We start from the raw sequence: 47229 nt of genomic DNA, 5'->3' as shown, positions 1-47229 counted from the left end.
CAGGAGCCTGCGGTCCTCCGCGAGGTAGCCGGCCCGGTAGGCGGCGATCTTGTTGGGGCCGGGGGTGCTGTCTGGAACCCCGAGCGCGAAGCGCCCATGAGGGGAAGGCCGAGCTTCGGGGGTCAGCGGCCCTGGTTGGCCACTGCCTCGATGGCGGCCTTGGCGGCGTCCGGGTCCAGGTATTCGCCGCCCGGCCGCCGGGGCTGGAAGTTCGTGTCCAGGTCGTACAGCAGCGGAATGCCCGTCGGGATGTTGAGCCCCGCGATCTCCTCGTCGCCGATGCCGTCCAGGTGCTTGACCAGGGCCCTCAAGGAGTTGCCATGGGCCGCCACCAGGACCGTGCGGCCGGCTGCCAGGTCGGGGACGATCTCGTCGTACCAGTACGGGAGCATGCGGTCGACGACGTCCTTCAGGCACTCCGTACGGGGCATCAGCTCCGAGGGGAGCAACGCGTAGCGGGGGTCGCCGGCCTGGGAGTATTCGTCGTCGTCCGCGATCGGGGGCGGCGGCACGTCGTACGAGCGGCGCCACAGCATGAACTGCTCGTCGCCGAACTCCTCGCGCGTCTGCGCCTTGTTCTTGCCCTGGAGGGCGCCGTAGTGGCGCTCGTTGAGGCGCCAGCTGCGCTTGACCGGCAGCCAGGCCAGGTCGGCCTCTCCCAGCGCCAGCTGGGCCGTCTGGATGGCCCTGGTGAGGAGGCTGGTGTGGACGACGTCCGGGCGCAGCCCGCTGTCCTGGAGGAGCTTGCCGCCGCGGCGGGCCTCGTCCTCGCCCTTGGCCGAGAGGGTCACGTCCACCCAGCCGGTGAACAGGCCCTTCGCGTTCCAGTCACTCTCGCCGTGCCTAAGCAGCACCAAAGTCGCCATGTCGCCAATCCTATGGTTACCGGAGTCGGGGGCGGTTCTGTGGATCAATCGTCAACGCTGGGGGTCGGCGAAGCGGGCGAACGCCTGCAGGTTGGCGAGCGACTCCCCGCGCTTGGCCCGCCACTCCCACTCCCGCCGGATCGACGACGCGAAGCCGAGCTCCAGCGCCCGGTCGAACCAGTCGTCCGAGTACGTCAGCACGCACCCCAGCAGCCGGTCCACCTCGTCCTGCGTGATGGCGGCCAGCGGCACCCGTCCCACCAGATAGACGTCCCCGACGGGGTCGAGCGAGAAGTGCACCCCGTACATCGAGCCGTTCTTGCCGAGCAGCCAGCGGTAGAACTCGGTGTGGTTCTCGTCGGGCTGGCGGCAGAAGAACGCCTCGACGTGCAGCGCCTGCTCCCCCACGATCAACCAGGTCATGGTGGCGAGCTTGTGTTGACCGGGCAGTTTGACCAGGAACGCCCCCGGCCGCGGCTCGTCGTAGGAGACGTCCGCGGCCTTGAGCGCGGCTTCGACGACATCGCGCATGCCGACCAGGATAGAGGCCGCCAGAACAAAAGTACGGAGCTAGAAGTTCAGGGCGACGGGCTTCTTGTGCATATGCGCGGCGGCGGCCGCGTACACCTCCGTCAACCGGGCCGCGGTCGCCTGCCAGCCGAACGCGGCCGCATGCGACCGGGCGCCCTGCGCCAGCGAGTCGCGCCAGCGCGGCGAGGTGACGAAGCGGCGCAGCGCCTGCGCCCACTGTGCCGGGTCGTGGCCGTCCACGAGCAGCCCGGACACACCGTCCCGTACGGCGGTGCGCAGCCCACCCACGGCGGCGGCCACGACGGGCGTGCCGCACGCCTGCGACTCCAGCGCGACGAGGCCGAACGACTCGCTGTACGAGGGCACGACCGTCACCGAGGCCGCCCGGTACCAGTCGGCCAGCTCCTCCTGCGGGGCCGGGGGCACGAGGCGGACGACGTCCGAGATGCCGAGTTCGGTGGCCATCTCGGCGAGGAGAGACGGTCTGGCCAGGCCGTTGCCCGACGGGCCGCCGACGCAGGCCACGACCAGGCGGTCACGGAGCGACGGGTCGTCGATGAGCATCCTGGAGGCGGCGCGGAGCAGGACGTCCGGGGCCTTGAGCGGCTGGATGCGGCCGACGAAGAGGAGCACGTGCGCGTCCTGAGGCAGGCCGAGCCGGCGGCGGGCGGCGCCCTGCGAGGCGGGCTGGAAGACGGTGAGGTTGACGCCCGGGTTCACGACGGCGACACGCTGCTCGTCGGCGCGGTACAGCTCGATGAGCTCGCGCGCCTCGTCGACGGTGTTGGCCACGAGGCGGTCGGCGATGTCCACGACCTGCTGCTCGCCGACCACGCGGGCCTGCGGCTCCGGCTTGTCGTCCTGGGCGAGGAGGAGGTTCTTGACCTTGGCCATGGTGTGCATGGTGTGCACGAGCGGCACGCCCCAGCGCTCTTTGGCCAGCCAGCCGACCTGGCCGGACAGCCAGTAGTGGGAGTGGATGACGTCGTAGCGGCCCGGGTCGTACATGGCCTCGGTGCGCAGCACCTCGGACAGGAACGCGCAGAGCTGGCCCGGGAGCTCGCTCCTGTCCATCTCCTCGTACGGGCCCGCGGTGAGGTGCCGTACGAGGACGCCCGGGGCGAGTTCGGCCACGGGTGGGAGATCGCGGGCGGTGGCCCGGGTGAAGATCTCCACCTCCACGCCGAGCTGAGCGAGGCGTTTGGCGGACTCGACGATGTACACGTTCATGCCCCCGGCGTCGCCCGTTCCGGGCTGGTCCAGGGGTGACGTGTGCATGCTGATGGTCGCGACCCGGCTCACCCGTCGTCGCCTCACTCCACACCACCTCCAAGTTGGATACAACTATCCAGATTTTTGCGACATTCCCGACATTGGGTCATAACTGGGTGTTTAGGGCGGCCGTGAACCGGCCGCCGCCCTTAGAGCCGGGCACACGAGGCGGGCGTGGGATGGGGACGGGGCGGCTGGCAGGATGAAGGGCATGCGGAGAACGGCTGTGGTGACCGGGGCGAGCAGTGGGATCGGCGAGGCGACCGCGCGGAGGCTCGCCGCCGAGGGTTTCGAGGTGGTGGCGGGCGCGCGCAGGCGCGAGCGGCTGGAGAAACTGGCCGCGGACGTGGAGTCGATCAGACCCGTGACGCTGGACGTGACCTCCCAGGAGTCGGTCGACGCGCTGGTGGACTCGCTCGAGCGCTGCGACGTGCTGATCAACAACGCCGGCGGCGCCCTCGGCCTGGAGTCGGTGGCGGAGGGGCGGCTGGACGACTGGCAGCGCATGTACGACGTCAACGTGCTCGGCTCCCTGCGCATGACCCAGGCACTCGTCCCCAAGCTCGTCGAGTCGGGCGACGGCGTGCTGGTGATGATCACCTCGACGGCGGGCCTGGTGTCGTACGAGGGCGGTGGCGGCTACTGCGCGGCCAAGCACGCCCAGACGTCGATGGTCGAGACGCTCCGCCTGGAGCTGGTCGGGCAGCCGGTGCGAGTCGTGGAGATCGCGCCGGGCATGGTGCAGAGCGAGGGGTTCGCGGTCACCCGGTTCCGCGGTGACGAGGCGGCCGCCGCGCGGGTCTACGCGGGCGTGCCCGACCCGCTGAGCTCGGACGACGTGGCCGACGCGATCGCCTGGTGCGTGACCCGTCCCGCCCACGTGAACATCGACCGCATGATCATCCGGCCGAGGGCCCAGGCCGCCCAGCACAAGGTGCACCGCGTCAGTGGCTAGAGCCGGCGGCGCCCCGGCAGGCGGGCGGCGCCGGACAGGGCGTGTTTCGCCGGTCGGCACGATCACGCGGGGCACGACCGGGCACAACCGGCTGCGCCGCTCCGACCGGTGGGTCGTCGCCGTGCACGGCGGACTGCTGCGGGCCGCGGAGCGGCCGCTCGTGGTGGATCTCGGGTACGGGGCGTCGCACACCACGACGCTGGAGCTGTTCACCCGGCTCCGCAGGGTGGCCCCGGGGGTCGAGGTGGTCGGGATCGAGATCGATCCGGCCAGGGTGGCGGTGGCGAAGCCGTACGAGAGGGAAGGGCTGAGCTTCCGGCTGGGCGGCTTCGAGCTGCCCGTCTCGCGCCCGCCGACGCTGGTGCGGGCCTTCAACGTTCTCAGGCAGTACGGCGAGGCCGAGGCGTGGCATTACTGGGACGTGCTCAGGAGCGGGCTGGCCCCGGGCGGCGTCCTGGTCGAGGGGACGTCGTCCGAGAACGGGCGGCGGGCGATCTGGGCAGGGCTGTCGCCGGAAGGGCCGCGGACGATCACGTTCTCGGCGCGTTTCGATGCTTTCGAGCGGCCTTCGGACCTGGCCGACCGCCTGCCCAAGACCCTCATCCACCGGAACGTGCCCGGTGAGCGGATTCATGCGTTCCTGAGCGACTTCGACCATGCCTGGGCGATGAGCGCGCCGTACGGGGCCCATGGGCTGAAGCAGCGGTGGCTGGCCGCCGTGCGGGTGCTGTCCACGTCGTGGCCGGTGCCCATGGTCCCGCCGCTGGGCGGCCCGGCCCGCTGGCGGCTCGGCGAGCTGACCCTCCCGTGGTCGGCCGTGGATCCCCGCTGAAGCGCCCCGGCTGTCAGAGGCGCGCCTCGAACACGGCGTAGGCCGCGCTGTCGAACAGCACGAAGCGGACCTCCTCCACGGACGTGTCCGCCTGCCGCACCGCGTCGAGCGCGATCCGCGCGGCGTCGTCCAAGGGCCAGCCGTAGATGCCGGTCGAGATCGCGGGAAAGGCCACCGACCTGGCCCCCAGCGCGTCGGCCACCCGCAGCGACTCCCGGTAGCAGGAGGCCAGCAGCTCCGAACGGTCTTCCGACTTCGAGTGAACCGGCCCGACCGTGTGGATCACCCACTTCGCGGGCAGCCGCCCGGCCGTCGTGGCCACCGCCTGTCCAGTGGGCAGGCCCTTTCCGTAGTGACCGGCCCGCAGCCGCCTGCACTCCTCGAGGATCTCCGGCCCGCCGCGGCGGTGAATCGCGCCGTCCACCCCTCCGCCGCCCATGAGGGAGGAGTTGGCGGCGTTGACGACGGCGTCCGCGCGCTGCTCGGTGATGTCGCCTCGCACCAGCGTGATCTCCATCGCACCGAGAGTGTCATCATCGGCCGTCCCGCGCCAGCACCGGGGCCATGCGTACGGCCAGCAGGGCGAGCGCCGGCAGCGGGAGGAGCATGGACACGGCCCCGGCCAGGCGCTGGTCGGCGAGGATGCCAGGCGCTCCGGGCGGGGCCACGAGGGAGAGCCAGTCGGCCGCCACCGCGGGCCCGAGCAGCAGGAAGGCGCCCAGGGCGAGATGGACCGCGGTCACGGCGGCCAGCAGCCGGGCGCGGTCGGCCCACGGAACCGGGCCAGGCAGCGGGTCCACGGCTGCCACCACCCGGAACACCAGGAGGCCGATGCCGAAGAAGAGCAGCTCGGTCAGGAGGTGGGGGGCGTAGCCGGACAGGGACCAGGGAAGCCAGGGGGTGGCGTACAGGAGGAGGAAGGACACGGGGTAGACGGCCGTCAGGACGACGGGACGGGTGAGGAGCCCGGGGCCGGCGTGCTCGTGCCGGAAGGCCCTGGCGGCGAGGGTGAGCGGGGCGCCCAGGCTGAGCAGGAGCGGCGCGACGACGGTGAGCACGATGTGCTGGAGCGCCTGCGCCGACAGCATCGCCCGTGAGTAGCTCCCGACCCCGCCGAGCAGCGCCCACGCCGCCAGCGCCAGCCCCGCGTGCCAGGCGAGCGCCCGGCCGGCCGGCCACGGACCGGCCCTGCGCGCGCCGACGACGTACGCCGCCGCGGGCAGCGCCAGGAGCAGCAGGACGGTCGGGTCCAGGCGGAACTCGGTGAGCAGCGCTCCGGGGGTGAAGGGGGCGAGTGCGTACTCCAGCGCGAGTTGCCCGTGGCCGCCGCCGCTGCCCGGAGGCGGCGGGGTACGCGACAGGCCGACGGCCAGCCCGATGGCCGCCACCATCACGGTCACCTCTCCGGCCGCCAGCCGGACGAAGGTACGGCGTACCGTGCGGTCGGCGACCCCCGCGACCGTGCGGCGGCGGTGGTTCCAGCCGAACAGGCCGAGGATCGCGAGCACGGCGACCTTGGCCAGCAGGAGCAGCCCGTAGTCGCTCCGCCAGAGGTCGGAGGGGGCGCTGAGCCGTACCCACGCGCTCGCGGCGCCCGAGACGGCCACCGCCGCGAAGCAGCACAGCGCGAGCGTGCTGAACCGGGGCAGCACCACGGCCAGGTCGTCGGAGCGGCGGAAGTGGATGAGCACCGCGGCCAGCCCGCCGACCCATACCGAGACCGGCACCAGGTGCGACATCAGGGCGGAGACGGCGATGTCGTGATCGCCCGCGGAGGCGGCGTGCCCCACGTAGGCCGGCGGCAGCAGCGCGAACACGGCTGCCGCCAGCCGGATCGCCGCCGGCAGCCGGGCCGCCGCGACCACGGTGGCGGCCAGGACCACGAGCAGGGCCTGGGTCTGCGGGATGGACGTGCCGAACTCCAGCAGGTCGGGAGCGGCGAGTAGGTCCCCGACGGGCAGCGGGATGAGGTTCGACAGGGTCAGGACGTAGCTGAGCGCGGTGAACAGCGCCCAGCCCAGTGCCCACCGGCCGGCGGCGCGCCGACAGGCCGCCGACTCGGGCGAGGCGGCCGGGGCCAGGAGGGCCGCCGTGAGCGTGCCGACGCAGCCGACCGCGCACAGGTCGTAGCAGAAGCGGGCCAGGGGCAGGCCCCACGCGGTGACCGGCCCGGCGGTGGGCAGCCCGGGGATCTCCGGCCGCACGGCCCCGCCGAACCGCAGGACGGCGAGCAGCACCACGACGCCCGCGGCCACCGCCGCACCGGCGTGGACCGGGACGGCCCTGAACGGGAAGGCCCTTACCGTGGCCGGGCGCTCGATCGGGTACGTCCTGGCCATGGTCAGCCCGCGTGCTCGGCGATGTCGGCCAGCTCGGCCTTCTGCGCCTGGATGACCTTGCCGGCCAGCTCCAGCGTGGGCCCGTGCTTGCCCGCCTTCCGCACCTCTTCGGCCATCATGACCCCGTGCTCCAGGTGCCCGGACAGCTCCTTGAGCCACTGCCGGTCGAACTCGGCCCCGGCCTTGAGCTCCGAGCCCATCTGGGTGGTCGGCTCCGGCGGCAGCGGCTCCCGCCAGGAGCGCAGCCACGACGACATCATCTCGATGTCCGCCTTCTCCTCGGGGATGAGCTTCTTGCCCAGCTCGCGGACGTACGAGCTCTTGCCCCGTTCGACCGCCACCTCGGCCAGCTGGATCGTCTGCTGGTGGTGGGCGATCATCTCTTGGCTGAAGACCACGTCCGCCTTGACGTGGCTCACCGATGTGTCCGCCGACGTGTCCGCCGCCGCCGCGCATCCCGCCGCCAGCACGAGGCCGAGCAGCGCCGCAATTGCCGTGCTCCAACGCATGCCTGGAGATACGCGGCGCGCCGGATGAGGGTTCAGCCGACGTGGCGGGGTTCACACGCCCCAAATGCCAGCTCGACAGGTTGTAGAGCTACCCTGAAGGACGTGAAGGGTCTTGGCGAGCTTGAGCGCAGCATCATGGACATCCTCTGGGCGGAGCACAGTCCGCTGACCGCCCGCGAAGTCGGCAGGCTCATAGCCGACCGCGACCTTGCCCCCACCACGGTGATGACCGTGCTCGACCGCCTCACCCGTAAGGGCTTCCTTGAGCGCACCCGTGACGGGCGCGCATGGAGATACGAACCCGCCGAAAGCCGCGACGCGTACATCGCCGAGCTTATGCTTGAAGCCTTGGACATGACGGGCGACCGATCGGCCGCCCTGACCCGCTTCGCCCAGGCCGTGTCCGGGACCGAGGCGGAGATCCTGCGCAGAGCCCTTACGGAGCTGGAGGAAGAGTGATCACGGCAGCGGTGCTGGCAGCGCTCGCCATGGCGTGCGCGGTCGGCTCCTGGCGTTTCACCTCGGCCCGGTGGACCTCACGTGCTCCACGGCTGGCCATCATCGTCTGGCAATCCCTGGGCGTGGCCTGGGGCCTGGCCACCACCGGCGCCATGCTCGCCTACGCGCTCGACCCGTACGGCGTGGGGGTGTTGCCGGGGCTGGTCGCGTTCGCGCAGGGAGAGCAGCCCCTGGAGGCATGGGACCCGCTGCACGTGCTGGCCCTCATCGCGGGGCTCACCGCGCTGACGGTGCTGGTCGCGGTGCTCCTCACGGCCGGCGTGCAGGCCCTGCGGGCGCGGCGGCGGCACCGCATGCTGCTCGCCCTGATCTCCCACGACGATCCCGGCGTGCCCGGAGTGCGGGTGCTCGATCACCCAGGCGCCGCGGCGTACTGCGTGCCCGGCCTGCGCTCGCAGGTCGTGGTGAGCGAGGGCGCGCTCAAGCTGCTGTCCGAGGACGAGTTGGAGGCCGTGCTCGCGCACGAGGCCGCGCACGTACGCGAGCGGCACGACCTGGTGCTGCTGCCGTTCGCCGCACTGGGCAGGGCGCTGCCCTGGTCCAAGGTGGTGGCCGACGCGCAGGCGCAGGTGGAGCTGCTCATCGAGATGGCCGCCGACGACCGCGCACGGCGCTACTGCTCTCCGCGCCGGCTGGCGACGGCGCTGCTCAGGTTCGGTACGGCGGGCGCCATGCCGACGCCCCACGGCATGATCGGCGTGCACGCCCAGAACGTCATGGCCAGGGTCGACCGCCTGATCAAGCCGGGGCCGGAGCTGGCCACGTCGGCGCGCTACGCATACATCGCGCTCTCTGTGGCATTGGTCACCACGACACCCTTCCTCTGGTTTCTCCAGCTCTGACGCTTGCTGGTGTTAACCATCCTGCTTGCAATTGCAAGCAGGATGAGGCAGACTATGGGGCATGGCACTACCCAAGGTCGGTTCGATCGGCGAATACATCCGCGACCAACGGCAGCAGGCGAAGATCTCGCTGCGGCAGCTGGCGGAGGCGGCAGGGGTCTCCAACCCCTACCTGAGCCAGATCGAGCGTGGGCTGCGCAAGCCGAGCGCGGAGATCCTCAACCAGATCGCCAAGGGTCTGCGCATCTCCTCGCAGGCGCTCTATGTGCAGGCGGGCCTCATTGAGGACCGCGAGCCGCCAAGTGACGTCATCACGGCAATAAGGGCCGACACGAATCTCACCGAGCGGCAACGCCAGGTGCTGATTGATATCTATGAGTCGTTCCGTAAGGAGAACCGCACCGAGGGTGAGCAGACCTCCCAGAATGCCGACCCTCGGCGCGACTCCCCATCGGACGACGAACCACTGCCGGAGGAGTTTCTCGCCGCTCTTGAGCCCTTTGCGGCGCCCTCCGGCAACGGCAACGTCACCCAGGAAACCAAGGAAGGTTAACCCATGACGCTCGCAACCGAGGTAAAGAAGCTCACCGAGTCCAAGCCGTTCTACGCCGTCGCGGGCGTCGGCGACTACGCCGTGGAGAAGCTGCGTGAGCTGCCCGAGCAGCTGCAGAAGCTGCAGTCGCGCCGCTCCGAGCTCGCCAAGGAGCTGCCGGTGCGCGCCCGCGCGTACGCCGACAAGGCCGAGGTCCTCGCCAAGGACTTCCCCGAGAAGGCCCGCGAGTACGCCGACCAGATCACCACCAGGGCCACCGAGGTCTACGAGGACTTCGCCACGCGCGGCCGCAAGGTCGTCAGCCAGGCGAGCGGCACCGCCGCGCTCGAGCTCGAAGAGGTGTCCGAGGCCGCCGAGCCGCCCGTCGCCAAGCCGGTGACGCCGGTCAGGAAGCCCCGCACCACCAAGGCCAAGGCCTGATTTGACGTAAGGCCCGCCTCTTTCGGGAGGCGGGCCTTTCCGCTTTGGGGTGCCCGCCTGTCGGGGCTGCCTATTAGGCTGAAGCCGTTTTCATCGCGGCGTTGTGCGGAGCCAACAACATGAACTTGATCAACGGTTTTCTCAACCTCCTCTTCCTGGCGCTCGCCGCCGTCATCTTCGGCATGTCGGTCTACTCACTGGTGCACGCGCTCCGGGTGCCGACCAACGCGTTCGTCTCGGCGGGCAAGCTGCAGAAGAACATCTGGTTGCTGATCCTCGCGCTGGCGACGCTGTTCTCCGCCGCGGGCGCGTGGAGCTATCTCTCTTTCTTCCTCTTGGTCGGCGGCTTCCAATTCATCGGCCTGGATGCCGTGGGCTTCTTCTCGATCCTGGCGGTCATCGCCGCCACGATCTACATCGTGGACGTCAAGCCGGCCGTGAAGGGCATGGGCCGGGGCAACAACGGGCCCTACGGCCCCTGGTGATCAGGCCGGCTCGCCCGCGGGCCACGTCGGGGGCACTAGGCTGCCGACATGACCAACGACCTCCACGGGCGCACGCAGCGGCTGGAACTGTCGGACCAGGTCCTCCGCGATTTCGAGGCCGTCGTGCTGGACGCGACGCCTGACGGGATCGTGCTGAGCCGGTCGGCCTTCTATCCAGGTGGGGGCGGTCAGCCGGCGGATCACGGGGTCCTGATCTGGCAGGGTGTGGAGACCCGCATCGTGGGGGTGCGCAAAGGCGACGATCTGTACCTGATCCCGGCCGAGGGCGACCCGATCCCGCCCGCGGGCACCGTGGTCCAGGCGGCCGTGGCCGACGAGCGCCGCTCGGCCCTCATGCGTACGCACTCGGGGCTCCACGTGCTGTGCGGAGTGGTGTTCAGGGATTACGGCTGCCTCGTCACCGGCGGCAACATGGACGAGCTCAGCGCGCGGATGGACTTCGACCTGCCGGAGGTGCCTCCCGGGTTCAAGGAGGCCGTCGAGGACGCGTGCAACGCCGAGATCGCCGCCGACCGGCGCATCGACGTACGCGTGCTGCCCCGCAAGGAGGCCTTCGAGATCCCGGACATCATCCGCACGGCGACCAACCTCGTGCCGGAGAGCGTGCAGGACGTGCGCATCGTCGACATCGTGGGCCTCGACACCCAGGCCGACGGCGGCACCCACGTGGCCTCCACCAAGCAGATCGGGCACATCAAGGTCGCCAAGATCGAGAGCAAGGGGCGCGGTTTCCGGCGGCTGCGCATCCAGATCACCAACTAGGGCGGGTCAGTCGATCACCTTGGCGAGGCCGTCGAGCAGTGGGCCGAGCCCGAACTCGAAGAGCCGGTCGAGCTCGAGGTCGAAGTCGCCGCCCAGATCCTCGACGACCTTCGCGAAGGCGGGATAGTCCTTCGACTCGGTGATCCAGCGCAGGGCCTCGTCCTGCTCGGCCATCCATTCGTCGGCCGTGATGCCCGTGGCGGCCTGGGCCCGCCGCTCCAGCTCGATGTTGGCGGCGATGCCCTGCACATAGCTGTAGACCAGGGTGTGCACGTGCATCTTGGCCGTGCCGTCGAGCCTCGTGTCCGCCAGCGCCGCCATGACCCATTCCGTGTGCCTGATCAGGCTGGCCGAGGGCAGCGGCCTGGTCAGTGACGTGACGCCGGCCATCCACGGGTGCGCGCGGTAGCCGGCCCACTGGATGCGGGCCGACACCTCTATCCTGGCCCGCCAGCCGTCCGGGGGCTCATCGGGCAGCGGGAACTCCTCGATCACGGCGTCCACCATGAGCAGCACCAGGTCGTCCTTGCCGCCTATATGCCGGTAAAGGGACATGGTCGCCATGCCGAGCCGGTCGGCGACACCGCGCATGGTGAGCTCGGGCAGCCCTTCGGCGTCGGCGATCTCGATGGCGGCCTGCACGATGCGCTCGCGGGTCAGGTCATTTCCCGAAATGTCAGGACGCCGGGCGGCCGCCCGACCGCCGCGCGGTTCCGCCACGACCGTCCCGACCCTGGGCACCGCGACCACGACACCCTCCTGGGCCAGGATCGCGAGCGCCTTGGCGGCGGTGGCCAGCGCGACCTGCCAGTCCCTGGCGAGCTGCCTGGTCGAGGGCACCCGGTCGCCCGGTCGCAGCTTGCCGTCGGCTATGCGCCGCTTGATGTCGGCGACGATGCGGGCGTAGGGCGCTGTCATGCGATCCTCCTGTACTAGTACAGATCCTCCCATCATACCCTTGTGACCTGCTGTCCGTACGACGTACATTCAGCGTACGACGTCAACAGACAAGGAGCACATCATGAAGGCACTCATCTCCGGCGCGAGCATCGGCGGCCCCGTCCTCGCCTACTGGCTGCGGCGGCACGGCTACGAGACGACGCTCGTCGAGCGGGCCCCGGCCCCGCGCAAGGGCGGTCAGGCCATCGACATCAGGGGCGCCGCGCTGACGGTGGTCGAGAAGATGGGCGTCATCGACCAGATCAGGGCGCTGCGGACGACCATGCGCGGCATGTCCATGGTGGACGGCGAGGGCAACGAGCTCATGCGCAGCTACGAGGAGACGATCAGCGGCGGCCGGTTCGACAGCCCGGACATCGAGATCATGCGCGACGACCTCACCGCGATCCTCACGGCCGCCACCGACGGCGCCGAATACGTCTACGGCGACTCGATCGCCACCCTCGCCCAGGACGACGACGGCGTGGACGTGACGTTCGAGAGCGGCCGGCGGGAGCGCTACGACTACGTGTTCGGCGCCGACGGCCTCCACTCCAACGTGCGCAGGCTCGTCTTCGGGCCTGAGGAGCCGTTCCTCAGCCACCTCGGCATGTACGTCTCCATCTTCACCGCCGACAACTTCCTCGGCCTGGACCACTGGCAGACCTGGTTCCGCGAGGGCGACGCGGGCGGCGCCGTCTTCAGCGACCGGGACACCTCCGTGATGCGGGTCAACCTGGGCTTCGGAGCGGGCCCGCTCGCCTATGACCACCGCGACGTGGAGCAGCAGAAGCGCCTGATCCAGGAGCACTGCGAGGGACTGGGCTGGGAGGTGCCCAAGCTGCTCGCGGCCATGTGGCAGGCCGACGACTTCTACTTCGACGCCATGGCGCAGGTCAAGCTGGAGCGCTGGTCGAAGGGCAGGGTCGCGCTGATCGGGGACGCGGGCTACTGCGCCTCGCCGCTGTCGGGGCAGGGCACGAGCCTGGCCCTCGTGGGGGCGTACGTGCTGGCGCAGGAGCTCGGCAGGGACCGGGCGGCGGCCTTCGACCGGTACGAGGAGCGCATGCGCCCGTTCGTCGAGCAGAACCAGGCGCTCGCCCTCGAGAACCCCGGCGGGGGCGCCGCGCCGGAGAGCGTTCAGCGGGCCGCAACCAGCATCACGCTGGACTGACAGTCACGAACCGATACGATTTGCCGCCATGGGTATCAGACTCACGATCGCCGCGCTCGGGGCCACCGCTCTGACGTTGACCGCCGCTCCCGCGTCCGCAGGGGTGGCCGGGATCACGGACGAGGTGACGATGACCCTCGGCAAGAACGGCACCCTGCACGTGGTCGAGAAGATCAGCGGGGCGTCGGGTGAGCTCAAGCGGACGTTCCTCACCAGGACGCGGTACGACGACAGCAGCGACCGCGTCTACCAGATCTCGAACGTCAAGGGCGGCACCCTCGCAGGCGACGTGCTCACCGTGAAGGGGAACGGGACGGTCGAGTACGACGTCAAGGGAGCGGTGGCGACCTCGGGCGGCGTCGAGGAGCTGCGCTGGTTCGCGGTGAACGGCTGGAACCAGCAGGTCGCCAAGGCCACGGTCAAGGTGAACGGCCCGGGGCAGGTCCAGAACCTGTCCTGCTTCGCCGGGGAGCTGACCTCGGCCATCGGCTGCACCTCGGCCTCCATGGACCACTCGGCCACCGAGGCCGACTTCGAGCAGGAGAACATCGGCTCCGGCCAGGCGCTGACCGTGGTCGTCGGATACCCGAAGGGCTCCAGCGGCGGCGCCCCCATCCTGGAGAGGCGCTTCTCGCTGGCCGCCGCCTTCACGCTGAACACCGTCACCGGCGGCGCCCTGGCCGGGCTGCTGGTGCTGCTGCTCGGCGGCCTCGCCCTGCTCTACTGGACGCGCGGGCGCGACGCCAGGGTCGCGGGCCACGAGCAGGGCGCGGTCGATCCGGTGCAGAACGGCCACTTCTCCCCGCCCGACGGGGTGCGGCCCGGCCAGATCGGCACGCTCGTGGACGAGCAGGCCGACGTGGTGGACGTGACCGCCACGATCGTGGACCTCGCGGTCCGCGGCTTCCTGCGGATCGACGAGCAGCCGCGGCAGGCGTACGACGCGCCGGACTGGATGCTGGTCAGGCTGCCGAACGCGCCCGTCAACGCGCTGCTGCCCTACGAGCACGCCCTGTACGACGCCATCTTCGACGGGCGCGACGCGGTGCTGCTGTCGCAGCTGTCCGGCTCGTTCGCGGCCCACCTGGGCAAGGTCCGCGACGCGCTCTACGCCGACGTGGTCAAGCAGGGCTGGTTCGCCCGGCGCCCGGACACCGAGCGCACCAGGTGGACGACCATCGGCGTGGTGCTCATCGGCCTCGGGCTGGTGGCCACGGTGGCGCTGGCCTGGTTCACCACGTACGGGCTGCTCGGCCTGGCCCTGATCATCGCGGGCGGCGCGCTGGCCGTCGGCGGGCAGTACATGCCGGCCAAGACGGCCAAGGGCTCGGCGGCGCTGGCGCACACCATGGGCTTCCGGAAGTACCTGTTCTCCGGCGAGCTGGGCGACGTGCCCGAGCAGCACAGGGTGGAGCTGTTCTCGCGCTACCTGCCGTACGCGGTGATCTTCGACGGGGTGGAGCACTGGTCGCGCGTGGTGGCCTCGGTCACCGGGAACGGCCACCAGGCCGACAACCTGTACTGGTACCACGGGCCGGCGGAGTGGGACCTGTCCAAGTTCGCCGGGTCGATGCGTACGTTCACCACCACGACCTCGGGCGCCATCTCCGCCACCCGCCAGTTCCGCACCCTCTGACGCGCCTTCTAACGCAGGCGGAGCTCCCCCACCGGCCGGCCGCCGCCGAGCACCGGCGGTGCGCCCAGCTCGGCCAGCTCGGGCGCGTCCAGGCCCAGCGAGCGCAGGGCCGCGACCGTGGCGGGGACGCGGGCGCGCGGCGACCCGTCCTCGATCTTGACGGTGCCCGCGCGCCCGTCCTCGAACGCGAACGCGTCGAACGCCTCGGCGCCGGCCTTCAGCATGAGGCCGGGCAGCGCGCGCATGAGCTTGGCCTCCGGCCGGTCGGTGCCCGAGGTCCACTCGGGGTAGGTGGTCATGGCATCGAAGATCTTGCGTTCGTACGAGTCGGGCGAGGACATGGGGAACGCCCTGAACGCCTTGGTCACGCCGAGCATCGAGACGAAGAACAGCGGCGCCCCGCAGCCGTCCACCCCGGAGGCCGCGACCCGCTCCCCCGTCAGGTCCTCCACGGTCTCCCGGATGGCGCGCTGGAGCGGGTGCTTGGGCTCGAGGTAGGAGTCGGTGGGCCAGTCGTTCAGCACGCAGGTGGCGAGCATGGCGGCGTGCTTGCCGGAGCAGTTCATGTAGACGCGCCCGCGGTCGGTCACCGTACGGTCGGCCGGATAGTCCTCGGGGCATCCCAGCGCCGACTCCTCCAGCCCCGCGCCCGCGAGGATCTTCCTGACGCCGTCCACGTGGAACGGCTCGCCCGAATGCGAGGCGCAGGCCAGCGCCAGCAGCTCCCCCTCCAGCCGCAGGCCGGCGCGGAGCATGCCGAGCGCCTGAAGCGGCTTCATCGACGACCGTGGCGACGCGGGAACGTGCACCGCGCCCCTCGCCTCGACCGGACGCCCTTCCGCGTCCACGGTCAGCATCCGGGCCTGATGCGTGGACTCCACGAACCCAGACCGGACAACTTCCACAATCATCGACATATCTCTCTCCTTTCGGCCCGAGTCTACGGACCGTCGCTCCTGGTCCAGAATGGGTTGGCATGCGAGCAGTGGTGCAGAGAGTGAGTTCGGCGTCGGTCGTGGTCGACGGGCGCACGGTCGGGGCGATCGAGGAGCCGGGGCTGCTGGTGCTGGTGGGCGTCACCCACACGGACACCCGGGCCTCGTCCGCCAAGCTCGCCGCGAAGCTGTGGGGGCTGCGCATCCTGCACGGCGAGAAGTCCTGCTCGGACGTGTCCGCGCCGCTCCTGGTGATCAGTCAGTTCACCCTGTACGGCGACGCACGCAAGGGGCGGCGGCCCACGTGGCAGGCGGCCGCCCCAGGACCCGTCGCCGAGCCGCTGGTGGACGCGGTGGTGGAGGAGCTGCGCGCGTTGGGCGCGCGCGTGGAGACGGGCGTCTTCGGGGCTGACATGAAGGTGTCGCTGGTCAACGACGGCCCGATCACCCTCGTCGTCGAGGTCTGAGCCCTCCTCAGCGGATGCGGCGGCGCAGCGAGGGGTCGATGGTGACGTTGCGGCCCGCGTCCGGCGGCACGACGACCTCCTGAGCCGCCGCCACGCCGCCGGCCAGCAGCGTCGCGTCCACCGGCACCGTGCGCTTGACCACGGCCAGCGCGATCGGGCCCAGCTCGTGGTGGCGGGCGGACGAGCCGACCACGCCGACCTCCTGGCCCTCGAGGACCACGGGGGCGCCGTGCGGGGGCAGCGTGTCGACGCTGCCGTCAAGGTGCAGGAAGACCAGGCGGCGCGGCGGATGCCCGAGATTGTGCACCCTGGCCACGGTCTCCTGGCCGCGGTAGCACCCCTTGGTCAGGTGCACGGCCGAGCCGATCCAGCCCACCTCGTGGGGGATCGTCTTGTGGTCGGTGTCGAACCCCAGCCGCGGCCGGTGCTCCTCGATCCGCAGCGCCTCGTACGCCCACAGCCCCGCCAGCGGCCTGCCCAGGTGGTCGGGCAGCTCGTCGCGCGGCACCAGGAAGTCTTCCGTGGCCGTGGAGAGCACGGCCAGATCGTCGGCCCGCGACACCTCCACCCGGAGCATGAACCGCATCCGGTCGAGATAGTCGATCAGGCTCTGCGCGGTGCCCGGCTCGACGTGGGCCAGCACGCTCTCGCCGTCGTCGACCAGCGTCAGGTGGTGCAGCACGTGACCCTGCAGGTCGAGGTCGAGCGTCTGCGTCCACTCGCCGGGCCGCAGCGTGTCGAGCTTCTGCGAGGTCAGGTCGTTGAGCCATTTCAGCCGGTCGGCGCCGGAGATGCGGACCACCTCGCGGTTGCTGCGGTCGACGACCGCCTCACCCTTGGCCAGCGCGCGCTGCTCGGCGAACAGGTCGCCGTAGTGCGCGGCTACGTCGGAGTCCGGCCCGTCCGCGGGGACGGCGCCAGGGAGGTCGAGCAGAGGGCTACGCATGCCACCAAGGCTATCGGCAGCCACGGCGATGCCCGTAGATGGGCGGCCATCCACCTACCGGCAGTTGCGGCAGCGGCCGAAGACCGTCAGGTGACGCACGTCCGCGACGAACCCGAGCTCCTCGTCCAGCCCTTTGACCAGCCCGTCCGCCAGCTCGGGCCGCACCTCGAACACCTCGTCGCAGCCCCGGCACACCAGGTGCACGTGATCGGCCTCGGCGGCCAGATGGTAGGTCGGCGCGCCGTGCCCGAGGTGGGTGTGGGTGACCATGCCGAGCTCTTCGAGCAGCTCCAGCGTGCGGTAGACGGTCGAGATGTTGACGCCGCGGGCGGTCTCGCGGACCTTGACGCAGATCTCCTCCGGCGTGGCGTGCTCCAACGACTTGACCGCCTCAAGGACGAGCTGGCGCTGGGGGGTGACCCGGTAGCCCTTGGCGCGAAGTTCCTCATGCCACTGCGTCTCGGTCATGTCCTGAGTTTAGGCGCTTGTCCACCCCTTGCGGATGGGCCGCCGGACGGCCCCCGGATATTCACTTGCCCCTTCCGAACGTGAGCGCATAGCTTCATTGGTACGCGGAAAGGAGGTGGTCCAAGCAATGGTGAATCATAGTTGGGCTAGCGAGGTGGTTGTCCGCTGACGTCGCGGACTGTTGTCTCGTGACGTATCGCGAATACGAGGCAACCACCGGGGCCCCTGGCAGCCGGAGGGCGGGATCCCATCCCGACCGATGGTCCATCCGGCCCGCCTGCTCGGCAGGCGGAGTTGGCCTGGGGCCCTTCTTCATTTCCCGATGGTCAGTGCTCGCCTCTGGCCGCGATGCCGAGCCGGCCGCACGCCTCCTGGTAGAGCCGCACCACGGCCGTGCGTACCTGGGCTCGCTCGGTGAGCGTCTCGCCCCAGGGCACCCGCACCCGCTCCCCGCCGTCGACGGTGAACTCGATCGCCTCGCCGTCCACGTCGCTCGTCAGCGCCGAGGTGGCGTCGGGCCGGCCGCCGAGCCCCCGCACGATGATCAGCGCGTCTTCGGCGTGGTCGTCGTTCATGTGGCGCTTGATCGCCTCGACGGCGTCAGCGGTGAAGGGCGTGCTCATATCTGATCAAGCTACCTTCTTCAGCTCCGCCGACATATGATCCGTGAGCGGATGTCCCAGGGCCGCCATCTCATAGGCCCACATGAGGTTGCCCTTGACCAGCCCGTACAGCCGGTGGCCCGCGGTGTACTCCTTGGCCGAGGAGGTGCGGGCGACGACGTCCGTCCGCAGCTCGATCTTGTGGAAGACGACCTCGCCGATGTAGACCTCGACGATCCCGGTCGGGTGCGCGAGCACCACCTCGATCTGCCTGTCAGGCTGGGGACGCCAGTATCCGGACTCGGTGGCCAGCGGCTTGACCCGGTTGCCGTCCTGGTCGAGCAGCCACGTGCGGCTCACGTAGGACAGGAACGGCTTCCCGTTGTGCCCGAACTCGATCTCCTGACCGAAGTTGAAGCTCTCGATCGTCGGGTAGCCGCCCACGCCGGCGCCTTCCCACCGCCCGAGCAGGAACGCGATCGGCTCCAGGTCGGGGTGCACCTCAGGTTCTTCCATGTTCCCCAAGCCTAGTGGCCCTGGGCTGCCGTACGGCATCGATATCCATTCCGATATCGATGAACAGGGCATATCAGTCTTGGACAGCAAGAACCGGCCTGTGCTGTCATGACGCCCATGTCCCCTTCGAGCCCGTTGTCGAGCCTTGCCCGTCTGACCGGGGCGGCCGTGGCCGCCGGCGCCCTGCTGGCCGCGCTCGCGCTGCCCGCCGTGGGTGGCACGGGCACGCTGGTCGTCTCGGCCACCGAGACGCTGGATCTCAAGCCCGTCCGGCTCGAAGAGCCGCCCCTGGCCCAGACCTCGGTCATGTACGACGCCAAGGGCAACCGCATCGCCCAGTTCTACGCCGAGAACCGCAAGGTCGTCCGCCTCGACCAGATCGCCGAGGTGATGAGAACGGCGATCGTCGCCATCGAGGACTTCCGCTTCTACGAGCACGGCGCGATCGACTTCGAGGGCACCGTCCGGGCCCTGGCCAAGAACCTCAGCTCGGGCGGCATCGCCCAGGGCGGCTCGTCGATCACCCAGCAGTACGTCAAGCAGGTCCTGCTGAACTCGGCCGACACGGAGGCGGGCAAGAACAAGGCGCTGGAGGCCAGCTACGCGCGCAAGCTCAAGGAGCTGCGGTACGCGATGGGCGTCGAGGAGAAATACTCCAAGGACGAAATTCTCCGCAGATATCTGAACATCGCGTACTTCGGGGCGGGCGCCAACGGCGTGGAGGCGGCGGCGCGGCGCTTCTTCGGCGTCTCGGCGGCCGACCTGAGCCTCGCCCAGGCGGCGACCCTGGCCGGCGCCGTCCAGAACCCCAACAGGACCGATCCCGAGCTCGGCAAGCAGGCCCGCGAGCGGCTGCTGCAGCGCCGCGACGTGGTGCTGGACCGGATGGCGGAGCTCGGCCGGATCACGCCGGAGCAGGCGGAGAAGGCCAAGGCGGAGAAGCTCGGTTACAAGGGGGTCGAGGCGCCCAACGGCTGTCAGGCCAGCCGGTATCCCTACTTCTGCGAGTACGTACGCTACGAGCTGCTCACCAACCCCGCCTTCGGCAGGACACAGCGGATCAGGGAGCAGCGGTTCGAGCGCGGCGGCCTGAAGATCTACACGACCCTGGAGCCGAAAGCCCAGGGGGCGGCTGAGACGGCGATCAGGAAGCACGTGTTCGCCTCGGACCGCGCGCTGGCCGCCGAGGCGCTGGTCGAGCCGGGCACGGGCAAGATCAGGGCGATGGCGGCCAGCCGTCCCTACGGCCGGTCGGCCAAGCGGAAGGAGATCTCCTACAACCCGGTGGCGGACAAGCTGCACGGCGGGCTGATCGGTTTCCAGGCGGGCTCGACGTTCAAGACGTTCACGCTGATCACGGCGCTCGAGCAGGGCATGAAGATCGACGACGGGATCAGTGTGAGCAACGCCTACACCGCTCCCGGCTATGCCTCGTTCAAGAACTGCAAGGGCCAGAACATGGGCATTCCCTCCTGGACGGTCACCAACGACGAGGGCTCGCCCGGGTTCAAGACGCTGGCGACCGGCACGTGGGGCTCGGTGAACACGTTCTTCATGGCGCTGGAGCAGCGGGTCGGCCTGTGCGAGACGGTGCGGACGGCCAAGTCGCTGGGGATCATGCGGGCGGACGGCGGTCCGCTGCAGGAGTACGAGACGTTCACGCTCGGGATCAACGAGATGGACCCGGTGACCGTGGCCACCGCGTACGCGGCCGTCGCGGCGCGCGGCACGTACTGCGCGCCCATGGCCATCACCAAGGTGACCGAGGCGGGCACGACGACGCCGTACGAGCCGTCGTGCCGCAAGGCGCTGGACCCGGAGGTGGCCGACGCCACCGCGCACGTCCTGTCCGGCGTGTTCACCAAGGGCACGATGCGCGGGGTCGGCGGCATCGGCCGCCCGGCGGCGGGCAAGACGGGCACCACGGACGGGTACGCCACGGCCTGGTTCGCCGGGTTCACCCCTGACCTCGCGGGGGCCGTCAGCGTGGGCGACCCTCGTGGCTCGCAGCGGTACAAGCTCACCGGGGTCACCATCGGCGGCCGGTACTTCGGCTCGGTGGCCGGCGCCTCGGTGCCCGGGCCGATCTGGAAGGACACCATGATGGCGGCGCTCAAGGACGTGCCGGCCTCGGACTTCACCCCGGTGAACACGGCCCGCTTCGGCGGCTGCTCCGAAAGCTGCGCACCGGCCCGCGACGACGACCCTGAACCGGAGCAGGACTAGCGTCCTTCGGCGGAGTCTTCCATCGGAGTCCTTCGCCGCGGCCGGGGCGTTAGGGTGACGGTATGGGACGATCACTCGTGATCAAGGTGACCGCCGGGGCGGACGCTCCCGAGCGGTGCAACCAGGCGTTCACCGTCGCCGCGGCCGCGCTCGCGAGCGGTGTGCCCGTTTCTCTCTGGCTGACCGGTGAGGCGTCGTGGTTCGCGCTGCCGGGCCGGGCCAAGGAGTTCAGCCTGCCGCATGCCGCGCCGCTCGAGGACCTGCTCGACGCCGTGCTGGCGGTAGGGCGGGTGACGCTCTGCACCCAGTGCGCGGCCCGCAGGGACATCACCGTGGACGACGTCATCGAGGGGGTCCGCATCGCGGGCGCTCCGGCGTTCGTCGAGGAAGCGGTCAGCGAGGGCGCGCAGGCGCTCGTCTACTGACCCGCGGGAAAGCTGCCGGGCCCCGGCGCAGCCACGTGATCAGGACTGCGCGCGCACAGAACTCGAGCCGCACGCGCGTCCAGCTCCGCGTGCGGCTCGATCGAGGGTGAAAAGTCAGCTCGGCAGTACGGCCGCCAGGCGCTCCTGGCGGAGGGCCTCGTAGCGGGTGTCGTCGAGAGGCACCAGCTCACCCACCCGCCACGACAGCAGCAGGTCGGCCAGCGCGGGGTTGCGGGCCAGGGCGGGCCCGTGCAGGTAGGTGCCCACCACGTGCCCCGCGTAGCACCCCTCGAAGCCGTCGCCGTTGCCCACGCCCACGACGGTCCTGGACAGGGGCCTGACGCCGGGCCCCAGGTGGGTGACGCCCATGTGGTTCTCGAAGCCGGTCAGCGTGGGGAGGTTGAGGGCGGCGTCCACCTCCGCCACCAGCTCACCCACGGCGCGCGCCGGCCCGCGGGAGCTGGCGATGTCGAGCAGGCCGATGCCGTCCACCGGCTGGCCCTCCTCGCCGCCGAACGTGCTGCCCATGATCTGGTATCCGGCGCACACCGCCAGCATGGCGGCGCCGTGGGCGATCGCGCGGTGGAGGCCGCCGTCGCGGCGCAGGCGCTCGGCGGCCAGGATCTGCGGACGGTCCTCGCCGCCGCCGATGAGGTAGATGTCGCCGCTCTCCGGCACCGGGTCCGCCGACCGTACGTGGATCGTCTCCGTCTCGATGCCCCTGCGGGCCGCACGCTGCTCCAGGACGAGCACGTTGCCCTGGTCCCCGTACGTGCTCAGCAGGTCAGGGTAGATCCAGACGATGCGCAGGGCGCTGTCAGACGGCACGGCCGAACTCCGATCGGATGTGCTGGAAGGCGGTGTAGTTGGCGATCACGTCGACCCGGCCGGGCGGCTGCATGGCGAGAGCCTCCGAGAACGAGCCGCACAGCGTGAACGGCACGTCCGCCACGTCGAGCCTGAGCGCCAGGTCGAGCCGGCGCTGGCCGGTCACGAACACGGGCCGCCCGCGCAGGATGCGGTAGTCGACGTCCCACAGCCACGAGGTGTCACGGCCGTCGGGACCCTGCGCGTTGACCGAGAGGATGATCGGCAGCTGCGGATCGGCCACGTCGAACGCCTCGAGCCAGCCCGCCGGGTTCTTCGCCAGCAGCAGCCGCGCGTGGCGGCCGTCGCGCTCGACGGTGGTGTAGCGGCCGGCCACGGAGGTGACCTCGCGCAGCCGGGGCAGCGCACGCTCCACCGGCAACCCGAACGCCTCGGCCACCGCCAGCGCCATCACCGCGTTGGAACGGTTGGCCAGGCCGGGAAGCTGGATGTCGAGCATCCACCGCTGCCCGCGCGGGTCGACGGCCACGTCGTCGTCGACCGCCCACTGCGGCTCCGGCCGGTGGAACGTGCACTCCCTGCACGCCCAGAAGGCGTCCTTGCGGTCGAGCGGGCCGCCGCACTCGGGGCAGCACCAGGAGTCTTCCTTCCACCGCTGCCCGCCGGAGACCCACGTGACCTTGGCGGCCGTGGAGGCGCCCCAGGTCACGAGCGGGTCGTCGCAGTTGGCGATGACGTGGGTGGGCTTGCCGGACAGTGCCCTGCGCCACTTCTGCGCGAGCAGCCAGATCTCGGCGGCACGGTCCATCTGGTCGCGGCTGAGGTTCATCAGGCAGACGACGCTCGCGCCGGTGGTGTCGAGCACCTCCGGCAGGTATTTCTCGTCCACCTCCAGCACGCCGTACGGGGCGTCCTTGTGCTGGGACAGCGCCGAGACGTGGCCGGCGGGCATGTTGGCGCCGAACGCGTTGGTGGCCACCTCGCCGAGCTCGAGCAGCGCCGAGGTGATCAGCCTGGTCGTGGTGGTCTTGCCGTTGGTGGCGCTGACCAGAGCCAGCTTGCGGTCGTGGGCCAGCTTGCGCAGGAGGTCGGGCTCGAGCATGAGGCCCACTCGGCCGCCGATCACCGAGCCGTCTCCGCGTCCGGTCATCCTGGACAGCGTGGCGGCACTGCGGCCCAGGGCGCTGGCGAGCTGGGCCCGCAGAGGAAGCTGGGTCATGTCCAAGGATCCTAGTCGGCCTTGGCCGATAGTCTGGAGATGCACACGAAAACGCGGCCCGGTTGGTAGCCCGGGCGAGTCGCACCGTATCCGCCCTTCCATGGGATGTCCGGTGTGCCGGAATCGGCCTCGTCAGGCCGTCTTTTCGGCATGCCGCATGGAGGGCATCGTGGTGACGCTGTCGGTCTATCTGGACGGGCCGTTCTGGGTCGGCGTTCTGGAGATCGTCGAGGACGGCACGGTCCGGGCGACCCGCTTCACGCTCGGATCCGAACCGACCGACCCCGAGCTGTACGAGTTCCTGCAGCGGCACGGGGTCGCCCTCCTGGAACGCGCGGCCTCCTCACCCGCCGTCCCGTCGGAGAGGCGGGAGGTCAAGCGGGTCAACCCCAAACGGGCCGCGAAACTGGCGGCCCGGGCGGCGGCCAGGGTGGCCGGCCGGAGCACGGCCGCCCAGGAGGCGTTGCGGCTGGAGCTGGAGGGCCGGAAGGCGGAGGCCGTGGACGACCGGCGGGCCCGGCGGCGGGAGGCGGCGGAGCACAAGCGGGAGGTGGCCCGCCGCAAACGCATCGAGCGCCGCCGCGACCGGTGACCCCCGCTCCGCCACCACCCTGACCCCGTCCCGAAGCGACCCGCCGCGTCCCGTCCCTTCGCCGAAAGGACCTCAATGCCGTGACAGGCGTCGACGGCGCGGCGGCCGGCGCGTGCGCTCGGTGGCGGGCCGGGGTCGGGGTGGTGGGGGCGCGGGGTCAGGAGGGGCTCGCGGCGGACTCGGCGAAGGTGATCTCCAGGGCGCCCCCCTGGTCGAACGGCAGGACGAAGCGCCGAGGCCAGGAGAGCACGCCCTCCAGCCACCCGGCCCCCATCGTCTGCCCCACATGCCGCACCCGCGCCGACGACTCGATCCCGATCGCCACCGTCATGATGTCCCGCTGGACCCCTTCGTTCTCGTCGTCCCCCAGGATCACCCGCCAGGCCAGCGCCCGGTTCCGGTCCACCTCCATGGACAGCGGGTGGTGCCGGAGCGCCTTGGCCCGGTGCCCGAGCAGCTCGGTGTGGACGAGATCGGGCGAGGAGCCGTTGCCGTTCGGCGGCTGGCGGAAGAGGGCGTACTCCATGGGAGGGGCCGGGCTGCGCAGGTTGGGGGCGGGCTGACCGTACGGGAAGAGCCTGTCCACCTCGTGCAGCCACCGGACCTGCGGGATCACCCACTGTGCCCCCGGCCGCTCGCCGCCGCTGTCGAGCCCGGCGAGCAGCCGCGTAGCGGTCGCGGCCGCCTTCTCGGTGAGCAGCGAAGGGTCGAACCAGCTCCGCAGCGACCAGGCGCGCCGCTGCACCGAGCGCTCGATCAGGGTCGCCAGCAGGCACTCCCTGCGCCGCGCCGGCAGGTCGGCCCAGGCGGAGGCGAGGGCGCGCGGCACCCCCGGCAGCGGCCGGTTGCTGACGAAGGCGAGCACGACCGTGTCGCACCAGATCCGCAGCCAGGCCCAGTCGGGCGCGTCGGCGAGCACGTCGGCCTCGCGCAGCTCCACGAGCGTGCACGCCTGCCCGGTCCGGCAGGCCGCGCCGCACGCCGCCGACCGGCGTCCGCGGATGGGCGGCGGCGGGCCGGGCAGCACCTTCTCCCTGGACTCCCCCAGCGGTACGCGGACCCGCAGCGGCCGGTCCATCCCGTCGGCGAAGACCGCGGCCGAGCCCGGCTGCAGGGAGACCACGTGGCGGGACTGCTCGTCGCTCAGGTTCATGGCGGCGCCGACGAGCTTCCTGTCGTCCTCGGCCGGGAGCCGGTGCACGACCTTCAGCGCGGTGTTCTTGACGACGTCGGAGACGAGCTTGGTGGGGATCTGCTCGGCCACCACGATGCCCTCGCCGTACGCCCGGACCTCCGCGAGCAGCCCCGCCAGCAGCTCCACCGCGTGCGTGGACGCCCGGCCGTGGCCGCGGTCACGCAGCAGCCGGTGCGCCTCCTCGATCACGATGACGTGGCGCAGCTCGTGGGACTTCTCCCTGCGTGCCCGCATGCGCAGGTGCTCGACGATCCTGATGATCAGCGTGCCCATGAGGAACGCCTTGTCCTCGTCGTTGGCCACGTCCTCGATCGCCAGCACGACGTCGCGTTCGAGCAGGCCGCCGATGTCGGCCGGGTGGCCGCCCTCGAAGAAGCGCCCGGCCGAGCCGACCCGCAGGGACCGGAGCCTGAGCGAGATGAAGCCCTCGACGTCCGCCTGGACCTCGCGGCCGTAGCCGATCTCCTTGATCACGTCCATGGCGTGCTGCTGGAGCTGTTCGAGGGTGGGCACGCTGGGCGGGACGTTCGAGCCCGGCACGGCGCCGCCCGTGACGACGTCCCAGCCGGTGGCCTCGTAGACGCGCTGCAGGGCGAGGGACATGATCTGCGGGAAGGGCTCCTCCGCGTCGAACGCCGCCATGAACAGCGCCCTGACCATGTCGATGTGGGCCTGGACGGGGTAGCCGGGCTCGGGTTCGAGGGGGTTGATGCTGAACGGCACGCCGTCGGGGGCCGACGGGTTGATGACCGTGATGGGTTCGTCGACGCGGCCGGCCATGGCGGCGTACTCGGACTTGGCCGGCTCGATGGCCAGCCACGGGATGCCGGCCCTGCTGAGCTGCTCGAGCAGGTGACGCACGGTCTGCGACTTGCCGGAGCCGGTCGCCCCCGTGACGAACGCGTGCCGGTTGAGCGTGGCCAGCGGCACCCGGAACGTCCCGACCCCCCGGTCCTGTCCGTCGAGGATCTCCCCCAGCTCCAGCTCGCCCCCGTCGGCCTCGGACGTCACGTCGAAGAAGCCCGACTCGAGCACGCGTACCCCGGGGACCTCCCGCCTGGGCAGGCCGGCCAGCGCCGCGAGGGCGCCGGCGGTGGCGGCGAACGGGGCGGCGGCGCCGTCGGCCGGGTCCTGCATGGTGACGGCGAGGGCCTCCGACAGCGTGTGGACCGCGCCGTGCGAACTGCGCAGCCGGTACGGGTGCTGGCTCATCTCGACCGACCCGACCAGCACGGGCGCGATCTGCCGCAGCTCCTCGGCGGTGGCGCCGCCCGCCAGCACGCGCACGTTCCAGAGACCCGCCTCCCTGAACGCGTCCAGCTCCTGCATGCGCCGCTCGGCCCGCTCGGCGTCGAAACGGGACCGCTCGGAGGCGTCGCCGTACTGCCTGAGCACATTGAGCTGGGTACGCAGGTGCGCCACCTCGGCGTCGAGCAGGTCGGTCGGCTCGGCCACCACCAGCCAGGCGAACGGCCGCGACATGAGCGTCACCAGCGTCGCCTCGAACAGGGTCGGCCGCCTGAGCTCGTCAGGGTCGAACTCGCGCCCCTTGCTCCCGAGCGGCGGCGCCTGCCGCCCCGGGCACGGCGTCCAGACCAGGTCCGCCAGGTCGGCGAGGTACTCCTCGCTGAGCTGGACCCCGCGTGCCCCTCCCGGGAAGAGCAGCGGCTGCGGGCCGCTCGGGTATTCGGCCGCGCCGGTGGACCTGCGCGGCTGGCGCGGCGGCGACAGCGGCCCCGCGTTGGTGATGAGCTCGAGCGGCGCGCCGGACCCTCGCGACAGCCACCCGATCACGAACGGCCGGTCGCGTTGCGCGGCCGACAGCACCGCGGGCAGCACGGTGACGAAATCCCACTCCGCCGACGAGCTTCGCGAGGGTGCTGCGATCGACTGGATTCGATACCAGGGCCCACTCAGCGAGACACTCGGCTGCATTTCATTCCCCCACAGACGGTTCTTTGTTAAATTCCGCCAACCGTCAGCTCGTCACCTTGACATTGACCATGTCATTGCCTCCCCTTGCGCCAGTCCAGGCGTGGCGGTGGTGGTCCGAGGTTCGGTGGGGGCTCCCCGTCGCCGTCGCGCGCCTTGGGGTCGAGCGCCATGACGGCCTCGCGTACCTCCTCCAGCTCGCCGAGCGTGGTCTTGGGGAAGGTCAGGATGGCCGGGTTCGCGTCGGCGAGGCGTACGCGCCTGCCCTGGGCCGTGGCGTCCGTGACGATCACGGAGGTCGTGGGGAGCTGCTGGAGCTGGTGCGGCTCGACCAGGAACTCCCGTGATCGCTGCAGCACCCGCTCCTTCTCGGAGATCTTGTCGGCGGTCCTGCCCCACTCGGTGGACTCGGTGATGTCGCCCGCCAGGTCGGCGTGGCTCTCGTCCCTGGTCTCCCTGTCGTCGTCCAACTGCGAGATCGTCGAGGTGTAGCCGCCGTCGAGGCCGGGCAGCGACTCGCTGATCGTCTCGGTGAGCTGGGCCAGCTCCAGCCGGTGCTCGGTGCCGACGTGCTCGCTGGCGACCCGCGCGTCCTCGGCGTTGCCGAGCCGCATGAACGCCACCGCCGCGTGCCCCCTGCCCAGCCGCTCCCGCACCGTGGGCGTCAAGGACCGGTACGTCAGGACCAGTCCGGTACGGGAGGTCTCGCAGGCGTCCATCAACCGGTCGAGCACGTCGCCCCGGAGCTTGTCGGCGCCCGCCACGATGATCGTGTGGTACCAGGGCCGGTCCGAGGCGGCGGACTGGCGCAGGATGTGGGTGAGGGCCGTGGCCACGTACGTGCCGAGCACGCGGTTGCCGAAGACGCCCGCCTGCCGGTCCATGCTCACCACCCGCAGCCTGGCCGGCGGCAGCCGGACGGCCTCGGTGCCGAGCGTCTCCAGCTTGCGCAGCTGCGACTCCAGCGCCCAGGCCCGCTCGATCACCACCCGGTCGCTCACCCCGCGCCCGAACAGCGTGCCGATGCGCTCGAGCTGGGTGGCCGTGATCAGCCCGAACCTCAGGTCGTCACGCGGGTCGCCCACCTGCGCCAGGGCCCGCAGCGCGGCCGTCACCTGGCTGATCGTGGCGTTCTCGCCGAGCACCTCCAGCACCCGCTCCAGGATCGCGTTGTCGAAGCTGAGGTCGCGCGTGGTGCGGTGCTCCTCACTCACGCTCACCACGTGCGCCAGCACGTCCGCGAACGCCTCGGGCTTGAGCGTGGCGCCCAGGTCGAGTCTGGGCAGATCGACCGGCAGCACCCAGACCAGCGGATCGTCGCCGCCCTTGCGGGCCAGCTCGATCAGGTCCTTGGCGATGGCGCCCTCGGACAGGTCGAGCACGGTCAGGTGGCCGCCGCTGTAGAGCCGCGTGGCCCCGAGCAGCGTGATCAGCGCCGACCAGCCGGGCAGCGTGCCGCCCGCCACGTCGATGCGGTCGATCTCGTCGGGTACGGCGACCGCGTACCAGCTGAGCTGCCTGTCGTGGCGCTCCTTGGAGTCCTGCCACTCCCGGTATCGCTGGGCGTGCTCTTCCTGCGCGCGGAACAGCTCCTTGTCACGTTCCTCACGCTGGCGTTCGTCCCTGGCCTGCTGCTCCAGCACGCGGTACTTGACCGCCCTGTCACCCTGCAGCAGCGCGTAACTGCAGATGCCCGCCACGCCTCCGGCGGCGGTGAGCCCGGCGAACGCGAACGGCCACGCGAGGTAGCCCGCGATGGCCGCGGCGAGGATGAGCACGGCCAGCACCAGCATGAACGTCCGGACGATCCGCACCGGCTGGTTGAGCATGTCCTCCTGGCGGCGCTCCCGGCGCAGCAGCTCCTGCGCGACGGCGTCGGGCGCGGCGGCGGGCGGCGGCTCCTCGACCGGCGAGGGACGTTTGGGTGGTGGACCAGGGTCGGGGTGCAGCAGGATGTATTGCCAGCCCAGGTAGATGCGGTCCGCCTGAAGCTGGACATGCTCGGGATGCACGTCCGTCACGTGACCCTCCGGCCGCCGATATGTCGTTAGGAGTAGGGGCCAGCCCTTTCCGCTCCGTGACAGCGTATGAGTTTCCAGCCCCGCAGCGGCAGGGTTTCTCGGCAATTCTCCCTGTCCGATGGGAGCATTGCGGCAGATGGGACAGACGAGACCTACTACCATCCTTACTCATGACGGAACCCTCCGGCGCAAGCAGTAACAAGCCCAGACGCCCGGTAGTGGTGCCCGCGATCGCCCTGGTGGCGTTCACCGCCGTCGGCATCACCGCCCTGCTGGGCGGTCTGAGCGAGGCCGCTGACGAGCCGGAGCCGTTGGGCCAGGGTGCGGTGCTCGACCAGGGCCTCTATTCCACCAAGTTCGTCGAGTCACGCGTGACGGTGGAGCGGGCGAAGACGCAGTTCGACGAGGACAAGCGCTTCGTGGAGCTGGTCTTCGACGTCACCAACCAGGGCGACGAGACCTTCTCCGTCGGACTGCCCGCCGACAAGATCGAGCAGGCCTTCACCTCCGACGCCTTCGCCGCCTCACTGCTGAACATCTCCCCGGCCTTCGACAAGGAGGCGGGGCCGTTCGCGTACGCGCTGGCCAAGGGGGGCCAGACCCGCCAGCTCCAGCCGGGCATGACCAGCCAGGTCATCGTGCGTTACGAGCTGAAGGACAACGAGCGTCCGCCGGACAGGATCAGCATGGACGTGGCCTCCTTCGAGCTCGAACCCGAATTCGGCAGCAACATACCGGTCTGGAAGATGGTCGCCGAGGAAGTGGGCGACAAGTGGATCCCCGAGGTCAAGGCCCGGGTGACGCTGACCGTCAAGAAGGGTGACGCAGCGTGACCACGACGGAACAGAGATCAGCCGTGTCGCCCGGCCGCCGTGGCGGTGGCGGCAGGCGGGCCGATCGGCGCCAAGGGACCGGGGCCCGGCTGCTCGGCGTGGTCGTGGGGCTGGTGCTGCTGGCCGCCGCCGTGGGGGTGCAGACCCTGCACATGACCGAGGGCGAGGAGGGCGATCCGCTCACCTACACGGGGGTCAAGGGCGAGGCCGTGGACGCGCGGCGGTTCGCCGTCCGGCTCGACTCGTTCATCGCGGCCAAGTCGATCCAGACCGGCGGCAGCACCCTCGGGACCGACCATCTCTTCCTCATCGTGAACGCCTCGGCCAAGTCCAGCCTCAAGCCCTATCACCTGGCGCAGCCGGTGCTGGTGAGCGCCGACGGCAAGCGCTTCTCCGCCACCGACCGGGTTGACAGCATGCTGACGCTGGCCAACACATGGGTGCAGCCGGACATCTGGGTGAGCGGACGGTTCTTCTTCGAGGTGCCGCCCTCCGCGCTGCCCGGGGCGAAGGTGCTGTTCACGCTGCCGCAGAAGGTGCTGGTGGAGTCGTACCAGCCGGAGGTCGAGGTGGATCTCGGCCTGGACGAGGAGGGCGCGCGCAAGCTCGCGGCCTCGCCTCAGGACGTCTACTCGACCGACAAGAAGTGATCGCAGGATGAGCACGAACGAGCGCGACTGGTTCTCGCCCAAGGACGAACGGCGCGAGGAGGAATCGCCTCCACCCCCGCCCCCTCCCAGCCAGGAGCCGCCCCCCGGCCTCGGCTCCCACACCGTGCCGTCCGGTCATGGGCGGCATTCCGGGCATGCGCTGCCTCCCGAGCACGGAACGCGGCCGTCCGCCGGGATGGGGTCCTGGGACGACGTGCCGCCCGGTGCCGAGACGGCGCCCGTCCCCCGGATACCGTCAGGGGGCCAGTTGCCCGGCCTTGGGGCGCGCCACGGCGGTCGTCACGGCCGCGCGACGCCGCCTCCTGGCTATGACGCGCTGGAGGCGCGGCCGAGCGAGTCACAGGACGGGCTGGGGTGGCCGGATGCCGCGCCACAGAAGGCTCCGGAATGGCCCGGCTCGCCGCAGGGGGCGTCCGAGCCCACCGCGCCGCACAAGACTCCTGAATGGCCCGGCCCACCGCAGGGGGCGTCCGAGCCCACCGCGCCACACAGGGTGTCTGAAAGGCCCGGGGCGTCCGAGCCCACCGCGCCACACAGGGCGCCGGAGTGGTCCCATGGGGCCCGCGAGGCCCACGGAGCGCATGGCACGACCGAGCCGCCCGGCGTCGCGGCCCGGCGCCCGAGGCCCGTGCCAGGGCAGGGGCGCCATGGCGCGACCCAGGGCCGGGCTCGGCATGCCCTGTCCGACCAGCAGGTGTGGCCGCCGGCCCCCCGCGAACCCATCAGGGGGGCCACCCAGCCGCTACCGGCCGTCGAGGGCCCCCTGCCCTTCGAGCCGCAGCCGAGCGCGTCGCCGTCCGGCCCGCCCACCCCCTTCCCACGGCACTCCGGCGCGGCCCCGTCCGGGCCGGAGCATGCCGCCGAAGACCCGTACGGGACGAGCCACGCCGAGGGCCCGCTCGAGGCGGACCCGGTCGAAGGGCCGTCCGAAGGGCCGAGGGCCACCGCACCCAAGGCGCGGCGCAAGCGGACGTTGCTGATCGCCGCCGGCGCGGTGATCGTGTCGCTCCTCACCACGGCCGCCCAGTCGTACGACGGCTACCTCTTCTTCGAGAAGAGCCACGCCAAGGAGACCAAGGAGATCATCGTGCCCGCCGGCCAGGCCGGTACGGTGCACAACGTCGAGTACCGGGCCGCGGTCGCGCCCACCAAGGCTCCCGCGAGCAGCAAGCACGGCGCCGAGGTGACCTGGCTGAAGGTGGACATCACGAAGAAGGTCGTCGACGAGGGCAGCGCCACCATGACCGCCAAGCCCTACGACGTCCAGTTCGAGGACGGCGCCGGCCGTACCTGGACCGTGGAGACCCAGAACGTGGGAGACGCCCCGACGGACCGGCTGGAAGTGGGCAAAGAGTACAAGATCCAGGGGCTGGCCATCGTGCCGACCCCGGTGGCGAACGAGGTCGAGCTCTCCTTCCGCCCGAGCAACTACCGGTCGGACACCCCCACCGCGGATCTCTTCAACCGGGAGAAGGCGGAGAAGATGGACCAGGACGTCGAGGTGCTCCGCTTCAGGCGCAGGTGAGACGGCTCAGACGTCGTTGAGCGGCTCGCCGTTGAGTCGGGCCCTGGTGGCGGCGATGTCGTACGCGGCCGCCAGCAGCGACATGGTCAGCACGGTCACGATCATGTCGCGCACGAAGGACACCGGCGGCTCGATGAAGGCGAACGCGTTCTCCTGCTGCGTCCCCACCAGCGTCAGCAGCCCACGCTCGGCGTACTGCCCGGCCACCGTGATGATCCCGTAGCACAGGCACATCATCCCGAACAGCGGCGCGCCGCTGTTGAACACCATCCGCAGGGAGTTGGCCAGCGGCAGCCAGCGGTCCCTGAAACCGCTGGTGAGGTGGTCGAACGACTTCTGCGTGAGGTCGTGGCTGTGTTCGAGCCGGTCCACGCTCTTCTCCAGGCGGGTGCCCTTGAGCAGGGCGCGGGTCTCGTCGGAGTAGCCGCCGAAGACGAGCATCGCCACGGTGAGCCAGGCCAGCGGGACGGCGACGGCGTCGAGGAACAGTGGCCAGACATCGGCGAAGAAGCCGGAGACGGCTTCCCACAGCGGCATGTTCTTCTGCGCCTCGGCCCAGAAGTGTTCCGTGCCGGCGACCACGTTGCGGTGCTGGAGCCACTCGGAGCGCGCGCTGGCGATGAAGAAGGTGGCGTTCAGGCCGTAGAAGACGAAGGCGAACTCGGAGAAGGCGGCGAGGAAGCCGTAGAAGCTGCTCTTGCCCTTCTCGACGAGCTTCGCGAAGAGCCACTTCAGCCCGAACATGACGGCCATCGTCCCCAGCGACACCCGCCAGTCCAGATCGATGAGCCCCCGGCCGACGTGCGATTTCTCGCCGAACCATGCCGCGCCCGTCAGGTCGTAGAAGTGGTGGAACATGTCCATCTGGTAGACGTCTCTGGCGTCCTCCGTCTGGAACCCCCACGCCAGGTAGAGCACGGCGAAGGCCGGGGCCACCCGGTCGAGCACGCGGAAGAAGCGCTCCTGCGCCACGCCCTCCTCGACCCTCGCGCGCATCTCCCACAGCGCGCCGCGCAGCGAGTAGAGCATGCCGGTGGTGACCGTCATGGCGGTCAGGACGATGAGCGTGAGCAACGTCATCACGGCGACCAGGCGGACCTGCCGGAAATCGCCGTACGCGACCTCGGTGGCGCCGTACAGCAGGACGAAGCGCGCGAGCTGGCCGGCCGCGAACCAGAAGATCAGCGGCAGGGCGCACTTGCCCGCCAGTCGCAGGGTGTGCAGGGGCAGCGAGTACGGCGACGGCATCCCCGGAGCCGACGCAGGCCCAGGTCGGGGAGGCGCCATCACACCTGTCGAACCGGACATCTGCAGAATCGTAGCGGTCTGTCCCATCTGCCGCAGCCGCAACTCCCCCAAAGCGCTCCCGTCCGTGGACGAGGCACAGGTGGGTGACGCGTGCTGGTGCGGGTGTCGTCCCTTGGCAGTGACAAAAGAATTATCGGCGAGGACTGGCGACCACGAAGCGTGACGCGTGCACCATGGCTCTATGGAGCCGCAGCCCGCAATGGACGCCGACCCTCGCGTGGTGGGGGATCGCCTACGGCGACTGCGTCAGGAGCGTGGCGTGTCGCTGTCGGAGCTCGCCAAGCGCTCGGGCGTCGACAAGGCCATCCTGGCCGACGCCGAGACCGGCACGCACAACCCCACGCTGGAGACGCTCTGGGCGATCACCGCGCAGCTCGGCGTGCCGATCGGGGCGCTGCTCGCCGACCCGCCGGAGCCGCAGATCATGCGGGGCACGGCGATGGAGGCGGAGCTGCTCGAGGTGTTCGAGGACGAGCGCGTCACGTACGAGCTCTACCGGGTCACCGTCCCGCCCGGCCTCACCCAGACCTCGCCCCCGCATCACGAGGGCGTGAGCGAGCACGTCACGGTCTTCACCGGCACGCTCAGCGCGGGGCCCATCCACGAGCCGCTCACGGCCGGGCCGGGCGACCACATCTCGTGGGTCTCCGACGTGCCGCACGGCTACCGCGCGCGCGGCCCCGACGTCGTACGCGCCACGGTCCTCATCCGTTACCCGGCCAAGCCCTGAGCGGCCGGCTGGCAGGTGCGGCATGGGCGGTACCCGGCCGCCGCAGCCTGGGCGACGGTGCGGAAGCCGTGCCGGTGCCGGGGCGTGATGCGCCTGGCGTTGTGGCACGTCGGGAAGCACACGACGCCCGTGGTGTCGCTGGCCAGGTAGAAGACCCGCTCCCCTGCCAGCTCCCGCAGCCGCTCCAGATCGGCGCCCTCGGCCAGCAGCAGGCGCTCCTTGGCCGCCGAGCCGAACACGTAGTCACCCACGACGCCGTCCGACCTGGTGACGCGGTGGCACGGGATCAGCAGCGGCACGGGGTTGCGGCCGAGCGCCGTGCCCACCGCACGCACGGCCCCGGGCCGGCCGATCCGCTCCGCGATCCACGAGTACGGCCTGACCTCGCCGCGCGGGATCGTACGGGCCGCCTCCAGCACGTCGCGCTGGAAGTCGCTCAGCCCGCGCAGGTCCAGCCGGACCTTGGACGGGCGGCCGGTGCGCAGCGCGGGCAGCAGCCCGGCGGGCGGCCGCTCCGCGGCCAGCAGCGGCCGGGCGAACCGCTTCCTGAACGCCTCCGCGAACCCCTCGCCCGCGTGCACATAGGCGACGCCCTGATCGGTGAACGCGACCCCGAGCTCACCGATCGGGCTCGGCACGTGTACCCAGCGGGCGGCGATCCGGTCGAACAGCCCCTGGGGCGCGTCGGCGGCCAGCCCGGCGAGCGCGGTGAGCAGCCCGTCCGGCGCTTCGGTTCCGTCGAGCAGCGGGTCGTGGGTCATCGGGCACCTCCCAATACGCGCAGCCGCCGCAGCCCGCGCGACACATGCGACTTGACCGTACCCTGAGGGATCTTGAGCACAGTGGCGATCTCACTGACCGGCAGGTCGACGACGTGCCTGAGCACCACCGCGACCCGCTGCTCCTCGGGCAGCAGGCCGAGCAGCTCGGCCAGTTCGTCGCCGGTCTCGCGGCGCACCGCGGCCTCCTCGACGTCCTGTCCGGGATCGGCTTCTTCGACCGGCTGGTCATGCAGCTCGGGTGGCGGTTTGCGGGACTTGGCCCTGGCGCAGTTGCGCCAGATGTTCATCAGGATCGTCATCAGCCAGGCGCGCGGCTGGAGCGCGGCGATGCGGTCGCGCTCATAGCCGGCCAGCGCCCGGTACGCGCGAAGGAACGCCTCCGCGGTGAGATCCTCGGCGTCGGCCCAGCGCCCGCTCAACCGCAGCGCGGTCGAGAAGACCAGGCCGCGGTAGGCGCCGTACAGCTCGGCGAACCCCTCGTCGAGGTCGTCGAGCAGCGCCTTCCGCACCGGGTCGAGACAGTCGGTTTCACTCACACCTGCTACAACACCGCCGCGTACCGATCCGTTGCAGCACCACGGGCAAAAAACCAGAAGCCCGCGTCCCAGGAAGGACGCGGGCTTCTACGTTGAACGGCTCAGACGGCGACCGCGAGCGAGGAGACCTCGCCCAGCTTGGCCTCCACCTTGATGTCCCTGGTGACGCCGCCGCCCGCGATGATGCGGACGGTCCAGTCGCCGGGAGCGGCGAAGAAGCGGAAGATGCCCTCGTCGGACACCACGACCTCGCCCGTGAACTCGCCGGAGTGGTCGAGCAGCCGTGCGTACGCGGTGCCGGCGCCCGTCACCACGCCCTGGATCACGGCCTGGGTGGCCAGGTCGATCCCGGCGGGCAGCGCGATCGTCTGCTCCGGCGCTCCGCAACCCTGTGCAGTCGTCATCAGCGGGCCTCCCCCAGCTCGATCGGCACGCCCACGAGCGAGCCGTACTCGGTCCACGAACCGTCGTAGTTCTTCACGTTGTCCTGCTCGAGCAGCTCGTGCAGGACGAACCAGGTGTGCGCCGAGCGCTCACCGATGCGGCAGTAGGCGATGGTGTCCTTGCCGAAGTCGACCCCGGCCTCGCCGTAGAGCGTGCGCAGGTCGTCGTCGGCCTTGAACGTGCCGTCGTCGTTGGCGGCCTTGGACCACGGGATGTTGCGGGCGGTGGGCACGTGGCCGGCGCGCTGCGCCTGCTCCTGCGGGAGGTGCGCGGGAGCGAGCAGCTTGCCGGTGAACTCGTCGGGCGAGCGCACGTCGACCAGGTTGAGCTTGCCGATGGCGCCGACCACGTCGTCGCGGAAGGCGCGGATCTTGGTGTCCTGCTCCTGGGCGACGTACTGCGTCTTGGCCCGCTCGGGCACGTCCCGCACCAGCTCGCGGGAGTCGAGCTCCCACTTCTTGCGCCCGCCGTCGAGCAGCTTGACGTTGTCGTGACCGTAGAGCTTGAAGTACCAGTACGCGTAGGCGGCGAACCAGTTGTTGTTGCCGCCGTAGAGCACGACGGTGTCATCGTTGGAGATGCCGCGGTCCGACAGCAGGGCCTCGAAACCGGTCTTGTCCACGAAGTCGCGGCGCACCGGGTCCTGCAGGTCCTGCCGCCAGTCGACCTTCACGGCGCCACGGATGTGGCCTTTGTCGTAGGCGCTGACGTCTTCATCGACCTCGACGAGGACGACTCCAGGGGTGTCGAGGTTGGCCTCGACCCAGTCGGCGTCCACCAGGGCGGCGGAGCGGCTCATTTGGGAACCTCCATGTTGGCGGCGGGCAGTAGACGGCGAATGAGCAGGTACATCTCGCAGCCAAGGCAGAATCCGAAGGCTGCGTTGAGGAAGGCGGCGAGGAGAGCCCCGGCCGTGGCCACGAGGGCCAGCGGCGTGATCCCGGCGAGGTATCCGGCCAGCCCCACGGCCGCGAAGACGAGCCCCACCCCCTGCGCGAAGCGCGGCGGGCGGGCGTCCTCGGTCTCCTTCGGCGCGCTCGTGACGAGCGCCTTGAAGAGCATCGTGTACGGCGAGCGCCATGCGAATCCGAGCGCGAAGACCACCGCCTGGACGGCGAGCGGCCAGGCGCTCCCCGTCACCAGAACGAGGGTGAGGACCAGGGTGGTGATGGCCGCGCCGAAGCGCAGCGCTCTAGGGTCGGCACGCATCGAAGGATGCTCCTGAAGGGTCGATGGGGCGGACCAGACGTCCGCGGGATCGTCCTCAGGCAGCGCGACAGAGCGCGGTGGTCACGCGGCAGAAATCAACCGCGCGCCGCTTCGTGAGCAGCTCTGTCGTTGGGTTCATGCCGAAGACACTACTCGGCGTCTCGTCATCTGTCACATCTCGTCCGGTTGGTGAGACGATTCTTGAGACGGCGGAGGTGGGACGGCCGCGGCGAGCGCCGCCAGGACGTCGGCCTTGCGGGGCTGGCCGGCGGCCCTTTTCACGATCCTTCCGCCGGTGTCCAGTACGAGGACGGTCGGCGTGCGCATGATGTCCAGCCGCCGCACGAGGTCGAGCCGCGACTCGGCGTCGATCTCGACGTGGCTCACCCCCGGCACGAGCTCGCTCACGTCGGCGAGGATCCGCCTGGTCGCCCGGCACGGCTGGCAGAACGCCGTGGAGAACTGCACCAGCGTCGCCCGCTCGCCCAGCCCCGCGCCGAGATCGGCCTCGGACAGCCGGTCCCCGCCGGTGTCACCCGTGTCACGCACCCGTCCGTCGCGGCGCAGGCGGACCACCCCGATCACAGTGCCGAGCGCCAGGGTCGCCAGCGCCACCCACCAACCAGTCATCGTCACGTGCAACCACGCGCGCCCGCGATTACTTCCGCACCGGGACCCTGACGAGCACCTTCCCGGCCTGATCGACGACGTCGAACCTGGCGATGTCGTCCATGGGCAGCGACGTCACGCGCTTGAACACGGTGTTCTCCTCGTAGGCCTCCTGGCTGACCGCCCAGCTCTGCGTGCGCTCGCGCCGCCCGTCCGCGGCGACGACGAGCAGGCTGCAGGTGGTGCCGACGGGTACGCCGCCGACCTGCACGCCCAGCTCCGTACCGCCGTCGTCGCCGGGCCAGGCCGACACACTGGCGCTGTAGCCGCCGTTCCTGCCTTTGAACGTCGGCCCGTCCACCGCCTCCCGCGGCGCCCTGCTCGGCCGCTTGCTCGCCAGCATGCTCGGCTTCCTGGTCGCGGACGGCTCGGCCTGGCTGCTCAGCGACTTCGCCTTGCTGTCCTCCGTCGCGTCCAGCACGCTCGCCGGCGGCTGCGTGGACGCCGGGGTGGCCGACACCGGGGCCATCGCGCCCTGCGACTGGGTGCTGTTGCTCATAGCCGTCCAGACCGTGCCGCCGAGCGCCAGCGCCACGACGGAGGCGGCCGCCACCAGCAGCAGCCGGCCGCGCCTGGTCCGCTTGACGCGGTCGTTCAGCAGCCGGTCGAGCACCTGCCGGGGAGGGCTGACCACCAGCTCGACGTCGCGCTCCGACACCTTGCCGAGAAAGGAGGCCACGCCTTCCAGGTCGAGCAGTTCGGCCCCGCACTCCTCGCAGGTCGCCAGGTGCTGGTCGACCTCCAGCGCCTCGTCGGGGTCCAGCGCGCCCAGGGCGTGCGCGCCCAGGGCCAGCCGTACCTCCTCGCACGTCATCATGGCGCCAACCCCCGCTCCTCGAGGGCGAGCTTGAGCGCACGCAACGCGTAGTAGGTACGTGACTTGACCGTGCCCGGCGGAATGCCCAGCGTCGCCGACGCCTCCTTCACCGATCGCCCCCGGTAGTAGACCTCCAGCAGCACCTCGCGGTGCTCCTGCCTGAGCGCGGCCAGCGCCTCGGCCACCGCCCACGACTCGACCGCGCGCTCGAGGTGGTCGTCGGCCGGCATGACCGCCAGCGCCTCGTCACCGGTCTCCTGTGGTCTGGACTTCTTCGCCCGGTGCTGGTCCACGACGAGATTACGGGCCACCGTGAACAGCCACGCGCGGATCGGCTTGCCGGTGAGAGCCTCGGGATGTCGCCAGGCCCGCAACAGGGTCTCCTGCACGACATCCTCCGCCCTCCCAGAGTCACCGGTCAGCCGCAGGACGTAGCCGTAGAGTGGCCCGGCATGTTCGTCGAAGAGGGTCCTCACGAGTTCCTCGTCCGCGGTGCCGGCTGCGCTCACGCCTTCTTCACGTATACCGGGCGGGGCCGGTTCAATGTCATCCACGGATCGGCACGTCAGACGCTTCGGCCGAGAACTCCAATCCTTCGGCCACGTTCTTGACCCCGGTCACCTTCACGTCGAAGGGCAGCTTCCCCTTGAACTTGATGGGGTAGGAAACGAGCTGCGCGAGCTGGTCGGGCACACCCTCGATCTTCTCCGCCTGGAGTTTGATGACCCCATCGGCCACCTCGACCCGCATCTCGGCGTTGAACTTCACCTTCTGCGCCCCCACCATCACCTCGCCCGACGCCGTGAGCCGCTCGCCGTTGCCGCCGATCTTGACGCCGCTGGGAGCGTACTTGTCGATTGTCGCCCTGGTCAGGATGCCGCTGACGGCCACGCGCCGGGCCTGGATGTTGGCCCTGTTCTGGAGGACGTCCGCCAGCGGCGCCGTCACGTCGTAGGCGGCGCCCCGCAGGTTCTTGACCGGCACTCCACCGTAGGTCAACGTGCCGAGGTCGAACCGCACCTCCGGATAGTGCCCGGAGACGGCCTGCGTGAGAAAGGGGATGCCCTCAATTGTCACGGTCGGCGTGCCGGAGAGGTCGGCGGCGGCCGCGATCCTGTTCGCGAGATCGCGTTCGACCCCCGCTACGGCGACCCTGTCGACGATGCCGAGGAGGACGACCAGCACGATCAGGAAAACGATCAGCTTGCGCATGGGGCTACCTGTCTATGGCGGGGGGCAAGAGCCTATCGACTGGCATCACTCATTCCCCCACGAAGCCGCCCATCACCCACCGGCGAACGGCGGCAGCACTTCCACCGTCACCCCCTCGGCGAGGACGACCTCGTCATGGGGCCGCTTGCCCACCGGGGACCCGTCCACGATGAACGAGCACCGCCGCACCACCCGCGCGAGATCGGCACGATTCGCTGTGATTTTCGTCATGAGTTCGCCAAGAGTGGCCGCGTCGAACGGCTCCTCCGCCACGCCTGCCGCATCCTTCGCCGCAGCCCAATAACGTACCTTTCCCGTGGCCATAGGCACCTCACAATCAGTTTCTGGTCTATTGTGCGTCGCCCTTAACGAGGTTGTTTCAGGAGACGCGCTGTTCACCTGCTGGACGCGCAATGGACGCGACTTACTCGTGGGATATCCTCACCTACAGGACCTGGGCAACGTAGCCCCCGGGTCCTTGCGTGTTTGAGGAGGCCGTAATGAGCAACCTGCTCCTGCTGACCAACGCCCTCGAGCCGTCCGCCGAGGTGCTTCCGGCGCTGGGGTTGCTGCTCCACTCGGTCCGGGTCTCGCCCGCGGAGGCGTCCGCGCTGATCGACACGCCTCCGGCCGACGCGGTTCTCGTCGACGCGCGCAAGGAGCTCGTGCACGCCAAGAGCCTGTGCCGGCTGATCCGCACGACCGGCATCGACTGCCCGCTCCTGGTGATCGTCACCGAGGGCGGGCTGGCCGCGATGACGGCCGAGTGGGGCGTGGACGACGTGCTGCTCGACAACGCGGGGCCGGCCGAGGTCGAGGCGCGCCTGCGCATGGCCACGGGCCGCATCTCGCAGGCCGGCGGGGAGGACGTGCCCGACGAGATCCGCAGCGGAGACCTGTCGATCGACGAGGCCACCTACACCGCGCGGCTGCGCGGCCGGGTGCTCGACCTCACGTTCAAGGAGTTCGAGCTGCTGAAATACCTCGCGCAGCACCCCGGCAGGGTCTTCACCCGGGCCCAGCTGCTGCAGGAGGTCTGGGGCTACGACTACTTCGGCGGCACCAGGACGGTCGACGTCCACGTACGCCGCCTGCGCGCCAAGCTCGGCACCGAGTACGAGTCCCTGATCGGAACGGTCCGCAACGTCGGCTACCGTTTCGTCCCCGACCGCCAGGACACCGCCGCCGTCTGAGCCGATCGACAGTCTGAGCCGATTGACAGCGGAGCCCGCTGATGTGACAAATTGTCGTTGAGGCTGTTTCACATCTGTCATACGAGGACACCGCCGTCCCCAGATTGGTGGTGTCGGGGTGGATCTGTTCCGGTCATTGGTCGACGAGGGCGCTAGGCCCCGCGTCTTCCGGCGTAACGAGACCATTTGCTCGCCGTTGCGGCCGGTCAACCGCGTTTATGTGATCGACTACGGCTACGCCCGCGAATACACCCCCGCCGGCGAGCGCGAGGCCATTCACGATCTTCGCGGCGACGGCGACCTCATCGGGGAGCTGGCCTTCTGGAGCCCCGCCGAGCGCGCCAAGATCGACGCCCTGACCGAGCTGCGCGCCTGGCCCATCGACCTGCGCCGGTTACGCGAGCACGCCGCCGCCGGCCCGGCCGTGGCCACCGCGCTGGTGCAGGAGCTGTTCGCCAGGAACGTGGCGGCCCGCAGGCACGAGGCGCTCGCCCGCGCCCCCGTCTCCGCACGGCTGGCCGTGTGGCTGCTGCACCTCGACGAGCGTTACGTGCTGGCCTCGGAGTCGGCGCCGCCGCTGTCGATGGAGACGCTGGCAGACCTCGTCGGCAGCTCTCCCGACGTGGTGCAGCGGCAGCTCACGCAGTGGGTACGGCGGGGCTGGCTGGTACGGCCCGGCTACCGGCGGCTGCGGATCGCCGACCCGTCCGCGCTGCGTGACGCGGCGGGCGGCTGGGAGCACCTGTCGGCGCCGTGGCAGGGGCAGGTGACGCCGTTCCTGACCCGGCCAGGCACGATGGAGCCGCTGCCGGTCGGCGGGGTGCCGAAGCCGCGCCAGCTCCCCGCGGACGTCCCCGACTTCACCGGGCGGCAGCAGAGCCTCGACCTGCTCACCGACTGGCTGGAGCGGCCCAGGCGGACGAACACCATGGTCGTGCAGGGCCTGCCGGGCGTGGGCAAGACCGCGCTCGTGACGCACTGGGGGCACCTGCACACCGACCGGTTCCCCGACGGGCAGATCGTGATCGACCTGCGGGGGCAGTCGCCGAGCCAGCCGCCGATGACGCCGGCCGAGGCGCTGGGGCAGATCCTGCGCTCGCTCGGGGTGGGCGAGCACATGCCCGCCGACGACGGGGCGGAGCTGATGCTGCTCTACCGCAGCAGGATCGCGGGGCGCCGGCTGCTGCTCATCCTCGACAACGCCGCCGACCCGGCGCAGGTGCGGGCGCTGCTGCCGGGCGGCAAGGACTGCGTGGTGCTGGTGACGAGCCGCACGCGGATGGCTCCGCTGCGGGCCACCGGGCACGCCGACCTCATGGACCTGCCGGTGCTCGACCCGGGTAACGCGGTGGCGCTGCTGGTGGCGGTGCTCGGCGGGGACTCGCCGAGGGCCGCCGACAGGGACGCGCTGGCCGAGCTGGCCAGGGTGTGCTCGTACCATCCGTTCGCGCTGCGGATCTCGGCGGCCAAGCTGGCCGAGAACCCCGGGCTCAGCGTGCAGGAGCGGGTCCAGGAGCTGCGCGGGCCGGGGCGGCTGCTGATGGGCGATCCGGAGGAGGCGTTCAGGTCGGCGCTGGACCTGGCGTACGAGTCGCTGAGCCCGGGGCAGCGGCGGGCGTTCCGGCACGTGGGGCTGCTGCCCGGACGGGACTTCACGCCCGAGGTGCTGGCCGCGGCGCTCGGCGTGCCGGTGGACGAGGCCGTGGTGGCGGTGGAGGAGCTGCACCGGGCCTACCTGGTGGAGCCGCTGGCCGGACCGCGCTACCGGGTGCACGACCTGGTCAAGCGGCTGGCCAGGGAGCTGGGCAGGCACGCGGAGGGTGGCGTGCGTGAGGCCAGGGTGCGGCTGCTCGACCACTACCTGGCCAAGGCGACGGACCCCGCGACGCCGCCCGAATGGTTCGAGGCGGAGCGGCGCTCGCTGGTCTCCGCGGTGCGGATGGCCGAGGAGAGCGGCGCGCAGGGGATGGCGTGGCGGCTCGCGAAGGCCGTGTTCGAGCCGTTCAGAAGCCTGCGTTACTACGAGAACAACCTGGAGATCCAGCAGGCCGGGCTGACCTCGGCGATGCAGGTCAGCAACCGGCGGGCGATCGCGCTCATGCGTAGCAACCTCGGCTCGATCCACCGGGACATCGGGCCGTCGACGCTGGCGGCCAGGTTCATCGCGGAGGCGCTGGACGACTTCGCCTCGCTCGGCGACGCCGAGGGGCGGGCCCGCGCCCTCAACGACCTGGCGGAGGTGCACGGCATCGCCGGCAACAACGAGGAGGCGCTGAAGTGCGCCGGCGAGGCGCTCGACCTCTACCGGGAGATCGGCGACCTGGCCGGGGTGGCGAACTGCCTGCACACGCTCTCGCGGCTGCACCTGTCCCAGGAGCGGTACGAGCTGGCGCTGCACCACGCCGGCCAGGCACTGGAGGTGCGCGAGGAGCTCGGCGACCGGAGGGGCACCGCGCAGAGCCTGATCACCCTGGCCACGGTGCAGCAGAACCTGGGCGAACCGAATGCGGCGCTGTCGGAGGGCCTGGAGGCGCTGTCGATCTGCCACGAACTGGGCGACGAGCACGCCGAGGCCGAGACGCTGCTCTGCCTGGCCGAGATCTACGACCTGCTGCGGCTGCCGCACGACGCCCGCCGGGACGCCGAGCGGGCGCTGGCCGGGTACACGGCGACGGGCGACCAGTACGGCTGCGGGCGCGCCCTGTGCGCGCTCGGGCGGATCGCGCGCAACGGCTCGCGGTACGACGAGGCGCTGTCGTGCTACGAGCAGGCGCTGGCCGTGCAGGTCGAGCTCCACCACGAGCAGGGCAAGGCGGAGACGCTCGGGGACATCGGGCTGGTGCACTGGCGGCTGGCGGACTACCCGCTGGCCGACGACTACCTCAACCAGGCCCTGGCGATCAGCCGGGTGATCCGCGACGAGCCGGTGGAGGCCCGCATGCTCAACCGGCTCGCCAGGGTGCGGCGGCGGCAGGGGCTGCCGCACGTGGCGTTCGTGTACGCGCTCGAGGCCCTCGACATCGTGCAGGGCCTGGGGAACCGGCGGGCGGAGGCGGACGTCCAGGAGACGCTGGCGAACACGTACCTGTCGCTGGGGCAGCACCAGCCGGCCCTGGAGGCGGCCAAGGCGTCGCTGGCGATCAGGGAGGAGCTGCGGGACAACCGGGCCAGCGCGCTGCTGTCGATGGCGCAGGCGCTGCACACGGCCGGAAAGCCGCAGGCGGCGCTGAAGCTCGCGTGGGAGACGGTCGAGCTGCAGAACGAAACCGGCACCAAGGACCGGTGGGCGGCGGCGCTCACGACGCTGGCCATGGTGCTGCTGGACCTGGACCTGGCCGGGGAGGCGCTGGTGTACGCGCAGCAGGCCAGGGACGTCCACCTGGAGTGCGGGACCAGGCGGGACCTCGGGTGCGCCCTGCGGGCGCTCGGCCTGATCTCCGCCATGCAGGGCGACCGGCCGGCGGCGGTCGAGCAGCTCCGGGAGGCTCTGCGGCTGCTCGAAGAGGTGGGGGACGCCTTGGAGGCGCGGCGGGTGTCGGTGGAGCTGCGCGAGCTCGGGGCCGTACCGGGCACTGAAACATCGCTAAAAGTCGTGAAATCTCGGTTGTGAGGTCGGAGATCTTATCCGGACATTCCCGTTAGCTGGGATCACCAGCTACTCACACGGGGGTGATCCGGATGCTCAAGAACCACGTGCGTCGAGACCTTCAGTGGCTGAAGCGCCAGGCGCGCAAGGACCGGCGGATCACCGCCGCGGTGCTCGCCGGGGTGCTGGCCGCCTGGGTCCGCCAGCTCCCGCCGTCAGACCTGCTGGCCGGGTCCCCGGTGCTGCTCGCGCTCTCGCTCGGGCTGCTCGGGGCCTCGTGCGCGGCCTGGCTGATGTCGGCGTACTTCGTCACCAGGACCGTCAGGGCGCGCAAGGAGCCGGCGGAGCAGCTCCGCTGGATCTCCAGGATCAGCCGGGGGAAAGAGTGGGCGTTCTGCTCGCTCAGCGCCTACGTGGCCTGGCACCTGCTGCACTTCGTGACCGCGCTGGTGCTGGGCTGACCGGGACGGCGGGGCGACACCCTTGGAATGGGGCCGGGTGCCGCCCCGCCGTCTCATGCCAGCCGGGCCTCTTCGAGCGCCTTGACCTGGATGCCCGTCCCCGTGTGGACAAACTGGACGATCTCCGCCGTGTCCAGCTCGGCCAGGCCGATGTCGGCGTCGGCGTGGGCGTCGCACCACTCGACGATCCGGCGGGGGTCTGCCAGCGGGCCCGCGAAGTGGACCAGGCTGACGTACCAGCGGTCGCGTACCCGGCCGTGCTCCAGGTCCCGTACGCCGCGGGCCTTCATCGCGTGCGCGAACCGCTTCCAGAGCGTGACCAGCGTGTCGTCCTCCGGGTGGCCGCAGGCCACGACACCGCCCGGATGGGGGCTCACGCCCGCCAGCCGTACCCTCGCGGGCGCGAGACCTTCGACCGCCTCGGCCAGGGCGTCTCGGTAGACCACGCGGAGCGGGTCGCCGGCCGGGATCCGCTCGCGGTACGGCTCCAGAGACCTCAGCGTGAGGTGCAAGGTCCGCCGGCCGTGCACCCAGTGGCCCGGCGCCTCCACGGTGCCGGCCAGCGCCGCCAGCCGGTCGAGCACCTCGCCCGAGGGACGGAACACGGCCGCCGCTCCCCACCGCCGCGCGCCCTCCACCATGGGAGAGTCGTGGGTCGCCCCGCCGGCCAGCAGGGCCGCCCGTCCTCTGGCCCGGAAGTCAATGAAATCGGACATCCGCGCAGTATATGGATCACGCCACGCGGGGAAGGCGGAGGGAGAGGACATGTCGCGGCGAAGAGGGAGGTGTGGCAGGTGGAGGGCGATCTGGTCATTCCTGACACCGCTCAGGGAGTGGTGGTGTTCGCGCACGGCAGCGGGAGCAGCCGGCACAGCCCGCGCAACCGTTACGTGGCCGAGGTGCTCAGCAAGGCAGGGCTGGGCACGCTCCTGTTCGACCTGCTCACGCCCGACGAGGAGAGCGACAGGGCGAACGTTTTCGACATCGGGCTGCTGGCCGAGCGGCTGCGGGAAAGCACCGCATGGGTACGCGGGCAGGACGCGGCGGCGGGGCTGCCCGTCGGATACTTCGGCGCGAGCACCGGCGCGGCGGCGGCGCTGTGGGCGGCCGCCGAGCCTGACAACGAGATCGCCGCGATCGTCTCGCGCGGCGGGCGGCCCGACCTGGCGGGGCCCCGGCTCGCGGCGGTACGCGCGCCCACGCTGCTCATCGTGGGCGGCAGGGATCCGATCGTGGTGAAGCTGAACGAGGAGGCCCAGCGGCATCTGCATGCCGAGAGCCGGATCACCGTCGTGCCCGGGGCCACCCACCTGTTCGAGGAGCCCGGCGCCCTGGAGGCCGTGGCGGAGCACGCCAGAGACTGGTTCTCGACCCACTTCCTCCAGGTGAGCACATAGCGGAATCGCGCAATTACGTTGCCGTGATCCACTGTTTGTGAAAACGTCGAGAGTGGAGGACATCCGACTCGACGGCGGTTGGGCACGTGCCACTTCTTGAGCTCTCCGGTCTCACCTGGCAGACGCACGGGACCCGGCGGGGGCTCCGGCCCGACCCCCTGACCGTCGCCTCAGGGCACACCGCCGTGGTGGTGGCGGCCGACAGTGCCGAGGCCGACACGTTCACCGACATCCTGCTCGGCCTCGAGATGCCGGACGACGGCCAGATCCGCGTCGGCGGCCAGGAGATCACCATGTGGCTGCCGACCGAACGTGAGATCGCGCTCGTCCCGGCGGGGGCGGGGCTGCTGCCGCACCTGACCGTCGAGCAGAACCTCGCGCTGGCCGCGCGCGACGACCTCGCGCCCTCGTTCCTCCACAGCAGGGTCGCGTACATGGCCAAGCGCATGGACATCCAGGGCTTCTTACGGTCGAGGCCGCACGAGCTGGCCCACGACGAGCGGCTGAGCGTCGCGCTGGTCCGCGCCCTGTGCAGGAAGCGCCCGGCCAAGGTGATGGTGATAGAGGACCGCACGGGGTGCGGGCCGTGCCACGCGGCCGTGAGCGTGGCGCTGCGCACCGATCCCAACCTGGCCGTGCTGGTCGTCGCCGATGACCGGACCAGGGTGGCCAGCCTGGCCTCCCCTTCACGCTTCTGGGAGATCGACGATGTCCCTGAGCCGTAGAACGTTCCTGGCCGCGATCCCGGCGGCGGCGCTGGCCGGCTGCGCCCGGCGCCTGAATGGAGGACCGTGCCATGTTCGGTGTTCTGCGAAGAGTCTGCTTCGAC

At 70.7% G+C, this 47229-nt stretch carries 51 protein-coding genes; 23 read left to right on the top strand and 28 right to left on the bottom strand.

Going from position 1 to position 47229, the window contains the following annotated elements:
• Nucleotides 1–122 precede the first annotated feature (122 nt).
• The 3 genes from AB0J64_RS44140 to mshA are packed head-to-tail and all read right to left on the bottom strand — an operon-like array spanning nt 123 to nt 2675.
• Nucleotides 123–866 carry a phosphoglyceromutase gene (locus tag AB0J64_RS44140; protein ID WP_364041616.1) on the bottom strand — a complete coding sequence of 248 codons (744 nt, stop codon included), beginning with the start codon at nt 864–866 and terminating at the stop codon, nt 123–125.
• 51 nt (nt 867–917) lie between these two features.
• A complete protein-coding gene (locus AB0J64_RS44135; protein WP_344997841.1) occupies nt 918–1397 on the bottom strand; it encodes a YbjN domain-containing protein in 480 nt (159 codons plus the stop codon).
• Between the two features lie 39 nt (nt 1398–1436).
• Nucleotides 1437–2675: a D-inositol-3-phosphate glycosyltransferase gene (gene mshA, locus AB0J64_RS44130; protein WP_364041620.1), complete on the bottom strand. Its 1239-nt coding sequence runs from the start codon at nt 2673–2675 to the stop codon at nt 1437–1439.
• A gap of 205 nt (nt 2676–2880) precedes the next feature.
• Here mshA and AB0J64_RS44125 point away from each other — a divergent pair, with 205 nt between their 5' ends.
• Together AB0J64_RS44125 and AB0J64_RS44120 are read left to right on the top strand one after the other, a co-directional pair.
• The gene (locus AB0J64_RS44125; RefSeq protein WP_364041614.1) at nt 2881–3624 is read left to right on the top strand and encodes an SDR family NAD(P)-dependent oxidoreductase; all 744 of its coding nucleotides are present in this window, start codon (nt 2881–2883) and stop codon (nt 3622–3624) included.
• Entirely contained in the window at nt 3617–4456 is an 840-nt protein-coding gene (locus AB0J64_RS44120) for a class I SAM-dependent methyltransferase (RefSeq protein ID WP_364041612.1), read from the top strand. The genes AB0J64_RS44125 and AB0J64_RS44120 overlap by 8 nt, the downstream gene beginning before the upstream one ends.
• A gap of 13 nt (nt 4457–4469) precedes the next feature.
• Here AB0J64_RS44120 and AB0J64_RS44115 read toward each other — a convergent pair whose 3' ends face one another.
• Genes AB0J64_RS44115 through AB0J64_RS44105 form a run of 3 tightly spaced genes read right to left on the bottom strand, consistent with a single transcriptional unit; the run spans nt 4470 to nt 7304 of the window.
• Nucleotides 4470–4973: an O-acetyl-ADP-ribose deacetylase gene (locus tag AB0J64_RS44115; RefSeq protein WP_364041610.1), complete on the bottom strand. Its 504-nt coding sequence runs from the start codon at nt 4971–4973 to the stop codon at nt 4470–4472.
• Between the two features lie 16 nt (nt 4974–4989).
• Entirely contained in the window at nt 4990–6795 is a 1806-nt protein-coding gene (locus AB0J64_RS44110; RefSeq protein WP_364041608.1) for a cytochrome c oxidase assembly protein, read from the bottom strand.
• Between the two features lie 2 nt (nt 6796–6797).
• Nucleotides 6798–7304, bottom strand: a complete 507-nt coding sequence (locus AB0J64_RS44105) for a DUF305 domain-containing protein (RefSeq protein ID WP_364041606.1) — start codon at nt 7302–7304, stop codon at nt 6798–6800.
• A 102-nt stretch (nt 7305–7406) separates the two neighbouring features.
• Here AB0J64_RS44105 and AB0J64_RS44100 point away from each other — a divergent pair, with 102 nt between their 5' ends.
• The 6 genes from AB0J64_RS44100 to AB0J64_RS44075 all read left to right on the top strand — a co-directional run bounded on the left by AB0J64_RS44100 (nt 7407) and on the right by AB0J64_RS44075 (nt 10906).
• Nucleotides 7407–7763 carry a BlaI/MecI/CopY family transcriptional regulator gene (locus tag AB0J64_RS44100; protein WP_364041604.1) on the top strand — a complete coding sequence of 119 codons (357 nt, stop codon included), beginning with the start codon at nt 7407–7409 and terminating at the stop codon, nt 7761–7763.
• Complete coding sequence (locus AB0J64_RS44095) at nt 7760–8665, top strand: M56 family metallopeptidase (protein WP_364041603.1); 906 nt, start codon at nt 7760–7762, stop codon at nt 8663–8665. The genes AB0J64_RS44100 and AB0J64_RS44095 overlap by 4 nt, the downstream gene beginning before the upstream one ends.
• A 61-nt stretch (nt 8666–8726) precedes the next feature.
• Nucleotides 8727–9218, top strand: coding sequence for a helix-turn-helix domain-containing protein (locus tag AB0J64_RS44090; protein ID WP_364041601.1), 492 nt, complete (start codon nt 8727–8729; stop codon nt 9216–9218).
• 3 nt (nt 9219–9221) lie between these two features.
• The gene (locus AB0J64_RS44085; RefSeq protein ID WP_364041599.1) at nt 9222–9638 is read left to right on the top strand and encodes a hypothetical protein; all 417 of its coding nucleotides are present in this window, start codon (nt 9222–9224) and stop codon (nt 9636–9638) included.
• A gap of 119 nt (nt 9639–9757) precedes the next feature.
• On the top strand, nt 9758–10123 hold the full coding sequence (locus AB0J64_RS44080) for a DUF2516 family protein (RefSeq protein ID WP_364041597.1): 366 nt from the start codon (nt 9758–9760) through the stop codon (nt 10121–10123).
• Nucleotides 10124–10171: 48 nt separating this feature from the next.
• Nucleotides 10172–10906 (top strand): alanyl-tRNA editing protein, encoded by a 735-nt coding sequence (locus AB0J64_RS44075; RefSeq protein WP_364041595.1) that lies wholly within the window; start codon nt 10172–10174, stop codon nt 10904–10906.
• 6 nt (nt 10907–10912) lie between these two features.
• Here the strand turns inward: AB0J64_RS44075 and AB0J64_RS44070 are convergent, their stop codons facing one another.
• The gene (locus tag AB0J64_RS44070) at nt 10913–11824 is read right to left on the bottom strand and encodes a TetR/AcrR family transcriptional regulator C-terminal domain-containing protein (protein ID WP_364041593.1); all 912 of its coding nucleotides are present in this window, start codon (nt 11822–11824) and stop codon (nt 10913–10915) included.
• A 103-nt stretch (nt 11825–11927) separates the two neighbouring features.
• Between AB0J64_RS44070 and AB0J64_RS44065 the strand changes: the two genes are divergently transcribed.
• Together AB0J64_RS44065 and AB0J64_RS44060 are read left to right on the top strand one after the other, a co-directional pair.
• Nucleotides 11928–13019 carry an FAD-dependent monooxygenase gene (locus AB0J64_RS44065; protein WP_364041591.1) on the top strand — a complete coding sequence of 364 codons (1092 nt, stop codon included), beginning with the start codon at nt 11928–11930 and terminating at the stop codon, nt 13017–13019.
• Nucleotides 13020–13047: 28 nt separating this feature from the next.
• The gene (locus tag AB0J64_RS44060; RefSeq protein WP_364041589.1) at nt 13048–14655 is read left to right on the top strand and encodes a DUF2207 domain-containing protein; all 1608 of its coding nucleotides are present in this window, start codon (nt 13048–13050) and stop codon (nt 14653–14655) included.
• Nucleotides 14656–14663: 8 nt separating this feature from the next.
• Here AB0J64_RS44060 and AB0J64_RS44055 read toward each other — a convergent pair whose 3' ends face one another.
• Complete coding sequence (locus AB0J64_RS44055) at nt 14664–15572, bottom strand: asparaginase (protein WP_364041587.1); 909 nt, start codon at nt 15570–15572, stop codon at nt 14664–14666.
• A 59-nt stretch (nt 15573–15631) separates the two neighbouring features.
• Here AB0J64_RS44055 and dtd point away from each other — a divergent pair, with 59 nt between their 5' ends.
• The gene (gene dtd / locus AB0J64_RS44050; RefSeq protein WP_344997871.1) at nt 15632–16057 is read left to right on the top strand and encodes a D-aminoacyl-tRNA deacylase; all 426 of its coding nucleotides are present in this window, start codon (nt 15632–15634) and stop codon (nt 16055–16057) included.
• A 7-nt stretch (nt 16058–16064) separates the two neighbouring features.
• Here the strand turns inward: dtd and AB0J64_RS44045 are convergent, their stop codons facing one another.
• The 4 genes from AB0J64_RS44045 to AB0J64_RS44030 form a co-directional block, all read right to left on the bottom strand.
• Nucleotides 16065–17003: a glycine cleavage T C-terminal barrel domain-containing protein gene (locus tag AB0J64_RS44045; protein ID WP_364041585.1), complete on the bottom strand. Its 939-nt coding sequence runs from the start codon at nt 17001–17003 to the stop codon at nt 16065–16067.
• 54 nt (nt 17004–17057) lie between these two features.
• Nucleotides 17058–17471 (bottom strand): Fur family transcriptional regulator, encoded by a 414-nt coding sequence (locus tag AB0J64_RS44040; RefSeq protein ID WP_344997875.1) that lies wholly within the window; start codon nt 17469–17471, stop codon nt 17058–17060.
• Between the two features lie 326 nt (nt 17472–17797).
• Nucleotides 17798–18094: a DUF2470 domain-containing protein gene (locus tag AB0J64_RS44035; RefSeq protein ID WP_364041583.1), complete on the bottom strand. Its 297-nt coding sequence runs from the start codon at nt 18092–18094 to the stop codon at nt 17798–17800.
• A 6-nt stretch (nt 18095–18100) separates the two neighbouring features.
• Complete coding sequence (locus AB0J64_RS44030; RefSeq protein WP_344997879.1) at nt 18101–18589, bottom strand: FABP family protein; 489 nt, start codon at nt 18587–18589, stop codon at nt 18101–18103.
• A gap of 117 nt (nt 18590–18706) precedes the next feature.
• Here AB0J64_RS44030 and AB0J64_RS44025 point away from each other — a divergent pair, with 117 nt between their 5' ends.
• On the top strand, nt 18707–20815 hold the full coding sequence (locus tag AB0J64_RS44025; RefSeq protein ID WP_364041581.1) for a transglycosylase domain-containing protein: 2109 nt from the start codon (nt 18707–18709) through the stop codon (nt 20813–20815).
• A 62-nt stretch (nt 20816–20877) separates the two neighbouring features.
• Complete coding sequence (locus AB0J64_RS44020) at nt 20878–21240, top strand: DsrE family protein (RefSeq protein ID WP_364041579.1); 363 nt, start codon at nt 20878–20880, stop codon at nt 21238–21240.
• A 114-nt stretch (nt 21241–21354) separates the two neighbouring features.
• Here the strand turns inward: AB0J64_RS44020 and AB0J64_RS44015 are convergent, their stop codons facing one another.
• Entirely contained in the window at nt 21355–22068 is a 714-nt protein-coding gene (locus AB0J64_RS44015) for a glutamine amidotransferase (RefSeq protein WP_364041577.1), read from the bottom strand.
• Nucleotides 22058–23287, bottom strand: a complete 1230-nt coding sequence (locus AB0J64_RS44010; RefSeq protein WP_364041575.1) for a MurT ligase domain-containing protein — start codon at nt 23285–23287, stop codon at nt 22058–22060. The genes AB0J64_RS44015 and AB0J64_RS44010 overlap by 11 nt, the downstream gene beginning before the upstream one ends.
• Nucleotides 23288–23456: 169 nt before the next feature.
• Between AB0J64_RS44010 and AB0J64_RS44005 the strand changes: the two genes are divergently transcribed.
• Complete coding sequence (locus tag AB0J64_RS44005; RefSeq protein ID WP_364041573.1) at nt 23457–23879, top strand: YjdF family protein; 423 nt, start codon at nt 23457–23459, stop codon at nt 23877–23879.
• Nucleotides 23880–24036: 157 nt separating this feature from the next.
• On the opposite strand, the gene AB0J64_RS44000 is transcribed toward AB0J64_RS44005, so the two are convergent.
• Nucleotides 24037–26913, bottom strand: coding sequence for an ATP-binding protein (locus tag AB0J64_RS44000; RefSeq protein ID WP_364041571.1), 2877 nt, complete (start codon nt 26911–26913; stop codon nt 24037–24039).
• 167 nt (nt 26914–27080) lie between these two features.
• Nucleotides 27081–29027 (bottom strand): hypothetical protein, encoded by a 1947-nt coding sequence (locus AB0J64_RS43995; RefSeq protein WP_364041569.1) that lies wholly within the window; start codon nt 29025–29027, stop codon nt 27081–27083.
• A gap of 170 nt (nt 29028–29197) precedes the next feature.
• Between AB0J64_RS43995 and AB0J64_RS43990 the strand changes: the two genes are divergently transcribed.
• The 3 genes from AB0J64_RS43990 to AB0J64_RS43980 are packed head-to-tail and all read left to right on the top strand — an operon-like array spanning nt 29198 to nt 32056.
• A complete protein-coding gene (locus AB0J64_RS43990) occupies nt 29198–29860 on the top strand; it encodes a DUF5067 domain-containing protein (RefSeq protein WP_364041567.1) in 663 nt (220 codons plus the stop codon).
• Complete coding sequence (locus AB0J64_RS43985) at nt 29857–30510, top strand: hypothetical protein (protein WP_364041565.1); 654 nt, start codon at nt 29857–29859, stop codon at nt 30508–30510. Before AB0J64_RS43990 ends, AB0J64_RS43985 begins: the two co-directional genes overlap by 4 nt.
• Before the next feature lie 7 nt (nt 30511–30517).
• Entirely contained in the window at nt 30518–32056 is a 1539-nt protein-coding gene (locus AB0J64_RS43980; RefSeq protein WP_364041563.1) for a hypothetical protein, read from the top strand.
• A 6-nt stretch (nt 32057–32062) separates the two neighbouring features.
• On the opposite strand, the gene AB0J64_RS43975 is transcribed toward AB0J64_RS43980, so the two are convergent.
• Nucleotides 32063–33304, bottom strand: coding sequence for a hypothetical protein (locus tag AB0J64_RS43975; protein ID WP_364041561.1), 1242 nt, complete (start codon nt 33302–33304; stop codon nt 32063–32065).
• A 241-nt stretch (nt 33305–33545) separates the two neighbouring features.
• Here AB0J64_RS43975 and AB0J64_RS43970 point away from each other — a divergent pair, with 241 nt between their 5' ends.
• Nucleotides 33546–34094, top strand: coding sequence for an XRE family transcriptional regulator (locus AB0J64_RS43970; protein WP_364041559.1), 549 nt, complete (start codon nt 33546–33548; stop codon nt 34092–34094).
• Here AB0J64_RS43970 and AB0J64_RS43965 read toward each other — a convergent pair.
• The 10 genes from AB0J64_RS43965 to AB0J64_RS43920 all read right to left on the bottom strand — a co-directional run bounded on the left by AB0J64_RS43965 (nt 34076) and on the right by AB0J64_RS43920 (nt 40087).
• Entirely contained in the window at nt 34076–34855 is a 780-nt protein-coding gene (locus tag AB0J64_RS43965) for a methylated-DNA--[protein]-cysteine S-methyltransferase (RefSeq protein ID WP_364041557.1), read from the bottom strand. The two genes, AB0J64_RS43970 and AB0J64_RS43965, sit on opposite strands and share 19 nt — an antisense overlap.
• A complete protein-coding gene (locus tag AB0J64_RS43960; RefSeq protein WP_364041555.1) occupies nt 34852–35412 on the bottom strand; it encodes an RNA polymerase sigma factor in 561 nt (186 codons plus the stop codon). The genes AB0J64_RS43965 and AB0J64_RS43960 overlap by 4 nt, the downstream gene beginning before the upstream one ends.
• Nucleotides 35413–35513: 101 nt before the next feature.
• Nucleotides 35514–35816 carry a DUF1416 domain-containing protein gene (locus AB0J64_RS43955; RefSeq protein WP_344997915.1) on the bottom strand — a complete coding sequence of 101 codons (303 nt, stop codon included), beginning with the start codon at nt 35814–35816 and terminating at the stop codon, nt 35514–35516.
• Entirely contained in the window at nt 35816–36655 is an 840-nt protein-coding gene (locus AB0J64_RS43950; protein WP_364041553.1) for a sulfurtransferase, read from the bottom strand. Before AB0J64_RS43950 ends, AB0J64_RS43955 begins: the two co-directional genes overlap by 1 nt.
• Nucleotides 36652–37065, bottom strand: a complete 414-nt coding sequence (locus AB0J64_RS43945) for a DUF4395 domain-containing protein (protein ID WP_364041551.1) — start codon at nt 37063–37065, stop codon at nt 36652–36654. Before AB0J64_RS43945 ends, AB0J64_RS43950 begins: the two co-directional genes overlap by 4 nt.
• 171 nt (nt 37066–37236) lie before the next feature.
• Complete coding sequence (locus tag AB0J64_RS43940) at nt 37237–37695, bottom strand: thioredoxin family protein (RefSeq protein WP_364041618.1); 459 nt, start codon at nt 37693–37695, stop codon at nt 37237–37239.
• Nucleotides 37696–37723: 28 nt separating this feature from the next.
• On the bottom strand, nt 37724–38551 hold the full coding sequence (locus AB0J64_RS43935; protein WP_364041549.1) for a zf-HC2 domain-containing protein: 828 nt from the start codon (nt 38549–38551) through the stop codon (nt 37724–37726).
• Nucleotides 38548–39060: a sigma-70 family RNA polymerase sigma factor gene (locus tag AB0J64_RS43930; protein ID WP_364041547.1), complete on the bottom strand. Its 513-nt coding sequence runs from the start codon at nt 39058–39060 to the stop codon at nt 38548–38550. The genes AB0J64_RS43935 and AB0J64_RS43930 overlap by 4 nt, the downstream gene beginning before the upstream one ends.
• 37 nt (nt 39061–39097) lie before the next feature.
• Nucleotides 39098–39763: a DUF2993 domain-containing protein gene (locus AB0J64_RS43925; RefSeq protein WP_364041545.1), complete on the bottom strand. Its 666-nt coding sequence runs from the start codon at nt 39761–39763 to the stop codon at nt 39098–39100.
• 72 nt (nt 39764–39835) lie between these two features.
• Nucleotides 39836–40087 carry a MoaD/ThiS family protein gene (locus AB0J64_RS43920; protein ID WP_364041543.1) on the bottom strand — a complete coding sequence of 84 codons (252 nt, stop codon included), beginning with the start codon at nt 40085–40087 and terminating at the stop codon, nt 39836–39838.
• Nucleotides 40088–40263: 176 nt separating this feature from the next.
• Here AB0J64_RS43920 and AB0J64_RS43915 point away from each other — a divergent pair, with 176 nt between their 5' ends.
• From AB0J64_RS43915 to AB0J64_RS43905, 3 genes are all read left to right on the top strand, one after another.
• Entirely contained in the window at nt 40264–40956 is a 693-nt protein-coding gene (locus AB0J64_RS43915; RefSeq protein WP_364041541.1) for a response regulator transcription factor, read from the top strand.
• A 118-nt stretch (nt 40957–41074) separates the two neighbouring features.
• Nucleotides 41075–44566, top strand: coding sequence for a tetratricopeptide repeat protein (locus tag AB0J64_RS43910; RefSeq protein WP_364041539.1), 3492 nt, complete (start codon nt 41075–41077; stop codon nt 44564–44566).
• A 68-nt stretch (nt 44567–44634) separates the two neighbouring features.
• Nucleotides 44635–45003, top strand: coding sequence for a hypothetical protein (locus AB0J64_RS43905; RefSeq protein ID WP_364041537.1), 369 nt, complete (start codon nt 44635–44637; stop codon nt 45001–45003).
• A 53-nt stretch (nt 45004–45056) separates the two neighbouring features.
• Here AB0J64_RS43905 and AB0J64_RS43900 read toward each other — a convergent pair whose 3' ends face one another.
• Nucleotides 45057–45719: a hypothetical protein gene (locus AB0J64_RS43900; RefSeq protein WP_364041535.1), complete on the bottom strand. Its 663-nt coding sequence runs from the start codon at nt 45717–45719 to the stop codon at nt 45057–45059.
• Nucleotides 45720–45797: 78 nt separating this feature from the next.
• On the opposite strand from AB0J64_RS43900, the gene AB0J64_RS43895 reads away from it, so the two are divergent.
• Together AB0J64_RS43895 and AB0J64_RS43890 are read left to right on the top strand one after the other, a co-directional pair.
• Nucleotides 45798–46400 (top strand): alpha/beta fold hydrolase, encoded by a 603-nt coding sequence (locus tag AB0J64_RS43895; RefSeq protein ID WP_364041533.1) that lies wholly within the window; start codon nt 45798–45800, stop codon nt 46398–46400.
• An 86-nt stretch (nt 46401–46486) separates the two neighbouring features.
• Nucleotides 46487–47125, top strand: coding sequence for an ATP-binding cassette domain-containing protein (locus AB0J64_RS43890; protein ID WP_364041531.1), 639 nt, complete (start codon nt 46487–46489; stop codon nt 47123–47125).
• The last annotated feature ends 104 nt before the right edge of the window (nt 47126–47229 follow it).

The organism is Nonomuraea sp. NPDC049695 (assembly GCF_040674955.1).
GTDB lineage: Bacteria > Actinomycetota > Actinomycetes > Streptosporangiales > Streptosporangiaceae > Nonomuraea > Nonomuraea helvata.
This window is presented reverse-complemented; position numbering and strand designations above follow the sequence as displayed.

Bases quoted from the DNA above. Each gene is read 5' to 3' on its own strand.
- dtd (WP_344997871.1), top strand. From the start codon at position 15,632: ATGCGAGCAGTGGTGCAGAGAGTGAGTTCGGCGTCGGTCGTGGTCGAC.
- AB0J64_RS44055 (WP_364041587.1), bottom strand. From the start codon at position 15,572: ATGTCGATGATTGTGGAAGTTGTCCGGTCTGGGTTCGTGGAGTCCACG.
- AB0J64_RS44125 (WP_364041614.1), top strand. From the start codon at position 2,881: ATGCGGAGAACGGCTGTGGTGACCGGGGCGAGCAGTGGGATCGGCGAG.
- AB0J64_RS44105 (WP_364041606.1), bottom strand. From the start codon at position 7,304: ATGCGTTGGAGCACGGCAATTGCGGCGCTGCTCGGCCTCGTGCTGGCG.
- AB0J64_RS44010 (WP_364041575.1), bottom strand. From the start codon at position 23,287: ATGACCCAGCTTCCTCTGCGGGCCCAGCTCGCCAGCGCCCTGGGCCGC.
- AB0J64_RS43905 (WP_364041537.1), top strand. From the start codon at position 44,635: ATGCTCAAGAACCACGTGCGTCGAGACCTTCAGTGGCTGAAGCGCCAG.
- AB0J64_RS43925 (WP_364041545.1), bottom strand. From the start codon at position 39,763: ATGCGCAAGCTGATCGTTTTCCTGATCGTGCTGGTCGTCCTCCTCGGC.
- AB0J64_RS44060 (WP_364041589.1), top strand. From the start codon at position 13,048: ATGGGTATCAGACTCACGATCGCCGCGCTCGGGGCCACCGCTCTGACG.
- AB0J64_RS44085 (WP_364041599.1), top strand. From the start codon at position 9,222: ATGACGCTCGCAACCGAGGTAAAGAAGCTCACCGAGTCCAAGCCGTTC.
- AB0J64_RS43980 (WP_364041563.1), top strand. From the start codon at position 30,518: ATGAGCACGAACGAGCGCGACTGGTTCTCGCCCAAGGACGAACGGCGC.
- AB0J64_RS43900 (WP_364041535.1), bottom strand. From the start codon at position 45,719: ATGTCCGATTTCATTGACTTCCGGGCCAGAGGACGGGCGGCCCTGCTG.
- AB0J64_RS43940 (WP_364041618.1), bottom strand. From the start codon at position 37,695: ATGACTGGTTGGTGGGTGGCGCTGGCGACCCTGGCGCTCGGCACTGTG.
- AB0J64_RS43915 (WP_364041541.1), top strand. From the start codon at position 40,264: ATGAGCAACCTGCTCCTGCTGACCAACGCCCTCGAGCCGTCCGCCGAG.
- AB0J64_RS43990 (WP_364041567.1), top strand. From the start codon at position 29,198: ATGACGGAACCCTCCGGCGCAAGCAGTAACAAGCCCAGACGCCCGGTA.
- AB0J64_RS44035 (WP_364041583.1), bottom strand. From the start codon at position 18,094: ATGAGCACGCCCTTCACCGCTGACGCCGTCGAGGCGATCAAGCGCCAC.
- AB0J64_RS44110 (WP_364041608.1), bottom strand. From the start codon at position 6,795: ATGGCCAGGACGTACCCGATCGAGCGCCCGGCCACGGTAAGGGCCTTC.
- AB0J64_RS44045 (WP_364041585.1), bottom strand. From the start codon at position 17,003: ATGCGTAGCCCTCTGCTCGACCTCCCTGGCGCCGTCCCCGCGGACGGG.
- AB0J64_RS43970 (WP_364041559.1), top strand. From the start codon at position 33,546: ATGGAGCCGCAGCCCGCAATGGACGCCGACCCTCGCGTGGTGGGGGAT.
- AB0J64_RS44070 (WP_364041593.1), bottom strand. From the start codon at position 11,824: ATGACAGCGCCCTACGCCCGCATCGTCGCCGACATCAAGCGGCGCATA.
- AB0J64_RS43945 (WP_364041551.1), bottom strand. From the start codon at position 37,065: ATGCGTGCCGACCCTAGAGCGCTGCGCTTCGGCGCGGCCATCACCACC.
- AB0J64_RS44030 (WP_344997879.1), bottom strand. From the start codon at position 18,589: ATGGAAGAACCTGAGGTGCACCCCGACCTGGAGCCGATCGCGTTCCTG.
- AB0J64_RS44025 (WP_364041581.1), top strand. From the start codon at position 18,707: ATGTCCCCTTCGAGCCCGTTGTCGAGCCTTGCCCGTCTGACCGGGGCG.
- AB0J64_RS43920 (WP_364041543.1), bottom strand. From the start codon at position 40,087: ATGGCCACGGGAAAGGTACGTTATTGGGCTGCGGCGAAGGATGCGGCA.
- AB0J64_RS43950 (WP_364041553.1), bottom strand. From the start codon at position 36,655: ATGAGCCGCTCCGCCGCCCTGGTGGACGCCGACTGGGTCGAGGCCAAC.
- AB0J64_RS44020 (WP_364041579.1), top strand. From the start codon at position 20,878: ATGGGACGATCACTCGTGATCAAGGTGACCGCCGGGGCGGACGCTCCC.
- AB0J64_RS44040 (WP_344997875.1), bottom strand. From the start codon at position 17,471: ATGACCGAGACGCAGTGGCATGAGGAACTTCGCGCCAAGGGCTACCGG.
- AB0J64_RS44080 (WP_364041597.1), top strand. From the start codon at position 9,758: ATGAACTTGATCAACGGTTTTCTCAACCTCCTCTTCCTGGCGCTCGCC.
- AB0J64_RS44090 (WP_364041601.1), top strand. From the start codon at position 8,727: ATGGCACTACCCAAGGTCGGTTCGATCGGCGAATACATCCGCGACCAA.
- AB0J64_RS44065 (WP_364041591.1), top strand. From the start codon at position 11,928: ATGAAGGCACTCATCTCCGGCGCGAGCATCGGCGGCCCCGTCCTCGCC.
- AB0J64_RS43955 (WP_344997915.1), bottom strand. From the start codon at position 35,816: ATGACGACTGCACAGGGTTGCGGAGCGCCGGAGCAGACGATCGCGCTG.
- AB0J64_RS44075 (WP_364041595.1), top strand. From the start codon at position 10,172: ATGACCAACGACCTCCACGGGCGCACGCAGCGGCTGGAACTGTCGGAC.
- AB0J64_RS43935 (WP_364041549.1), bottom strand. From the start codon at position 38,551: ATGATGACGTGCGAGGAGGTACGGCTGGCCCTGGGCGCGCACGCCCTG.
- AB0J64_RS44135 (WP_344997841.1), bottom strand. From the start codon at position 1,397: ATGCGCGATGTCGTCGAAGCCGCGCTCAAGGCCGCGGACGTCTCCTAC.
- mshA (WP_364041620.1), bottom strand. From the start codon at position 2,675: ATGCACACGTCACCCCTGGACCAGCCCGGAACGGGCGACGCCGGGGGC.
- AB0J64_RS44115 (WP_364041610.1), bottom strand. From the start codon at position 4,973: ATGGAGATCACGCTGGTGCGAGGCGACATCACCGAGCAGCGCGCGGAC.
- AB0J64_RS43965 (WP_364041557.1), bottom strand. From the start codon at position 34,855: ATGACCCACGACCCGCTGCTCGACGGAACCGAAGCGCCGGACGGGCTG.
- AB0J64_RS43975 (WP_364041561.1), bottom strand. From the start codon at position 33,304: ATGCCGTCGCCGTACTCGCTGCCCCTGCACACCCTGCGACTGGCGGGC.
- AB0J64_RS44140 (WP_364041616.1), bottom strand. From the start codon at position 866: ATGGCGACTTTGGTGCTGCTTAGGCACGGCGAGAGTGACTGGAACGCG.